We start from the raw sequence: 55,091 nt of genomic DNA, 5'->3' as shown, positions 1-55,091 counted from the left end.
CATCGCGGCAAGCTCGATGCCATGGCGCGGGGCGAGCGCGCGTCGCAGACGTTGACCGAGGTCGTGAAGCGCTACGAGGCGCTGGAGGATCTCCTCGGGCGCCTCATGTCGTATGCGGGCCTCGTCTATTCCGGCGACACCACCGATCCGGTTCGGGCCAAGTTCTACGGCGACACCCAGGAGCGGCTGACCGCCGCCTCGACCGAACTGCTCTTCTTCGCGCTCGAGCTTAACCGTATCGAGGACGCGGTGCTCGACCAGGCGATGAGCGAAGAGCCGCTCAAGCATTACAGGCCGTGGATCGAGGACCTGCGCAAGGACAAGCCGTTCCAGCTCGACGACCGGATCGAGCAGCTCTTCCACGAGAAGTCGGTGACCGGCCGCTCCGCCTGGAACCGCCTGTTCGACGAGACCATGGCGTCCCTGCGCTTCACCGTGCGCGGCGAGGAGCTTCCCATCGAGCCCACGCTCAACAAGCTGCAGGATTCGGACGAGAGCGTGCGCAAGGACGCCTCGGACGCGCTGGCCAAGACCTTCAAGGCCAATCTTCGCACCTTCACGCTCATCACCAACACGCTCGCCAAGGACAAGGAGATCTCCGACCGCTGGCGCGGCTTCGAGGATGTGGCCGATTCCCGCCATCTGGCGAACCGGGTCGAGCGCGAGGTGGTGGAGGCCATGGTGTCGGCGGTGCGCGAGGCCTATCCGCGCCTGTCCCACCGCTACTATGCCCTGAAAGCCCGGTGGTTCGGCAAGGACAAGCTCGACCATTGGGACCGCAACGCGCCCCTGCCGAAGGTGGAGCAGCGCACCATCCCCTGGAACGAGGCGCGGGACACGGTGCTCTCCGCCTATTCGGCCTTCTCGCCGCGCATGGCCGACATCGCCCGCCGGTTCTTCGACGAGGGCTGGATCGACGCGCCCACGCGCCCCGGCAAGGCGCCCGGCGCCTTTGCCCACCCGACCGTGCCCTCCGCCCACCCCTACGTGCTCCTGAACTACCAGGGCAAGCCGCGGGACGTGATGACGCTCGCCCACGAGCTCGGTCACGGCGTGCATCAGGTCATGGCCGGGCCCAACGGCGCGCTCATGGCGCCCACGCCCCTGACGCTCGCCGAGACGGCCTCCGTCTTCGGCGAGATGCTCACCTTCCGCCGCCTCCTCGACCAGACCACCGACAGGACACAGCGCAAGGCCATGCTGGCGGCCAAGGTCGAGGACATGATCAACACGGTGGTGCGCCAGATCGCGTTCTATTCCTTCGAGCGCAAGGTCCACCTGGAGCGGCGCAACGGCGAACTGACGGCTGACAAGCTGTGCGAACTCTGGATGTCCGTGCAGGACGAGTCCTTAGGCCCGGCGATCCGCCTCGGACCGGGCTATGAGAACTTCTGGACCTACATTCCCCACTTCATCCACTCGCCGTTCTACGTCTATGCCTATGCCTTCGGCGACTGCCTGGTGAACTCGCTCTACGGCGTCTACGAGCGCTCCAACGAAGGCTTCGTGGACCGCTACTTCGCGCTCCTCTCGGCCGGCGGGACCAAGCATTATTCCGAGCTCCTCGCGCCCTTCGGCCTCGACGCGAGCGATCCGTCCTTCTGGCAGATCGGCCTGTCGATGATCGAGCGGCTGATCGGCGAGCTTGAGGCCATGGAGACAGCCTCCGCCTAAGGCTGTCGTGCTTGGCCGATCGCCCTAGTGTTGGCACTATGAGGGTGGACTTTCTCGCCTGAACGCCACCGGCTTCCGCTCTTTTCGTGGGGATGCCAGTTCGGGAGCCGGGCCATGCCGGTCGACACGCATTATGCCAGGAGCGGCGATCTTCGGATTGCCTATCAGGTCATCGGCCAGGGGCCGTTCGATCTGGTCTTCGTGCCGGGCTTCATCTCGAACCTGGATCTCTACTGGGATGAGCCCAACATGGCGTGCTTTCTGTCCCGGCTGAGCGCGTTCAGCCGCCTGATCCTGTTCGACAAGCGGGGAACCGGCCTCTCGGACCGTCTCGGAAACCTGCCTACCCTGGAAGAGCGCATGGATGACGTGCGCGCGGTGATGGACGCAGTGGGAAGCACGAAGGCGGCGCTCTTCGGCATTTCCGAAGGGGGCGCCATGAGCATGCTCTTCGCCGCGACCTATCCGGAGCGGACCCAGGCGCTGATCCTCTATGGCACCTATGCGGACTTTCACACCTGGGTTCTGCCGCGCGACCGCTTCGAGACGTTTCTGGACAAGATCGACCGATCCTGGGGGCAGGGTGAGAGCCTTGCCGCCTTCGCGCCGACGAGGGTTGCGGATGAACGCTTCCGGCAATGGTGGGCCCGCTTCGAGCGGCTGAGCGCCAGCCCGTCCTCCGTCATCACGCTCATGCGCATGAACAGCCAGATCGACGTGCGTCACATTCTGCCGTCGATCCGCATCCCGACTCTCATCCTGCACCGGGCGGGAGACACGCGGGTGAACGTGGAGGGCGGCCGCTATCTCGCGGCCAATATCCCCGGTGCCAAATATGTCGAGTTTCCCGGCATCGACCATCTGCTGTGGGCCAATGATGCGAGCCCGGTGGCCGATGAAATCGAGGAGTTTCTCACCGGCACCCATGGAGAGAGCGAACCCGATCGTGTTCTAGCGACGGTTCTGTTCACGGACATTGTCGATTCGACCGGCAAGGCCGAGAAAATGGGAGACCGAAGCTGGCGTACGCTCCTCGACCAGCATGACCGGATCGTGCGTGACAAGATCGGCCAATTCAAAGGCCGGGAGATCAAGACGCTCGGCGACGGGTTCCTTGTGACCTTCGACGGTCCCGCGCGGGCCGTACGATGCGCAGGCGCCATCGTCGAGGCACTCCGGGTCCTGGGGCTGCAGATCCGCTGCGGGGTCCATACGGGCGAGATCGAGATGAAGGATGACGACATCGGCGGCATCGCGGTTCATATCGCGTCTCGCATCGCCGCTCTTGCCGATGGCCATGAAGTCCTGGTGTCGCGCACGGTGCGCGATCTCGTGGCCGGTTCCAACCTGCACCTGGAGGATCGGGGCGCCTTTCCCCTCAAGGGATTGAGCGAGCCCATGCCGCTCTTTGCAGCCGCCGGCAGCCAGAGGCCGTGAAGCCGCAGGACCCTGGCGATCGCTGCTGCACGCCATATCTTAAGCTCTCCAGTTCAGAGCAAGAGACCTCACGACATGGCCGAGTCCGACCGCGAAGCTAACCGCTTCTCCGCGCGCGCTGCCCGTTATGCCCGGGTCGGGGCGAATATGGGCGGGGTGGCGGCCCGCATGGCGGGGTCGCGCCTGTTCGGGGGCGATGATCGCGATGCCTCGAACGCGGCGGTGCTGGCGCAGGCCCTTGGCGGCCTGAAAGGGCCGATCATGAAGGTGGCGCAGCTGCTCGCTACCATCCCCGACCTCATACCGCCGGAATATGCCGCCGAGCTGCAGAAGCTCCAGAGTGAGGCGCCGCCCATGGGCGCTGCCTTCGTGAAAAGGCGCATGCAGGCGGAGCTGGGCCCGCAATGGCAGAGTCGGTTCGGCTCCTTCGACCTCAACCCCTCGGCCGCCGCCTCCCTGGGCCAGGTGCATCGGGCCACCACGAAGGATGGCGAGGCGCTCGCCTGCAAGCTCCAGTATCCGGACATGCAATCCGCCGTGGAGGCGGATCTGAGCCAGCTCGAATGGGTCTTCGCCGTCCATCGCCGCATGGACCCGGCCATCGACACGCGGGAGATCGCCAAGGAGATCGGCGAACGGGTGCGCGAGGAGCTCGACTACGAGCGCGAGGCCAAGCACGCGGCGCTCTATGCCCAGGCCCTGTCCGACGTGGAGGAGGTCCGGGTTCCGCGGGTGCATCCGGAGCTTTCCACCAAGCGTCTGCTCTCGCTTCAATGGCTCGAGGGCGAGAAGATCTTGGGCTTCACCGAGGCGCCGGTCGAAATCCGCAACCGGCTGGCGGTGGCCATGTTCAAGGCCTGGTGGCACCCCTTCAGCCACGCGGCTGTGATCCACGGCGATCCGCATCTCGGCAACTACACGGTCTTCTCCGAGGACGGGGAGGCACGGGGTATCAACCTCCTGGATTACGGTTGCGTCCGCATCTTCCACCCGCGCTTCGTGGGCGGCGTGGTCGATCTCTACCGGGGACTCCTGACCGACGACCGCGCCCGCATCGTCCATGCCTACGAGACCTGGGGCTTCAAGAGCCTGTCGAACGAGCTGATCGACATTCTCAACATCTGGGCCCGCTTCATCTACGCCCCGCTCCTCGACGACCGGATCCGCACGGTGGCCGATGGGGTCAAGCCCGGCGAGTACGGCCGCCGTCAGGCCTTCGAGGTGCACAAGGCTCTCAAGGAGAAGGGGCCGGTGACGGTCCCGCGCGAGTTCGTCTTCATGGATCGGGCTGCGGTGGGCCTGGGCGCCGTCTTCCTGCACCTGAAGGCCGAGCTGAACTACCACCACCTGTTCGAGAACGAGATCGAGCGCTTCTCCCTGGAAAAGCTGGAGCAGCGGCAGGGGGAGGTTCTGGCAGCTTCCGGTTTACCAAATCCTGTGTAATGAGGTTGCATCTTTTGCCGCTAGGCCTTAGGGCATGACGGTAGGGAAGAGCATTTTCAGGCAGAGTGGACTCCGGTTCGCCGTGGAAAATGCGACCAGACAAGAACACTCGAAGCCTCTTGCGAGCCTCAGGGCTCGCAAGAGGCTTGAGGGGGCAGCCGATGAAGATCGCTTTCGTTCACCAGAACTTTCCGGGGCAGTTCCTGCGCCTGGCCGGGTCCTTCGCCGCCGAGGGGCATGAGGTCGTAGGCTTGGGCATGGTCAGGCAATGCTCCATTCCCGGCGTGAAGTACTTCTCCTACGAGGCCGTGCCGGGGCCGGAGGATGCGCCTTACCAGAACCGCTATTCCCCCGTGATCCCGCGCCTGCGCCGGGCCTATGGCGTTGCTCACCGAGCCAAGGCGCTCGCGAGCCAAGGCTTCGAGCCGGACGTGGTGGTGGTCAACACGGGCTGGGGCGAAAACCTGTTCCTGAAAGACATCTGGCCGAAGGCCAAGCATGTCGCCTATTTCGAGTATTACTATCACGCCAAGGGGCAGGATCTCGACTTCGATCCCGAGTTCCCGGTCACCAACGAGGAGGTGATCTGGCGCCTGCGCCTCAAGAATTCCATGCAGCTCGGCGCCCTGGATGCCGCCGATCTCGCGGTGGCCCCGACCCGCTACCAGCGCGACACCTTTCCGGACTACCTGCGCGACCGGCTCGCCATCATTCATGACGGGATCGACACCAAGCGGCTCGTCCCCGACCGCAATGTCCGCATCAGGCTCGGCCAGGACGGGCCGCCGCTCACCCGCAACAAGCCCGTCGTGACCTATGTCACCCGCAACATCGAGCCGATGCGGGGCGCCCATGTGGTCTTCAAGAGCCTGCCCTACCTCCTCGACATCGACCCCGAGCTCCGGGTGGTGATCATCGGTGGCAAGGGCACCAGCTATTCCGGCTCCGCGCCCGGCGGGCAGTCCTGGTTCGACGTGTTCAAGGCCAGGATCGAGCGTCCGGTGGACTGGTCCCGAGTTCATTTCGTCGGAAACCTGCCCTACGACCAGTTCGTGAAGGTGCTGCAGGTCTCCTCGGCCCATGTGTACATGACCTATCCCTTCGTGCTGTCCTGGTCGTCCATCGAATCCATGGCGCTCGAATGCCGGATCGTGGCCTCCGACACGGAGCCGGTGCGCGAGATCGTCCAGGACGGGGTCAACGGCCGTCTCTTTCCCTTCTTCGACGAGAAGGCCCTGGCCGAGCGGGTGCGCGAGACCCTGGCCGAGAAGGAGAAGTCCGCCGCCATAGCCGCCGAGGCCCGCCGAATCGCCGTCGCGAAATACGATTACGAAACCGTGTGCCTGCCCCAATGGCGCGACTTCCTGGGGATCCAATAATTCCACGAAACATTGATAAAGTTCCGCCGGGAGCCATTCGAAAGATTGCGGCTCCTCACCGCATGCGGTAAACGCAGCAATTAACACGTGATGCTCAAACGGGGCTTTGAATCATGGCCGATACAAAACATGCGCCGCATGGGGGCTATAGTCCGGATATGGACGGCCGCACTCATGAGGCGACCTACAACGGATTCATTCAGTTCGCTGAAATCAGCACCGCCGTCGTGATCTGCTTCATGCTGGCCCTGGCCGTTGGCGGCATCAAGCACGCCTGGCTGACCGCTATCTTCGGCGTCGTCCTCTCCCTGGCCGCTGGCGGTCTCGGGGCCATGGCCCCGTCTGTTGGGGTGCGGGCACCGGCCGCCGTCGGCGTTCTTCTCCTCCTGGCGCTCGTCCTCTACTGAGCCGCGGGAGTTTCCACTGACACGAGACAAGAGCTTGATCTCAAGCCATTGACCAGATCGCAGGGGGGCTAAAATGCGGATCGCCGTTCTCTCCGAAACCGATGGAGCGGAGACCCGTGTTTCCGCCACCCCCGAGACGGTCAAGAAATACAAGACGCTCGGCGCAGACGTGGTCGTCCAGGCCGGCGCCGGCGCCAAGGCCGGCATCCCCGATGCCGGGTTCGAGGCCGCTGGCGCCTCGGTGGCGGCCAGTGCCGCCGATGCCCTCAAGGATGCCGACGTCGTCCTGAAGGTCCGCCGCCCCGCCGAGGGCGAGCTGACCGGCGCCAAGCCCGGCGCCCTCGTCATCGCCATCATGGATCCCTACGGCCAGGACGCGGCTCTTAAAAGCCTGGCCGACGCGGGGGTCTCGGCCTTTTCCATGGAGCTGATGCCCCGCATAACCCGCGCCCAGGTGATGGACGTGCTGTCCTCCCAGGCCAACCTCGCCGGCTATCGCGCCGTCATCGACGCCGTTGCCGAATACGGCCGCGCCATCCCGATGATGATGACCGCAGCCGGCACCGTGCCGGCCGCCCGCATCTTCGTCATGGGCGCGGGCGTCGCCGGCCTCCAGGCCGTCGCCACGGCCCGCCGCCTCGGCGCGGTGGTCACCGCCACGGACGTGCGCCCCGCCGCCAAGGAGCAGGTGGAGAGCCTGGGCGCCAAGTTCATCGCCGTGGAGGACGAGGAGTTCAAGCAGGCCGAGACGGCGGGCGGCTACGCCAAGGAGATGTCGGCGGAGTACCGGGCCAAGCAGGCCGAACTGGTGACAGCCCACATCGCCAAGCAGGACATCGTCATCACCACGGCCCTGATTCCCGGCCGCCCGGCCCCGAAGCTCATCACCCGCGCCATGGTCGAATCCATGAAGCCGGGCTCGGTGATCGTCGACCTGGCGGTGGAGCGCGGCGGCAATGTCGAGCTGGCGCAGGCCGGGCAGGTGGTGGACCATAACGGCGTGAAGATCGTGGGCCACCTCAACGTGCCAGGCCGCCTCGCCGCCACGGCCTCCAGCCTCTACGCGAAGAACCTCTACGCCTTCGTCGAGACGCTGGTGAACAAGGACACCAAGGAACTGGCCGTGAAATGGGACGACGAGCTGGTCAAGGCCACCTGCCTGACCCGCGACGGCGCCATCGTTCACACCGCTTTCCAGCCGACCGCATAAACCGTCCAGGGGAGGACATCATGGCACTCACGCCCGAACAGGCTGTCGAGCAGGCCCGAGCGGCGGCGGATGCCGCCCGCCGTGCCGCCGAGTCGGCCCAGTCCATTGCCGACCAGCTGGCCGACACGGCCGGACACGCCGCCGCTGCCGTGACCAACGGGGCGGTGGACCCCACGGTGTTTCGTCTGGCCATCTTCGTGCTGGCGATCTTCGTCGGCTATTACGTGGTCTGGCAGGTGACCCCGGCGCTGCATACCCCGCTCATGTCGGTCACCAACGCCATCTCGTCCGTGATCGTGGTGGGCGCCGTCCTGGCGGTGGGCGTCGATGTGGCGCCGGCCCTCGGCGAAGGTCCCATCTGGGCCCGGGCGCTCGGCTTCATCGGCCTGATCCTGGCAAGCATCAACATCTTCGGCGGCTTCCTGGTGACCCAGCGCATGCTCGCCATGTACCGCAAGAAGGGATGAGGCGATGTCGGCCAATCTAGCCTCGATCCTTTACCTCGTCTCGGGCGTCCTGTTCATCCTGGCCCTGCGGGGCCTGTCGCACCCCACCACCTCCCGGCAGGGCAATCTCTACGGCATGGTGGGCATGGGGATCGCCATCCTCACCACCCTGTTCGTGTCGCCGCCCAACGGCTTCGGCGGCTGGGCGCTGGTGATCTTAGGGCTTGCCATCGGCGGCGGCATCGGCGCGGTCACCGCCCGGCGCGTGCCCATGACGGCCATGCCCCAGCTGGTTGCCGCCTTCCACTCCCTGGTGGGCCTCGCGGCCGTGCTGGTGGCGGCGGGCGCGCTCTATGCGCCGCAGGCCTTCGGCATCGGCGCAAAGGGAACCATCCACGGCGGCTCCCTGTTCGAGATGGCGCTCGGCGTGGCCATCGGGGCCATCACCTTCACCGGCTCCGTCATCGCGTTTCTGAAGCTTGACGGGCGCATGTCCGGCAAGCCGATCATGCTGCCGAGCCGGCACCTCATCAATATCGGCCTCGGCCTCCTGCTGCTGGTGCTGCTCGTCGCCTTCATCCGCACTGAGAGCCACGCTGCCTTCTGGCTGATCGTGCTGGTCTCCTTCGTGCTCGGCGTGACGCTCATCATCCCCATCGGTGGCGCGGACATGCCCGTCGTGGTGTCGATGCTCAACTCCTATTCGGGCTGGGCAGCGGCCGGCATCGGCTTCACCCTGGGCAACCTCGCGCTGATCATCACCGGCGCGCTGGTCGGCTCCTCGGGCGCGATCTTGTCCTACATCATGTGCAAGGGCATGAACCGCTCCTTCATCTCCGTGATCCTCGGCGGCTTCGGCGGCGAGACCGCAGGCGCTGCCGCCGGTGCGGTCGAGACCCGACCCGTGAAGCAGGGCTCGGCGGATGATGCCGCCTTCATCATGAAAAACGCCTCCAAGGTGATCATCGTGCCGGGCTACGGCATGGCGGTGGCCCAGGCACAGCATGCGCTTCGCGAAATGGCCGACGAGCTTAAAAGCGAAGGCGTCGAGGTGAAGTACGCCATCCATCCGGTGGCAGGACGCATGCCCGGCCACATGAACGTGCTGCTGGCCGAAGCGAACGTTCCTTATGACGAGGTGTTCGAGCTCGAGGACATCAACGGCGAGTTCGCCCAGGCGGATGTCGCCTTCGTGATCGGCGCCAACGACGTGACCAATCCGGCCGCCAAGACCGACCCGGCTTCGCCGATCTTCGGCATGCCGATCCTCGACGTGGAGCGGGCCAAGACCGTGCTCTTCATCAAGCGCGGCATGGGCTCCGGCTATGCGGGCGTGGAGAACGAGCTCTTCTTCCGCGACAACACCATGATGCTCTTCGGCGATGCCAAGAAGGTGGTCGACGAGATCCTGAAGAACCTCTGATTCAACGATCAGGTAAGTCCTTCATGCCCGGCCTTCGTGCCGGGCATTTTGCTGTGTCGCTGTCATTCCGGGGCGAGCGTTAGCGAGAGCCCGGGATCCATAAACACGACGGCTCAAGAGGAGGCACTCAGCGTTGCGTCTCTTTCTGTATCGTTAGCGTTTATGGATTCCGGGCTCGCCTGCGGCGCCCCGGAATGACAGTGGAACGGTGACGGAAAACGCGAAATCTGTTTTAACGCCTTTTCTGTTGCGCCAGCCGGATCCCTCCATGCCTTCCATCACCCTTCGCACCGCACTACCTGCCGACCGGAGCACCGTCGTCGAGTTGATCCACCAGCTCAATGTCTTCGAGGCGGATCTCGTGGGCGACCGCCGGCGCGACTATCGGGCGGCCGAGGAATATTACGATGAGCTGATGCAGCGCCTGTCCCGCCGCAACGGCCGCATCGTCCTGGCGGAGGCGGAGGGAATTGTTGTGGCCGCCATGGGCTTCTCTCTCGATCAGGATGCGGCTTACGTGATCGACGATGTGCGCAACCACGGCACGGTCACCGACCTGATCGTGCATAATGACTGGCGCGCACGCGGCATCGGCCAGATGCTGCTGAACGAGGCCGAGCGCCTCACGAAAGAGGCCGGCCACAAGCGCCTCGTCATCGGCGCCCTCGTGGCCAACGAGCGGGCCGAGCGCACCTACCGCGCCTTCGGCTTCGAGCCCTATGTGTCGATCCTGTCGAAGGAGCTGTGAGGCGCAGGATAGGCCTCTTCCCACGACATCAGCATCGTCAGCTTCGGCCAGCGGGCCGGCCAGCCCTTTTCCATGACCCGCTCGCGATAGACGTCGATCTTGTGCCCGAAGACCGGGGTCGGGCGCACGATCAGGTTCAGGAGATCGTCGACCCCATAGGGCGCCACCACCTCCACCTTGCCTCTGGTTGATCGGGCCGCGATGGCCGTTGCGGTCTCTGCCCAATGGGCGACGGCGTCGAGCGTGTTGAGGTAAGGCGCATCGCCATTGCGCAGGTGTATGCGCGCCTGGTTCTTCACGGACCAGGGGATGCCGGGCGCCAGGGCACGATGCCGGCGTTCGATTTCGGCTTCCCGCTCCTTGCCGGTTTCACCGGGATCGAAAAGGAGCACATCCACATCGGCGAGCCGCGTCACGTCGATAGATTGCCCATGCAGCACGTCCCAGACGCTGTTGCGGATGAAGCCCGCGCCGATCCAGGCATCGGGAAGTCCGAGGCGCTCCACATTCAAAAGAAGCGCATGCGAGGCTGCATGCGCTTCGAGAAGCCGTTCGATGTCGGAGATTGTCCGCAGGGGAGGGGCGGGGTTCATGCCGCCGCACCTCGGAGTTTTTTTAGGAGCGGAACAGGCCGGCGACGCCGCCCTGCAGGCGCGACGAGCCCTGGCGGGCGACGGTGTTGCCGTTGTCGATGGACAAAGCCCGGGTGTAGCTCTCGAGCGCCTGGCTCCGGTCGCCCTTGCGCTCCATGGCCACGCCGCGCCATGCCCAGGAATTGGCGTCCTTGGGATCGACGTTGAGGGCAGCGTTGAAGTCCTCGATGGCCTTGTCGTACTGGTTCGTCGCCACGAAGCTCTGGCCGCGGGCGGCATAAGGTGCGCCCACAAAGGGATTGCGGTCGATGGTGGCATCGAAGTCGAGGATCGCCTGGGGGTGCATGTTCTGGCGCTGGTAGAGCAGCCCGCGGGAATGCAGCGCTTCGGCCGATTCGGGCAGGAGGCGGGTGGCCGTGTTCAGGTCGCTGAGGGCTTCCTGGAACTGGTTCTGGGCGCGGTAGAGATTGGCGCGGCCGATATAGGCCGGGCCGTAATTCGGATCGGCCTGGATCGCCCGGGTGAAGTCGGCGAGCGCCTGGTCGTTGCGGTTCGTCTGGCGCAGAGCCAGCGCCCGGTTGGTATAGGCTGGCGCGTAGTTGGGATCGAGCTGCACCGCCTTGGTGAAGTCGGTCATGGCGCTGCTGTAATTGCCGACGCGCGCATAGGCTGCGCCACGGGTGTTGTAGGCGCTCGGATCGTTCGGATTGCGCTGAATCACGTCCGAGAGGGACGAGATGTTGACCGTGCTCGTTCCTTGAGTGTCCTCTTCCACCACGGCGATGCGCTGGGCAGGGCCGCTGCTCGTCGTGCCGCAGGCGGATAGGCCAAGGGCAACAAGGGTCAGGCTCAAGGGGGCAAAACGGCGGATCGATGGGGCGAACACGTTCGTCTCCAGCTTCTTACTCGGTACCAGGAGGCGGCACTCTGGCGGGAAATCCTTAACAGCCGTGAAACAAGGCATCAAAAAGGCGTTCTGAGAGGGAATTGGCCGTTCAGGGGGAGCATCGCGTCGCAGGAGGGCGGCCAGACATGCAAACAGCGCCCCGCTTGCGCGTCGGGCGCTGTTTCACAACCGATAGTCCAGCCGATGGCTCGATTGAGAGCTTAGCGGCCGCCCGTCGTCGGACGCGGCTTCGAAGGCAGCAGGCCTTCGCGCTGCATGCGCTTGCGGATCAGCTTGCGGGCGCGGCGAACGGCCTCAGCCTTCTCGCGGGCCTTCTTCTCAGACGGCTTCTCGTAGTGACCGCGAAGCTTCATCTCGCGGAAGATACCCTCACGCTGCATCTTCTTCTTGAGAGCGCGGAGCGCCTGATCGACGTTGTTATCCCGGACAAGAACCTGCACGCGAATTCCTCGTATTTGAACCGTTTCGATTGTGATAAAAAACAAAGGAGGCGCGTCAGGCGCACCTCTATCTGGCCGGCGTCAGTATCAGAAGAAGCCTTGCCTGTCCAGGGTTGCCTCTCAAGAAAAGCGCCGGGCCAGAAAGGCAATCGACGGGCCTGAAACAGGTTCAATCCCGCTCCGGAAACACCCGCGTCACATGCCCCATCTTGCGGCCGGCCCGCGCCTCGGCCTTGCCGTAGAGGTGCAGATGCGCCCCCGGCTGGCCTAGGATCTCCTCCCAGGCATCCGCGTCGTGCCCGATCAGGTTCTTCATCTCGACCCGGCCGAGGCGGGCGGTATCGCCGAGCGGCCAGCCGCAGACGGCGCGCACATGCTGCTCGAACTGCGACGTTACAGCGCCGCCCAGGGTCCAATGCCCGGAATTGTGCACCCGCGGGGCGATCTCGTTCACCACGAGGCGCTCGCGCCCGCCTTCGGTGACCAGGAACATCTCGACCGCCAGCACGCCCACGTAGTCCAGGGCATCCGCGATGGAGCGGGCGATGCAGACGGCCTGCTCCTCCGTCTCCCGGGAGACGCTGGCCGGGACCCGCGTGGTGTCGAGGATGTGGTGACTGTGCTCGTTGGCGCAGAGATCGTAAGCCGCGAACGCCCCGGAGGCGGTGCGGGCGGCCACCACCGAAACCTCCCGCTCGAAGGGCACGAAGCCCTCGACGATGGAGGAGGCGCGGCCGATCTCGGCCCAGGCAGCCACGGGATCCACATCGGGACGGATCATCACCTGACCCTTTCCGTCATAGCCGAAGCGCCTGGTCTTGAGCACGGCGGGCCGGCCGATGCGCTCCAGCGCCTCGACGAGCTCGGCCTCGTCCGAGAAGGTTGCGAAGGGGGCGACGTCGATGCCGAGCCCAGAGATGAAGCTCTTTTCCAGGAAGCGGTCCTGCGACACGGCCAAAGCCTGGGCGTTGGGCGCCAACAGGGTATGGGCGCTCAAGGTCGCGGCGGTCTCGCTCGGCACGTTCTCGAATTCGTACGTCACTGCGTCCACGGCCTTGGCGAAGCGCACCAGGTTCGCCTCGTCCTCATAAGCCGCGATGGTGCACTCGGCCGCCACCTCGAAGGCCGGGCTGTTCTCGTCCGGCGCATAGACATGGGTTCTCAGGCCCAGCTGCGCCGCCGCCATGGCGATCATGCGGCCGAGCTGGCCGCCGCCGAGAATGCCGAGGGTGCAGCCGGGACGGATCATGGGCGTGTCAGCTTTCATCGGAGGGGCGCTCGGCCACGCCCTCGCTCTGGCGCGTGCGCCATGCGTCGAGGCGTTCGGCAAGCGCCGGATCGTGGAGGGCGAGCACGGCGGCGGCGAGGAGCGCCGCATTGACGGCGCCCGCCCGGCCGATGGCCAGCGTCCCGACCGGAATGCCGGCCGGCATCTGCACGATGGAGAGGAGGCTGTCCTGGCCCGAGAGAGCCTTGGATTCCACCGGCACGCCGAAAACCGGCAGGGGCGTCATGGCGGCGGTCATGCCGGGAAGGTGCGCTGCCCCTCCGGCGCCCGCGATGATCACCTGGAAGCCATCGGCCTTGGCCTTCTTGGCGAAGGCATAAAGCCGGTCCGGGGTGCGATGGGCGGAGACGATGCGGGCGTCATAGGGAATGCCCAGCGCCTCCAGCGTTTCGGCGGCATGGCGCATGGTAGCCCAGTCGGACTGGCTGCCCATGATGATGGCGATGGGGGTTCCGGCCATGGCGTCGCTCCGGCTTCAGGGCCTTTGGTGTTCAGCCCGAATAGCGAAGGCGCCCCTGGCAGGCAAGGGAGATACGGATCTCCGTACCGGAATTCTCAGGCGATGATGTCGGGGGTGAGCTGGTCTTCCAGCCGGATGATCTGGTCCTTGAGGGCGAGCTTGCGCTTCTTCAGGCGCTGGACCTGCAGCTGGTCGCCGGCGACCATGCTCTCCAGGGCGTCGATGGCCATGTCGAGATCGCGGTGTTCCTGCTTGAGGCGGGCCAATTCCGCTTCCAGTTCAGCCAATTCGGTCATTGAAAATATCCAGAACGCCAAGCCTTCTCGAGTGCCGGGCCAAGAGGGGCGGAAGTATGCTCTGCGGGTTTGTGGAGAGCAAGATCGCCCAAGCATCTTCTACTCTCGATTTTGCAAATTTTGCCTTCGACTCGCCACACTCTGGCTGCCACAATATCCGGGTCAGAGATCACATAGGAGGAACTGACATGCCGCTGCAGAATCACCTGACGGAACTGGAACGGAAGCATCGGGCTCTCGAGCGCGAAATCCAGGATACTCTCAACCGACCCTCCGCAGATGACATGAGGCTGGCAGAACTCAAGCGAAGGAAGCTTCAGCTCAAGGACGAGATCTCAAGACTGAGAAGCTCCGAATCGGCGGTGCACTAGCCGCGCATTTCCTCAATATTTTCAACCACAAGAAGCCGTCGCTTCACCTCGGAGTGGCGGCTTTTGCTTGCCTGCTTCAGAGAAGTGCGCTCGCCCCGTCATAGGCGAGCTTGGCCCCCACGAAGACCAGCAGCACATAGACGGCCGTATAGAAGAGCTGACCGGAGACGCGCCGCACCAGGATCACCCCGGCCCAGGTGGAGGCGATCGCCACCGGGAACAGGGCGCCGGCCGTGGCCATGTTCTCGGCCGTGAACTGGCCCAGAGCCATGTAAGGCGGCACCTTGATCCAGTTGATGAACGCGAAAACGACCGCACCCGTGCCGACGAAGACGTCCCGCGGCAGGCGCTGCGGCATCACATAGATCTGGAACGGTGGTCCGCCCGCATGGGCGATCATGCTGGTGAAGCCCGTGACCCAGCCCCAGAACATCCCGCGCGGCACGTCGGCGGTTGTTGCCTTCGGCTCCCGTCCGCCCCGCTCCAGCACCAGGCGGCGGATCGCGAAGGCGATAGAGATCAGGCCCACGGCGAGCTTGATCGCCGCGTCCGACACTTGGGCCGCCAGCAAGTAGCCGGTGAGAATGCCCGAGATGGCGCCCAAGACCAGGATCGCCACGTTGCGCCGGTCCCAGGTGTAGCGATACGCCCAGACCGAGACCACGTCCTGCACGATCAGGATCGGCAGGGTGATGGCCGCCGCCTGAACCGGCGAGACGACGAGCGCCATGAGCGGCAGGGAGAGCATCCCGAGGCCCGAAAAGCCGCCTTTGGCGAGGCCCAGCAGCGTCACGGCGGGAATGGCCGCGGCATAGAAGAGAGGATCGGTAATCAAGCAGGAACTCGCCGAAAGCAGGACTCGCCGAAAGTCTCCGCTGACCACGACGGTAACGCCTGCTACCACACTGGCCATTCGAAGTCTCATGCCGTGAACGCAACGGGGAAACGCCATGTCATCGACCCAAAGCCGTTATCATGAGGTCTATGCCGACTGGAAAGCCGACCCGGAAAGGTTCTGGGCCCAGGCTGCGCGCGAGATCGACTGGATCAAGCCCGCCGACAAGATCTTCGACGCCGCTCTGGGCGCCTACGGCACATGGTTCACGGGAGCCGTCTGCAACACCTGCTACAATGCCGTCGACCGGCATGCGGGGACCCGCGGCGATCAGGCGGCGATCATCTACGACAGCCCGGTCACGAATTCGAAGCGCTGCATCTCCTATGCCGAGCTGCGCGACGAGGTGGCGACGCTTGCCGCCGTGCTGCAGGACATGGGCGTCGAGAAGGGTGACCGCGTCGTCATCTACATGCCGATGATCCCGGAAGCCGCCTTCGCCATGCTGGCCTGCGCCCGCATCGGGGCCATCCACTCGGTGGTGTTCGGGGGCTTCGCGGCCAAGGAGCTTGCCACCCGCATCGACGATGCCAAGCCCAAGGCGATCCTCTCCGCCTCCTGCGGCATCGAGGGCACCCGCACCATCCCCTACAAGCCGCTCCTGGACGAGGCGATCACGCTCTCCGCCTCGAAGCCCGATGCCTGCCTTGTCTACCAGCGGCCGCAATGCGAGGCCTCCCTGGTCGAAGGCCGCGACACGGACTGGCAGAAGGCGGTTTCAGATGCCCGCCGGGCCGGAAAGCAGGCCGGGTGCGTGCCGGTCGCCTCCACCGATCCGCTTTACGTGCTCTACACCTCCGGCACCACCGGGAGACCCAAGGGCGTCGTGCGCGACAACGGCGGCCACATGGTTGCGCTGAAATGGTCCATGGAGAACTTCTTCGGCGTCGCGCCGGGAGAGGTGTTCTGGGCCGCGTCCGACGTGGGCTGGGTGGTGGGCCATTCCTACATCGTCTACGGCCCGCTGCTCCACGGCTGCACGGCCATCCTCTACGAGGGCAAGCCCGTGGGCACGCCCGATGCCGGCGCCTATTGGCGGGTGATTGCCGACCATGGGGTCGTGACCCTGTTCACGGCGCCGACCGCCTTCCGGGCGATCAAGAAGGAGGATCCCGGTGCGGAGCTCCTGAAAAACTATGAACTCTCGGCCTTCCGCGCCCTGTTCCTCGCCGGCGAGCGGGCGGATCCCGACACGGTGAAATGGGCCGAGGACATCCTGCAGGTTCCGGTGATCGACCATTGGTGGCAGACGGAGACCGGCTGGCCGGTGGTGGGCAACCCGCTGGGCCTCGGCGCGCTGCCGGTCAAGCACGGCTCGCCCACGGTGCCGCTGCCGGGCTACATGGTGCAGGTGCTGGACGAGGGCGGCAAGCAGGTCCCTCCCAGCACCATGGGGGCCATCGTCATCAAGCTGCCGCTTCCGCCAGGCGCCCTGCCGACCCTCTGGCAGGCGGAGGAGCGGTTCAGGCAAGCCTATCTTTCCGTCTATCCCGGCTACTACAACACCTCGGATGCGGGCTATATCGACGAGGACGGCTATGTCTGGGTGATGGGCCGCACGGACGACATCATCAACGTGGCGGGCCACCGCCTCTCGACCGGCGGCATGGAGGAGGTTCTGGCCTCCCATCCGGCGGTTGCCGAATGCGCCGTCATCGGCGTGAAGGACGCCCTCAAGGGCGAGGTGCCCTGCGGCTTCGTGGTGCTGAAATCCGGTGTGCAGAAGACCCCTGAGGAGATCGAGCGGGATCTCATCGGCCTCGTGCGCGAGAAGATCGGCCCCGTGGCAGCCTTCAAGCTCGCCATCACCGTGCCGCGCCTGCCCAAGACCCGCTCCGGCAAGATCCTGCGCGGCACCATGAAGAAGATCGCCGACGGCGATCCCTGGACCACGCCGGCAACCATCGACGATCCGATCATTCTCGAGGAGATCGGGGATGTGCTGAGGGCGAGGGGTTTGGCGGGATAATGCCATCAAATGCATCCCGGACGCCGCAGGCGATCCGGGATCGTGTGCAGGACGGAGCGCCGGAAGCTCAACACTGTCACCCCCGCGCAGGCGGGGATCCATAACCGCTGACGGTGCCAACTAAAATACTGTCGTGTTTATGGATCTCGGGCTCTGCTGCGCAGCCCCGGGATGACAGTGCAAGGCTGGTTTGCGCGATCCCGGATCTGCGCTGCGCTTCGTCCGGGATGATGGCTTGGTAGAAACAAAAAAGGCCCGGATCGCTCCGGGCCTTTTGCTTGAACCTTATTCCTCGTCTTCGTCGTCGCGCTTGAGCGTCTTGAGCTTGGCGAAGACCGAGTTGACGTCGATCGCCTCTTCCTGAACCGGCTTCGGGCGGCTCATGTCCGTGAAGGGGTCGACGGGCCGCTCGGGGGCCGTGGAGACTTCCGCCGGCATCAGGGTGCCGCCGTGGTCCTGGGCTTCCACCTGCGGGCGGTCCTTGGCGGCGCGCTGCACCTCGAAATCAAGGTCGATCTGCGAGCACAGGCCAAGCGTCACCGGATCCATGGGGGTGAGGCTCGCCGAGTTCCAGTGGGTGCGCTCGCGGACCTGCTGGATCGTGGTCTTGGTGGTGCCCACCAGCCGCATGATCTGCGCGTCCTTGAGCTCCGGATGGTTGCGCACGAGCCAGAGGATCGCGTTCGGGCGGTCGTGACGGCGCGACACGGGGGTGTAGCGCGGGCCCTTCTTGATCTTCTTCTGCTCCGGCAGCTTCACGCGCGACTCGGCAAGCCGCAGGCGGTGGTTCGTGTCGCCTTGCGCCTTCTCGATCTCCTCGCGGGTCAGCTGGCCCATGGAGATGGGGTCGGCGCCCTTGATGCCCGCGGCCACTTCGCCGTCGGCAATGCCCTTCACCTCAAGCGGGTGGAGCTTGCAGAAGTCGGCGATCTGGTCGAACGACAGCGATGTATTCTCGACGAGCCAAACGGCCGTCGCCTTCGGCATCAGCGGTCCCTGGGACATGTAAGCGAACCTCCTTCAGGCCGGGCGCCGGACATTTCGGCGCCGCACGGCAAAACTCTCTTGCGCTCCGAACCGGTGCGGACCGGAGCATCTCGTCTCACGATGTGAGGGAAACGGGATGATTATAGGGATCGTGCCGCGATGTTGCAAATTTTTGAGCATCGGACCCAAAAGTGGAAGGCACTTTTGGGATTGATCCAATGCTCAATCCTTTAAGTGGCGCATCAACGATGCGCTAGAGGGTAAGGATGATCTTCCCGATATGCTCGCCCCCGTCCATGCGGGCATGGGCCTTGGCCACATCCTCGAAGGCGAAGGTTGAATCCATCACGGGCCGGCAGCGCCCCTGGGCGAGAAGCGGCCAGACCTTGTCTTCGAGCGCGCGGGCGATGACTGCCTTTTCGGCCGGCGAACGGGGCCGCAGGGTCGAACCCGTGTGGGTGAGCCGCTTGACCATGAGGCGGCGGAAATCGACCTCGACCTTCGGGCTTTGCAGGAAGGCGATCTGCACGATCCGCCCGTCCTGGGCCGCCGCGTCGTAGTTGCGCGGGATGTAGTCGCCGCCCACCATGTCGAGGATCAGGTCCGCCCCCCGGCCGCCGGTGGCCTCCTTTGTGGCCGCCACGAAATCCTGGCTCCGGTAGTTGACCGCCACGTCGGCGCCGAGCCGCAGGCAGGCGTCGCATTTGTCCTGGGATCCGGCCGTGGCAATAACGGTGGCCCCAAAGGCCTTGGCGAGCTGGATCGCCGTGGTGCCGATGCCCGAGGTGCCGCCATGGACCAGGAAGGTCTCGCCGCCCTGGAGGCGCCCTCGGTCGAACACATTGGTCCAGACGGTGAAATAGGTTTCCGGAATCGCCCCGGCCTCCTCGAAGGACAGGCCTGGAGGAACCGGCAGGGCGTTGCTCTCGTGCACGACCGCGTAGTCCGCATAGCCCCCGCCCGGTACCAAGGCCATGACGGGTTCCCCGATGGAGAAGCGCCCTGCGCTGGGGCCTGCACCAACGACTTCGCCGGCGATTTCGAGCCCGAGGATATCCGGCGCTCCGGGCGGCGGCGGATAGCCGCCCTGGCGTTGAATCACGTCGGGGCGGTTTATGCCCGCCGCCTTCACACGCACCAGGATTTCACCGTCTCCGGGCCGGGGAACAGGGCGCTGCACGACCTTGAGAACCTCGGGTCCGCCGCTTCCGTCCGCTACGACGGCGCGCATCATGTCCGGTGTCTGCCCCATTTTTCCCTCCTTTGGTCAACACTCTCCTGGGATATAGGCCCCGTTGGCAAGGAAAGCACGCCGAACTAACCTCACGACCAACCTTGAAGAGGAGAATGCCATGGCCCTCGATCCCTTCGCCGATGAACCGCGGCGCATCGTCAGCGCACATGAAATCGGCCAAGACCTGTCGATGCTCTCCGTCGATGAGCTTGAGGAGCGCGTCGAGATGCTTGAGCGGGAGGTCGCCCGCCTCAGGGAGGCGAAGGCCAAGAAGGAAAGTTCCCTTGCTGCTGCGAGCGCCTTCTTCAAGCTCGGGCAGGCCTAAAGAGCTTAAGGGTGCATTAACCATTCTCAAGCATGAATAGGGCATCCAGGTCTCTCCCTGGATGCTGAGTGGCTTAGAGGCTCACTCTGTTTGACGCTTCCCTGTTAGACTTCAAGAGCCGCCACGAGCGGCTCAATTTTTTGGCGCATCGGACCCGAAAAGTGGATTTGCACTTTTGGGATTGATCCGATGCTTTTTTATTTTGCGCATCTTTGAAGCGAAAAACCGGAACCACTTTTTCGCCCGATGCGCCGGCTTAACCTTAAGAAGAGGTTACCGAGGCAAGTCTCCGCGGACCGTCCTATAATCCCTTCATGAGTTGCAGCCCTCCGCTCCGGCGGGGGACAGGTCTTTGGGAGAGACGCGTGAACGAGCCCGACGTGATCCAGCTTGGTGTCGATCCTGTCCGGTTCGGGCAGAGCTTCGTGGGGTCGGATGCCTTCAGGGCCCTGTTTCAGGAGGGCATGGAGCTGATCGAGGAAACGGCCGCCTATCTGGACGGTCCTGGTCGGGAGGAATCCCGTCACCTGGAGCGTCAGACGAGCCTCGTCTATGCCAGCGAGAGCATGCGGCTCACCACCCGGCTGATGCAGGTCGCCTCCTGGCTCCTGCTGCAGCGGGCGGTGGCTGAAGGGGAGATCTCCCCCGATCAGGCTCAGACCGAGAAGAACAGGGTCCGGTTGAACTCGTCGGATACCAAAACAAGCATCGAGGACTATGAGGCCCTCCCGGAGCGGCTGCGGGATCTTATCGGCCTCGCGACCCGCCTCCACGCCCGGATTCTCCATCTGGAACGGCTGATGGCCGAGGCCGGACCCGCTCCCCGCCAGGCAGCACCCAATCCGATTGCGGCCCAGCTCGGCATGCTGGAAAAGGCGTTCGGGCCAGCCGAGTAGGTCCAACGAAAAAGCCCCGCTTGAGCGGGGCTTTTCATATTCCGGGTTGAAACAACCGGCGTGGGGCGCCGGGTTACTTCTTGCCGCCGATACCCAGGCCGCCGAAGCGCGAGTTGAAGCGCGACACGCGGCCGCCGCGGTCGAGCAGCTGCTGCGAACCGCCGGTCCAGGCCGGATGGGTGCTCGGGTCGATGTCGAGGTTGAGGGTGTCGCCCTCTTTGCCGTAGGTCGACCGGGTCTGATACTCGGTGCCGTTGGTCATGACCACCTTGATGAAGTGGTAGTCGGGATGTTCGGTTGCTTTGCGCGCCATTGCCATAGTCCTTCTCGCGGCCAGCCAAGTCTGGTCAGCCCGCAATGTGAAATCGAGCCTGAATTGATGAATGCGCGCCTATACCTCACTTAAGTGGTTGAAACAAGCCGGGGCAAAGGTGCTAAACCGTCCCAGAGCACTTTTCAGCGGGGTGAAACTGGTTCGCTCCCGAAAATTGAGACAGCTCAAGAGAAAAGGTCTGCTTCCATGCCAATGGAACAGCTCCGATCCGTGATTTTCGTCAACGAAGGCTGACATGGCCGATTTGCCCTCCGACCCATCCCGCTCCAAGGCCGCGCTCAGCGCTCTGAAACCACTGATCCCCTACGGCCTCGCTTACAAGGGCAGGATCGCAGCAGCCCTGGCAGCCCTCGCCATCGCCTCCGCGACCACGCTTGTCGTTCCCATTGCGGTGCGCCGGGTGATCGATTTCGGCTTCTCCGACCAGGGCCGCGACTACATCAATGCCTATTTCGTCCTCCTGCTCGGCGTCGTCGGCGTGCTCGCCTTGGCCAGCGCGTTTCGCTATTACTGCGTCATCACGCTGGGCGAGCGGGTGGTGGCGGACCTGCGCTCCGCCGTGTTCCGGCACCTGACCTCCCTCGATCCCGCCTTCTTCGACCAGACCAAGAGCGGTGAGATCGTCTCGCGGCTCACCGCCGACACCACCCAGGTCAAGGCCGCCTTCGGCGTCAGCATCTCGATTGCCCTGCGCAACCTGTTCCTGTTCCTGGGCGCGACGGTGCTCATGATCATCACGAGCCCGAAGCTCTCGGCCCTCGTGCTGCTCGCCATTCCGGTCATCGTCCTGCCGCTGGTGTTCTCGGGCCGCGCCGTGCGGCGGCGGTCGCGGGCGGCGCAGGATCGTCTGGCCGATGCCTCGGCCTATGCGGCGGAGGCCGTCGGCGCCGTGCGCACCATGCAGGCCTTCGGCATGGAACGGGCCACCGCGTCGCACTTTGCCGCCGCCGCCGAGGAGGCGTTCACTGCGGCCCGGCTTTCCACCACCATGCGGGCCTTTCTCACGGGCGCCGGCCTCTTCCTGGTTTCGGCGAGCGTGGTGGCCGTGCTCTGGTACGGCGCGCAGGACGTGCTCGCCGGCACCATGACGGGCGGGCGGCTGTCGCAGTTCGTGCTCTACGCGGTCTTCGCCGCAAGTTCGCTGGGCCAACTCTCGGAGGTCTACGGCGAACTCGCGCAAGCCGCCGGCGCGGCGGAGCGGTTGGGGGAGATCCTCGCCGCCAAGCCCGCCATCGAAGCGCCGCGCAACCCGAAGCCCCTGCCGAACCCGCCGCTGGGCACGGTGGCGTTCAAGGACGTGCATTTCGCCTATCCGACCCGCTCCGAACAGCGGGCTCTCCATGGCCTGAATCTCACCGTGAGCTCCGGCGAAAGGGTTGCCATCGTCGGGCCGTCAGGCGCCGGCAAGAGCACGATCCTGCAGCTGCTCCTGCGCTTCTACGATCCGCAGGGCGGTACGATTTGGGTCGATGGTGTTCCCATCAACGAGGCCGATCCCGTGGGCTTGCGCGCCCGCATGGCCCTCGTGCCGCAGGAGCCGACGATCTTTGCCACGAGCGTCCTCGACAACATCCGCTATGGCAAGCCCGAGGCCACGGAGGACGATGTGCGCCGCGCCGCCGAACTCGCCTCCGCCGATGGTTTCATTCGAGCCCTGCCGCAGGGCTATCAGACCCTGATCGGCGAGCGCGGAGTCACGCTCTCCGGTGGCCAGCGTCAGCGCCTCGCCATCGCCCGCGCCATCCTGAAGGATGCGCCGATCCTGCTCCTCGACGAGGCGACCTCGGCCCTGGATGCGGAGAGCGAGCGCAAGGTTCAGGGCGCCTTCGACCGGCTGATGGACGGCCGCACCACCCTCGTCATCGCCCACCGCCTTGCCACCGTGCGCTCCGCCGACCGGATCCTCGTCATGGATCAAGGCCGGATCGTCGAGGAGGGCACCCACGAGGCGTTGCTGGCGCAAGGCGGCTTGTATGCGCGGCTCGCGCGGCTGCAGTTTACGGGAGAGCAGGGGCACAGCGAGGCGGCGGAGTAGCTCTGGAGGCTTTCTTCCTATTCGCTTCGGGAGGCCAATGGGGTGAGACCTTCCCGTCATGGCCGGGCTCGCCCCGGCCATCCCGATCAGAAGGGCGCCGCTTCTCAGAAGCGAGATCACCGGCACAAGGCCGGCGATGACAGGAAGAGGCCATCGAGGGGAGTTCAGGCGATGCCCGAGACCTTTCGCATAAACATCCGCAGCAATCCGATCCCACCTAATAGAAGGGTCAACCCGGCCCCCAGTATCATCGGCCCAAAAGGCGGAGCCATGATCATAATAATCCCTGAGGTGGTGACGATCAGGCCGCCTAGACACATCAGGGCACTGACGAGGACCGCCAATCCCAGGAACACGGATCGAAGCGCCGAGCGTCCAGGAGGCCTTGAACCCTCCGGCAGCGTCGAGGGCCTATCAGGATCCCGTGCCAATCACCGCTCCGTCAGCTTCAGCTCGATGCGCCGGTTGCGGGCATAGGCCTCTTCCGTGGTGCCGTTGTCCAGCGGCTGGAACTCGCCGAAGCCTGTGGCGGCGAGGTGCTTGGGCTGGACACCTCGGGCGACGAGGGCCTGCACCATCGCGATGGCGCGGGAGGACGACAGAGCCCAGTTGGAGGGAAATTGCGGTGTGTTGATCGGGCGCTGGTCGGTGTGGCCGTCCACCCGGATCACCCATGGAATGTCGGGCGGAACCTGTTTTTCAAGTTCGATCAGGGCGCTGGCGATGCGGTCGATCTCGCCGGAGGCCTCGGGGCGCAGGAAGGACTGGCCGGCCGGGAAGAGAACCTCCGACTGGAACACGAAGCGGTCACCGACAATGCGCACGTCCGGGCGGTTGCCGAGGATTTGGCGCAGGCGGCCGAAGAAGTCGGAGCGATAGCGGGCGAGTTCCTGAACCCGCTGAGCCAGCGCCACATTGAGGCGGCTGCCGAGGTCGGCGATGCGGGCCTGGCTCTCCTTGTCCCGGTTCTCCGAAGCCGCAAGCGCATCCTCGAGGGCCGCAAGCTGGCGGCGCATGGCGGCGATCTGCTGGTTGAGGATCTCGACCTGGCTCAGGGCACGGCCCGTGGCCTGGCGTTCGCTCTCAAGCTGCGTGTTGAGCTGATCGGCCTGAACCTGCGCCGCACCGCCGCTGGCGAGAAGGCTTTGAAGGCGCGCCCGCTCGGCCTCGTTGGCCTGCAGGGTTGTCTGCAGCGACGTGACCGTCTCCTCGATGCTGCGCCGGCTCGAGCGTTCGAGGGAGAGAAGGTCGGTGAGCTCGGCGATCTGACGATTGAGCCGGTCGAGCACCGTGTCGCGCCCTGAGAGTTCACGGGACAGGAAGAACTGCCCGACGGTGAAGACCGAGATCAGGAAGATGATCGCGAGCAGCAGCGTGGACAGGGCGTCCACGAAGCCCGGCCAGTAGTTGAGCTGACCGCCGCGCCCGCGTCGCCGCCCGCCTGCGCTCGAGACCGGCATCACGGCAGCCTTTCACGGGAGAGGCGGTCGAGCACCTGCTTCAGCTCCTTCTCGCGGGCGGCCTGCGCTTCCACCCAGTCACGGATCATCTGCTGTTCGGCCCGCATGTGCTGCACGAGGCCCTGCACGCCCTCGGCGAGGTTCGCCATGGCCTGCGTGGCCGCCCGTCCGCCTCCGCCATCGTTGACGGCAGCGGTCAGCCGGTTGAGGGCGAGCGCCAGGTCCGGCGTGGTGCCGGTGCGCAAGGTAGGCTCGGCCGGGGTATCCATGGTGGAGGTGGCAAGCCAATCCTCCAGCTCCGTGTAGAACCGGTTCTGCGCCTGACCGGCCTGAAGATCGAGGAAGCCGAGGACCAGGGAACCCGCGAGGCCGAACAGGGAGGCCGAGAAGGACAGGCCCATGCCCTGGAGCGGGCCGGCGAGCGAGTTCTTGAGCTCGTCAAAAAGAACCGCCGAATCTTGGCCCGTGCGCAGCGACGAAATGATGCGGCCGACCGAGCCCACCGTGTCGATGAGGCCCCAGAAGGTGCCGAGCAGGCCGAGGAAGACCAGGAGACCGGCGAGATAGCGCACGATCTCGCGGCTCTCATCAAGGCGGGCGCCGATGGAGTCGAGGACCGAGCGGGTCGCGGCGACGGAGAAGCCCGATTGACCGGGCCGATTGCCCAGGAGGGCCGCCAGTGGGGCAAGAAGCGCCGGCTGCTCGGGAGCGACCAACCCTTCCTCGGTTCGCTGGAGCGTATTGACCCAGCGCACCTCGGGGCGCAGGCGCCAGACCTGGCGGATTGCCAGTCCGATGCCGATGAACATAACGCCCAGGATCAGGGCGTTGAGGCCTGGATTGGCCTGGAAGGCCTCCCAGATCTGCCGATAGAGGATGAAGGCGACAAACCCTGACAGAACAAGGAAGACCACCATGCGGATGAAGTAAATCCGCGGGGAGGTAAGGGGTTGGTCCGCCATCGTTATCCTGTGCATTCGTGCTTCGGGACGAACCCAATGTGACCGCGCCGGACCTAAGGATCAAGCGCGACCGTCATCTCGCAGGCTTGCACGAACAGAAATATCAGCCGCAGAACTAGCCCTTGGCCTTCTTCAGGAGCTTGAGGAGTTCCCGCTGCATGATCTCGTTGCCGCAGGCGATCGAGCCCTTGGCGATCGGGTCGCTGCCGCCGTCGGCGTCGGACACGAAGCCGCCCGCCTCGCGGATCATGAGGATGCCGGCGGCCATGTCCCAGGAGTTCAGGCCGCGCTCCCAATAGGCATCGAAGCGCCCGCAGGCCACGTAGGCGAGGTCGAGGGCAGCCGCGCCCCAGCGGCGCATGCCGCCCACATTGGCCATGACGGAAGCGCATTCGCGCAGGAACAGGCCGTGGTCGCCCTTGCCGATGTGAGGCAGGCCGCAGGCCACCACTGCATCGGCGAGGTCGCCGCGGGCCGCCACGCGGATGCGGCGGTTGTTGAGGTAGGCGCCCTTGCCGCGCTCGGCGATGAAGAGCTCGTCCTTGGCCGGATCGTAGATCACCCCGGCGACGATCTGGCCGTCGCGCTCAAGGCCGACCGAGATGGCGAACTGGGGCAGGCCGTGCAGGAAGTTCGTGGTGCCGTCGAGCGGGTCGATGTGCCAGCGGTGGCTGGTGTCGGTGCCAACGATGACGCCTTCCTCCTCCATGACGAAGCCGTAGCCGGGGCGGGACTTTTCGAGGGACTCGCGCAGGATCTTTTCCGCCTTGCGGTCGGCGGCGGACACGAAGTCGCCCGGACCCTTGCGCGAGACCTGCAGGTTCTCGACCTCGCCGAAATCGCGCTTGAGCGAGCGTGACGCCTTCATCACGGCATCGGTCATAACGGTCATGAGGGGCGAACGGATCATCGTGCAGGTCCTGACAAAGAGCGGTTTTCAAAGAGAAGGTGGTCGATGGACCACCCAGGGAGCGGCGTCAAGCGGTGGATAACCGGGCGGGCAGCCCAATTGATCCAGCGCCTTGGTATTTTGTGCTGGTGTCATCCCCGGCGGCCGTAGGCCGGGAAGGGGATCCACTTACACGCTCAGTGCCATGGATTCCCTTCCCCTCCGCTACGCTCCGGCCGGGAATGACACCGGGGCGATTACCGCATCCCCAAGCGCTCGGCCGCCAGCTTCTCGGATCGGGTGCGTTCGTCGGCCGTGAGATCCTTGAGGGCATTGTCGAGCCAGGGGTCCGCAAGACCCTGGGCGGCCGCCAGAATATGCCAGGCCGCCGCGTCGACCTTGTTGGCCGGCACGCCCCGGCCCGCCGCGAGAAGGCGGGCGAGCCGGTTCTGGGCGATGGCGTTGCCCTTGGCGGCCGCGCGGCGGAAAAAGCGGGCAGCCTGGGACTCGCTCGCCGGAACGCCGTCGCCGTTGAAGAGCAGGATCGCGTATTCCACCTCGCCGACCGAGCTGCCGTTGCGGGCGGCCCGCTCGAACAGGCGCGCGGCCTCGGTGGGGTTGCGCTCGACGCCGCGTCCCTTGAGGGTGAGCACGCCCAGCGCATGCTGCGCATCCGGGATCTCCGCCTCGGAGGCTCTTTTCAGGAGTGCAACCGCCTTCTGAAGGTCGGCGTTCGACTCGCTCGTGAGCAGGAGCAGGGCGAGGTTGTGGCTGGCGAGCGGGTTGCCCTTGGCGGCCGCTTCTTCGAGCCAGGCGCGGCCCTGTACGGCGTTCTTCGGCATGCCGCGCCCATCGAGGGCCATGAGGCCCAGGGCCGCCAGCGCATGGGCATCGCCCCGCTGCGCCGCGAGCCGGTACCATTCGGACGCCTTCTTGGGATCCACCGTGACGCCGAGACCCTGGTTGTAGAGTTCGCCCAGCAGGGTCATGGCGGCGGCGTCGTTGTTCTTCTCCAGCCGCAGGGTCGCCTCGCGGAAAGCCGTCTGATAGAGGCCGCGCTGATAAGCGCCGTAAGCCGCATCGGGCTGGGCCGCCGCGCCTGGGGTGGCCGATGCCAGCAGAAGCGAGCCGCCGATGATCCAGGAGAGACGCATCAGCGCGACGCCTCCTGGCGGTCGAGGATTTCGGCTGCCGCCTTCACCGCGGCGGCGGGGCCGTTCGGATGAGACCAAACGGCATCGCCCAGCGCCACGAACTCGGCGTTGGTCGCAGCGAGCGTCTCGACCGCGTCAAGGCTCGGAGCATAGGCCGCACAGGGCGTCTCGAAAATCTCCGCCCACCAGGAAGCCCGCTCCACCACGCTCTCCAGGGACGGGAGGGACCCGTCCGGGCGCGGCTCGCCGAACAGCAGGTAATCGACGCCAGCCTCGCCGAAGGTCATGGCATCGTCCTTGGTGCGGATCGCCCCGACCCCGAGGGCGCGCTCGAATTTCAGACGGTCGCGCATTTCCCTGACAAGGGCAGGGCCTGCGCCGTTCACGTGAACCCCATCGGCCCCGCCGCGGGCCGCAATGGTGGCTAGATCCGCCTTGGCCTCCGTTGTGACGATCACGGCCGCTCCATGCTCCTGGGCGGCGGGAGCCAGGGCCTTCACCTGGTTGGTCAGGGTGCGCTCGTCGGCGGGCGCCAGCCGCAGCAGCACGGCCGCGATAGTGCCGGTCGCGCAGGCCTCGGAAAGCTGCGGCGCGAAGGAGGCATCCTCCAGGACGGGGGTGATGAGGTAGAAGCGGGCGGCGGTATCGGCCATGGGTCACTAGGATTGAGAAAACAAAAGACACCGTTCCCATAACGAAAACGGGGCCATCTTGCGAGGCCCCGCTTGTCGATCATGATTAAGGCGAATGTTGAGCGCTTCCGCTTTCCCCTCCCCCTTGCGGGGAGGGGCAGGGGTGGGGGTGGCTCGACCGGGTGAGCGACCCATTCAGTCAGGCGCTGTATTGACCGGTCACTCAATGGAGCAGACACAGCGCTCCGACTTTGCAACCCCCACCCTCGATCCCTCCCCGCAAGGGGGAGGGAAGAGGCGTGGTGCCTGATCGCCTATTCCGCTGCCTGACGGGTCGCGCCGAAGGTCGGGTCGAGCTCGCCGGAGGCGTAGCGCTTGGCCATCTCGACGAGCGTGTAGACCCGCTTGATCTTCGAGGCCTGACCAGCGGTGTTGAACTCCTGCAGGCGCTGCTTGCAGAGCTTGGTCATCGCGTCCATGGCGGGCTTCAGGTACTTGCGCGGATCGAACTCGCCCGGATTCTCCTGGAGAACCTTGCGGATCTGGCCGGTCATGGCCATGCGGTTGTCGGTGTCGATGTTGATCTTGCGCACGCCGTGCTTGATGCCGCGCTGGATCTCCTCCACCGGCACGCCCCAGGTCGGCTTCATCTGGCCGCCATACTGGTTGATGATGTCCTGCAGGTCCTGCGGCACCGAGGAGGAGCCGTGCATCACCAAGTGCATGTTCGGGAGCTTCTTGTGGATCTCCTCGATGATGTGCATGGCCAGGATCGCGCCGTCGGGCTTGCGGGTGAACTTGTAGGCGCCATGCGAGGTGCCCATGGCGATGGCGAGCGCGTCGACCTTGGTCTCGGCCACGAACTTCACAGCCTCGTCGGGGTTCGTCAGAAGTTGGTCGTGCGAGAGCTTGCCCTCGGCGCCGTGGCCGTCCTCGGCCTCGCCTTCACCGGTTTCGAGAGAGCCGAGCACGCCGAGCTCGCCTTCCACCGAGATGCCGCCGAGATGGGCCATCTCGACCACCTTCCGGGTGACGCCCACATTGTAGTCCCAGTCGCCCGGGGTCTTGCCGTCGGCCTTCAGGGAGCCGTCCATCATCACCGAGGTGAAGCCGGCCTGGATCGCCGTCATGCAGGTGGCGGGCTCGTTGCCGTGGTCGAGATGCACGCAGACCGGAATCTGCGGATAGATCTCCGTGACCGCGTCCATCATGTGCTTGAGCATGACGTCGTTGGCATAGGAGCGCGCACCGCGGGACGCCTGGATGATCACCGGGGCATCGACCTCGCTGGCCGCCGCCATGATCGCCAGCGCCTGCTCCATGTTGTTGATGTTGAAGGCAGGCACGCCGTAGCCGTGCTCGGCTGCGTGATCCAGAAGCTGCCTCATCGTGATGCGGGCCATTTGGTCCTCCGTATTGGTTTTGCTTTTAAACAGCGCAGAAGCTGAACCTCAGCTTAAGCATCTTGCTAAGCCATCTAGGCCACGATTCCTCTTGGCAAAGTGGGTTAACCACTTTGCCAGCATGGACTTAAGCCCGCAGGGCTTCCACGCCGGGCAGGGACTTGCCCTCGAGCCATTCGAGGAAGGCGCCGCCGGCCGTCGACACATAGGTGAAGCTGTCCGCGACGCCGGCATGGTTGAGGGCCGCCACCGTATCGCCGCCGCCGGCAACCGACACGAGCTTTCCGTCCTTGGTGCGCTGAGCCGCGTGGCGGGCCGCCGCCACCGTGCCCTGATCGAACGGGGCGATCTCGAAGGCGCCGAGCGGACCGTTCCACACCACCGTCGCGGCGTCGTTGATCGCCGCCTGGATGCGCTCGATGGATTGCGAGCCCACATCCAGGATCATCTGATCCTCTGGGATCGCGTCGATGCCGTAGGTATGGTTGTGGGCGCCCGCCTTAAACTCGTAGGCGCAGACACCGTCGACGGGCAGGATGATGGCGCAGTTGGCGTCCCGCGCCTTCTCGATGATGCGCATGGCAGTGGCGGCCAGATCCTTCTCGGCCAGCGACTTGCCGATGCCGAGGCCTGTCGCGTGCACGAAGGTGTTGGCCATGCCGCCGCCGATCACCAGCGCATCGACCCTGGTGACGAGGTTTTCGAGCAGGTCGATCTTGGTCGACACCTTGGCGCCACCCACGATGGCAACCACCGGGCGCTTGGGCGCCTCAAGACCCTTGGTCAGGGCGTCGAGCTCCGCCTGCATGGAGCGCCCGGCGTAACCGGGCAGCGCACGGGCCAAGCCCTCGGTGGAGGCATGAGCCCGGTGAGCGGCCGAGAAGGCGTCGTTGACATAGAGGTCGCCGAGCTTCGCCAGCTCCTGGACGAAGGCCGGATCGTTCTTCTCCTCGCCCGCATGGAAGCGGGTGTTTTCGAGGAGAAGCACGTCGCCGTCCTTCAGGGCGTTGACGGCGCTGCTGGCGGCCTCGCCGATGCAGTCGTCGGCGAAGGTGACAGACTTGCCAAGGTGCTGCGAGACCGCTTCCGCAACCGGCTTCAGGGACTCCTTCGGGTCGCGTCCCTTCGGGCGTCCGAAATGGGCGAGGAGGATCACCTTCCCTCCCTTGTCGGCGATTTCCCGGATGGTGGGCAGGACGCGCTCGATGCGCGTCGCGTCCGTGATCCGGCCGTTCTCCATGGGGACGTTGAGGTCCACCCGGACGAGAACGCGTTGTCCCTTGACGTCGGCCTGGTCGAGTGTGCGGAAGGCGGTCATCGGCAGCCTCCCTTAGATGAGCTTCGCCATGGCGATGGCGGTGTCCGCCATGCGGTTCGAGAAGCCCCACTCGTTGTCGTACCAGGACAGCACGCGCACGAAGTTACCCTCCATGACCTTGGTCTGGTCCATGTGGAACACGGAGGAGTGCGGGTCGTGGTTGAAGTCGGAGGAGACGTTCGGGGCGTTCGTGTAGCCGAGGATGCCCTTGAGCGGGCCGTCGGCGGCAGCCTTGATCGCCTGGTTGATCTCTTCCTTCGTGGTGTTCCTCTTCGCCACGAACTTGAAGTCAACCACCGACACGTTCGGGGTCGGCACGCGGATCGACGAGCCGTCGAGCTTGCCGTTGAGATCGGGCAGCACGAGACCCACGGCCTTGGCGGCGCCGGTGGAGGTCGGGATCATGTTCAGGGCCGCCGCGCGGGCGCGGTAGAGGTCCTTGTGCATCTGATCGAGGGTGGGCTGGTCGTTCGTGTACGAGTGGATCGTGGTCATGAAGCCCTTCTCGATCCCGACCGCATCATGAAGCACCTTCGCCACGGGGGCGAGGCAGTTCGTGGTGCAGGAGGCGTTCGAGATGACCACGTGGTCCTTGGTCAGCTTGTCGTGGTTGACGCCGTAGACGACCGTCAGGTCGGCACCGTCGGCGGGAGCCGACACGATGACGCGCTTGGCGCCGGCAGTCAGGTGCGCCGAGGCCTTCTCCTTCGAGGTGAAGATGCCGGTGCATTCCATGGCGATGTCGACGCCGAGCTCCCGGTGCGGCAGGGTCGCCGGGTCCTTGATCGCCGTGACGCGGATCTTCTGGCCGTTGATGACGAGGAACTCGCCGTCGACCTGCACGTCCGCCGGGAAGCGGCCATGGACGGAGTCGAAGCGGAGAAGGTGAGCGTTCGTCTCGACCGGGCCGAGATCGTTGATGGCAACCACCTCGATGTCCTTGCGACCGCTCTCCACGATGCCACGGAGGATGTTGCGTCCGATGCGACCGAATCCGTTGATCGCGACCTTCACCGTCATAGCTTTAGCTCCCTTGCGTAACGAGGCCTCGGTTCTTGTCGAGCCTCAGAGATTGTGTGTCCGGAGAACCTTCTCCGCGATGGCCTCGGCGGTGATGCCGAAGTGCTTGTAAAGGTCCTTGTAGGGCGCGCTGGCGCCAAACCCATGCATGCCGACGAAAATTCCGTCCGGGCCGATGACCGAATCCCAGCCGAAGCGCACCGCCGCCTCCACCGCAACCTTGATCGGCGCATCGCCGATGATCTCGTGGCGGACCTTCTCAGGCTGTGCCAGGAACAGGTCGAGCGAGGGCACCGACACAACCCGAACGGCGAAGCTTTGTTCATCCAGAAGCTTCTGGGCTGCAAGCGCGATCTCCACCTCGGAGCCCGAGGCGAAGAGGGTGGCGCGGGCCTTGGCCGAAGCGGGCGACAGCTCGTAGGCGCCGGTGGCCGAGAGATTCTCGGCCCCGCCTGCTTTCCGAACCTGCGGCAGGTTCTGGCGGGTCAGCGCCAGGGTCGACGGGCCGTCGGTGCGCTCGAGGGCCATCTGCCAGCACTCGGCGGTCTCGACCGCGTCGGCCGGGCGGAACACCCGCATCTTCGGCATGGAGCGAAGCGCCGCCAGATGCTCCACCGGCTGGTGGGTCGGGCCGTCCTCGCCGAGGCCTATGGAATCGTGGGTCATCACATAAACGGCCGGAATGCCGGCGAGCGCCGCGATGCGCATGGCGGGCCGGGCATAGTCGGTGAAGACCAGGAAGGTCGCGCCCGCCGGCACGTAGCCGCCATGGAGCGCGATTCCGTTCATGGCCGCCGCCATGCCGTGCTCGCGGATGCCGTAATGGATGTAGCGGCCGGCATAGTTGCCCGGCGAGATGGCGGTGAGGTTCTTGGTCTTGGTGTTGTTGGAGGGCGTGAGATCCGCCGAGCCCAGCACCAGCTCCGGCACCGCCTCGGTGATGACCTCAAGGGCGATCTCGCTCGCCTTGCGGGTGGCGACATTCTGCGGCTCGGCGATGAGCCGGTCCTTCAGCCTGGCGACGGCGTCAGCGAGCCCCTGCGGGCGCACGCCCTTCACACGGCGCTCGAACTCGGCGCGCTTCTCGGCGGGCAGAGCCTTCAGGCGCTCGGCCCATGCCTTGCGCTGGCGGCTGCCCTTCTTGCCGGCCTTGGCCCAGGCGGTGCGGATGTTGTCGGGGATCTCAAAGGGCGCATGGCTCCAGCGCAGCGCCGCCTTGGCGCCGGCCAGTTCCTCGGCACCGAGCGGCTCGCCGTGGGCCTTGGAGGTGCCGGCCTTCTTCGGGGCGCCGTAGCCGATGACGGTCTTGCAGGCGATGAGGGTCGGGCGGTCCGACTTCTGGGCACGGGAGATGGCGCGCTGGATCGCCTTCTCGTCATGGCCGTCGACGCGCACGGCGTTCCAGCCGCAGGCCTGGAAGCGCTTCACCTGATCGACGGAGTCGGAGAGGGAGAGGGGGCCGTCGATGGAGATCTCGTTGTCGTCCCACAGGACGATCATGCGGTTGAGCTTCAGGTGGCCGGCGAACGCAATGGCCTCGTGGCTGATGCCTTCCATCAGGTCGCCGTCGGAGGCGAGCACGTAGGTGTAATGGTCGACGAGGTCGCTGCCGTATTCGGCGTTGAGCATGCGCTCAGCAAGCGCGAAGCCTACCGCCGTGGCGATGCCCTGGCCGAGCGGCCCGGTGGTGGTCTCGACGCCCGGCGTCATGAAGTTTTCCGGGTGGCCGGGGGTCTTGGAATCGAGCTTGCGGAAGTTCTTCAGCTCCTCGACCGTCATGCCCTTCACGCCGGTGAGGTGCAGGAGGGAATAGAGCAGCATCGAGCCGTGGCCGGCCGACAGGATGAACCGGTCGCGGTCGGGCCAGGTCGGGTCGGCGGCATCGTATTTCAGGAACTTGGTGAACAGCACCGTGGCGATATCGGCGGCGCCCATGGGGAGGCCCGGATGGCCGGATTTGGCTGTTTCGACGGCGTCCATGGCGAGGACGCGCACGGCGTTCGCCAGATCGGAATGGGTGACGCGATCGGCGGAGACGATATCTTGCACGGCAGGATCCACAAATCTTGAGGGCCCCGCAACGGGGCGGTCTGTCTGGGAAAGGTGCGGGCTCCTTAACACGGGGCAGGGGGGAGTCAAAGGCTCGAAGGGGCGTAATCCCCTTCCGGAGAACTGCTCCTCACTCCAATGAGCCCATGGCTTTTCGCCGAACTGGAGGGCCGCGCCGGCGAATACCGGGTCCACTTTTCCGCACGATGCGCTAGTCTCATGCCCGAATCCCGGAGGCATGATGGCGCCCACACTCGACGAAGCGATGAAGCGGCTGGACATGGCCCTGGGCCTGCTCGAAGCGTCCGTATCCCGGCGCCTCGAGGCCGACAGGAGGCGCGGCGGCCTGGAGACAGAACTCCAGCTCATGCAGGACGATCGCTCTCGCTTGGCGGTGGAACTCGACGGGGCGCTCACCCGCCTGCACCGCTTCGAGGCCGCCACCGACGACGTGAGCCGGCGGGTTCGCCAGGCCATCGGGGCTGTCGAGACCGTGCTGGCCCAGGCCGGCCAACTGGCTCCGGCCGGGCAATTCGAACCTGAGGAAGGCTGAAGCCATGTCCCAGGTGACGGTGACCATTGCCGGCAGAACCTACCGGATCGCCTGCGCGGAGGGCGAAGAGCAACACCTCGAAGGGCTGGCGGCCTCCTACAATGCCCGCGTGGAGGAGATGCGCGCCACTTTCGGTCAGGTCGACGACCTGCGCCTTCATGTGATGGCGGCCGTCTCCCAGGCCGACGAGCTGCACGAAGCGAGAAAGCAGATCACGGCTCTCACCGAGGAAGTGGCGATGCTCAACAGCGTCCATATCTATCGGGACGAGCGCCTCGGCCAAATCGAGGCGAGGCTCGCCGAAGGCATTCAGCGGGCAGCCGAGCGCATCGAGGAGCTGGCCCGCAGCCTCAACGGGGCAGGGCAGGTTGAGGCGGGCCCCAGGTGATAATCCAGATGATCCTGTTGCGAGTGCACGGGTGTTCTGCTCTCATCCGAGAATGAATTCCCTCTCAGATGCTCACTTGGCCAAGCACGTCGAAGAGGCCTGCCTGAACGGCTGGCCGGCTTTGCGTGAAGTGGTTTTCGACGGCTGGCTGATCCGCCTGGCGGACGGCTACACCCGGCGGACGAACTCCGTGAATTTGCTCTCGGCCGGCACCTTGCCGCTCGATCACAAGATCCGGTACTGCGAGACTGTCTACGCCGCCCAGGGGCAGGCGCCGATCTTCTGCATTCCCACCCACGCCGATCCTTCCATAAGCCGGGCTCTCGACCGCAAGGGCTACGGTCCGCCGGAGGATGAAAGCTGCGTCCTGTTCCTGGATTTCGCCGAGGCCCCGCCTGAACCGGTCGGTGATGTCGTGCTGGAGGAAGGATTTCCCTGGGAGTTCTGGCTGAACACTTTGGCGCGCCTCCACGGACAGAGCCAGGATGTGCAGGGCATCCATCGCATGATCCTGGAGAGCCTGTCGGTTCCGGCCGTCTTCGCAGCCGTTCGCAGCAACGATGGACGCCTGGGCGCTCTGGCCTATGGGGCGGTTCACGACGGGCTGGTCTGCGTGAACTCCGTCGTGACCGATCCCGCTTGCCGGCGGCAGGGCCTGGGGCGAAAGGTCGTGTCCGCCGTGCTCGCCTGGGCCAAGGAGCGTTTACCGGCGTCGGGATGTCTGATATTGCCGGTCGTTCCCTGCCGATTTTCCGAACTTTCCCCTTTCCCCGGCGCGCCCCAATCCCTACATAGGAAAGGCGGGGCTGCGGGGCGCGTTAGGAGTTCATATTCCCCGGGGCCTTATCGATCCCAACGGGAGCTGTCCCTGCCCGGTCCGTGGACCGGAACATACGGCGCCCACCTACTTTGTAGGTTCCCGGGATCGCTTCTCCGACGGTTTCTGTGGCTCCGCACCTGATGCATTCTCTCTCCCCTCCCGAGTTGAAAGAGCGGCTTCGCAGCGAGGGGTTTGCCCGGCGCGACGGGCTCGACAAGGACTTTCGCCACGATGCCGCGCAGCGCATCATGGCCCAGGCCCTCGACCTCCCCGATCTCCAAGGCGTGACGCCGGTGGGCGGCTACTGGCCGATCCGCACCGAGGTCGATCCGCGTCCGCTCATGGAAGCGCTGCTCGAACGCGGGCAGGACGTGGCCCTCTCCCAGATCCTCCATCCCTATCTGAGCTGGCGCCTCTGGCAGCCCGGCGACGTGCTGATCAAAGGCGGCTTCGGCGTGCGCGAGCCCGGCCCCGACGCGCCCGAGGTGTTCCCGAAAGCGCTGCTCGTGCCGCTGGTTGCCTTCGACCGCCGGGGAGGGCGCATCGGCTACGGGAAAGGGCATTTCGACCGTGCCATCGCGGCGCTGGAGGAGCAGCATTCCGTCTTGACCATCGGCTTGGCTTATGCGGTTCAGGAGATCGACGAGGTTCCGGTCGAGCCCCATGACCGTCTCCTCGACGTTATCATCACGGAAGCCGAACTCATTCGGACGAAATCCGCTTAAAGGTCCATCATGCGTCTTCTCTTTCTCGGCGACATCGTCGGGCGGCCCGGCCGCAACGCGGTGATCGAGCGCCTGCCCGCTCTTCGCGACCGCTGGCAGCTCGATTGCGTGGTCATCAACGGCGAGAATTCTGCCGGTGGATTCGGCATCAACGAGGCGATCTGCGACGAGATTCTGGCCGCGGGCGCCGATGCGATCACGCTGGGCAACCACTCCTGGGACCAGCGCGAGACGCTTGTCTTCATCGAGCGCCAGCCGCGGCTTCTGCGGCCCGTGAACTTCCCGCAGGGCACGCCGGGACGCGGCGCCAACCTCATCGACACCCGCTCCGGCCACCGGGTCCTCGTGGTCAACGTCATGGGCCGCCTCTACATGGACCCGCTCGACGATCCGTTCGCGGCCGTCGACCGGGAGCTGGAGACCTGCCCCATGGGTCAGGTGGCCGATGCGGTCATCATCGACGTGCACGCGGAGGCCACCAGCGAGAAGGAGGCCATGGGCCATTACTTCGACGGGCGGGCGAGCCTCGTGGTCGGCACCCACACCCATGTGCCCACGGCCGATCACCGGGTCCTGGCCGGCGGCACGGCCTACATGTCGGACGCGGGCATGTGCGGCGACTACGATTCCGTCCTCGGCATGCAGAAGGAAGAATCGATCCGCCGCTTCATCCAGAAGACCCCCGGTGCCCGCATGGAGCCGGCCCTGGGCGAGGGCACGCTTTCGGGCATCGCGGTCGAGACCGACGACCGCACCGGCCTCGCTAGGCGCGTGGCTGCGGTTCGCCTCGGGCCGAACCTGGAAGAGACCTGGCCCCGCTTCTGGGATTGAGCGCGGGATCTCCCTCTCCCCTCTGCGGGAGAGGGCAATGGTCCATTACCATCCCTTGGCGTGGAGCGTCGCCGTTCCCATCTGTCCCGTCACGGAGGTGATCGGTGGACGCAGACGCGAAGACAACCAGGACCGGCAGGATCAACGTCTATCGGCAGACGAGCGAGTTCCATCAGGCACACGAGCACCAGAGCGCCTCGGCCGTCCTGCGCGCCGTGATCGACGAGGCCAAGGGCGAGACGATCTCGATCCGTGAGATCATCGAGGCCTTCGGCGAACGCGCCTTCGGCTTCGTCTTGATCCTGTTCTCCCTGCCGAACTGCGTCCCCAACGTGCCGGGCATCGCCGGCATCGTCGGCACACCCGTGCTCATTTTCGGTATCCAGATGATGCTGGGCCACAAGCGTCCCTGGCTGCCGGGCTTCATCCTGCGCCAGACGGTTTCCGTCGCGAAGTTCAAGCGCCTCATCGACATCGCGGAGCCCAAGCTCCAGAAGTTGGAGAGCTACTGCAAGCCCCGGCTGCTCCAGCTCTTCGGCCCCATTGGCGACCGGGTGGTCGGGCTCTTCGCCTTCCTGGTTGCCGTGTCGGTCCTGATCCCGTTCCCAGGTACCAACTTCCCCCCCTCCATCGCCCTCGTCATCGCGTCCATCGCCGTGATGGAGGAGGACGGCTACCTCCTGCTCGTCGGCTACCTCATCGGCTTGGCCGGGCTTGCCTATACGGTGACGATCCTGGGCGCCTCCTACCACCTGATCGTGGCGGCCTTCCAGAACCTGCCGGGCTGGCTCGGCTTCTAGGCACGATCTCTTAAGCGCTTCGGGCCTAATCTTCCCTTAGGGAAGAGGGGGCTACGGGTGGGCGTACAATCACGGGAATGGATGGGGGATCTGGCGGATTCTCCAAAGGCCATCCGTCTGTCGGAGGTGCTGGGGGCGCTGAGTCATGCCTTGGACCTGACCGAGGGCCAGCCCGCCGGCCATTGCGTACGGGCGTGCTGGATCGGGGTCCATGTGGGGCGGGAGCTGGGCCTCAGCGAGACTGCGCTGTGGGAGCTCTACTACACGCTTCTCCTGAAGGACCTTGGCTGCAGCAGCAACGCGGCCCGCATCTGCCAGCTCTACCTCACCGACGACCTCTCCTTCAAACGGGACTTCAAGACGGTCGGCGACCGGCTCCCGCAGGTCTTGAGGTTCGTGCTGTCCCACACCGGACTGAAATCCGGGCTGGCGGAGCGTTTCCGTGCGGTCGTCAACATCGTCCAGAACGGCGGCGAGATCGCCCGTGAGCTCATCGAGACCCGATGTCAGCGGGGCGCCGAGATCGCCCGCCAGCTGCGCTTTCCGGAGGGCGTGGCGCACGGGATCCAATCGCTTGACGAGCACTGGAACGGCGGCGGCAAGCCGCTCAGCATTGCCGGAGCCAGCATCCCTGTCTATTCCCGCATCGCGCTTCTCGCCCAGGTGGTGGACGTCTTCCACACCAGCTCCGGAGAGGCGGCGGCCCGGCATGAGGTGGGAGCCCGGTCGGGAACGTGGTTCGATCCCCAGGTTGTCGAAGCCTTCGAGCGCGTCGCTGAGAGCCGTGCGTTCTGGGAGGTTCTGCGCTCCGACGATGTGGAGACCGCGATCTTCGCCCTGGAGCCGGCCCAACATATCGAGATCGCCGACGAGGCTTATCTCGACGACATCGCGGCAGCCTTCGCACGGGTGGTCGACTCCAAAAGCCCCTATACCAGCGGCCACAGCGACCGGGTCGCGTTCTTCGCCGATCTGATCGCAGGCGAAATGGGCTTCGACGAGGCGGGGCGGCGGCGCCTGAGGCGGGCAGCCCTGCTCCACGACATCGGCAAGCTGGGGGTCAGCAACGAAATTCTCGACAAGCCGGGCAAGCTGGACGAGGCGGAGTTTGCCGCGATGCGCCATCACGCCCTCTACAGCGAGACCATCCTGTCCCGGATCGGGGCCTTCGAGGAGCTGGCCCGCATCGGTGGCGCCCATCACGAGCGCCTCGACGGCAAGGGCTACCCCAGGGGGCTCACGGGAGAGGAGATCGGCCTGGAGACCCGGATCATCTCGGTCGCCGATGTGTTCGACGCCCTGACGGCCGATCGCCCTTACCGCGCCGCCATGCCGGTCTCGAAGGCCATGGGAATCCTGGAGGCCGAGACCGGCACAGCCTTCGACCCAGCCTGCGTGGAGGCGCTCCGGCGGGCTCTGGACCGGATCGAGGGCAGGCAGGACCAAAGGGGCTTTGCCTGAAGCCCTTCGCCGCCTTATAAGCGGGCCATCGTCAACTTCTCAGGCCTGACGGGCGCCTCCCCATGAGGCGGCTCTCGGCCGATATTCCGGAGGCCCCCATGGCCGGGCATTCACAGTTCAAGAATATCATGCACCGCAAGGGCAAGGTGGACGCGGTGCGGTCCAAGGTGTTTTCCAAGCTCGCCCGCGAAATCACCGTGGCGGCCAAGATGGGCCTGCCCGATCCCGCCATGAACCCGCGCCTGCGCGCCGCGATCCTCGCCGCCCGCGCCGAGAACATGCCCAAGGACAACATCCAGCGCGCCATCAACAAGGCCTCGGGCGGCGACGCGGAGAACTACGACGAGATCCGCTACGAGGGCTACGGGCCCGGGGGCGCTGCCATCATCGTCGAGGCGATGACCGACAACCGCAACCGCACCGCTTCGGACATCCGCTCCTACTTCACCAAGAGCGGCGGCAATCTCGCTGAGACCGGCGCCGTCTCCTTCATGTTCGACCGGGTCGGCTACATCGAGTTCGGCCCGGACGTGGCCGATGCCGACGCCATGCTGGAGGCCGCCATCGATGCCGGCGCCGATGACGTGTCGTCCTCCGAGAATGGCCATGAGGTCTATTGCGACCAGGGTAATCTCAACGAGGTGACCAAGGCGCTTGAGGACAAGTTCGGCGAGCCCAAGGCGTCGAAGCTTGTCTGGAAGCCGCAGACCCCGGTGGCCGTCGACGATGAGACCGGCGAGAAGCTGATGAAGCTGATGGAATCCCTCGAGGAGCACGACGACGTCCAGAACGTCTACGGCAACTTCGAGCTCTCCGACGCCCTCATGCAGAAGATGGCGGGCTGATTTTGGCTGTGCGTCATGCCGGGGCTCGTCCCGGGCATCCACGTCATCTTAACCGTTGATGGCGTGGATGGCCGTAGAGCAATTCGGCCATGACGGTGGAGAACAACAGTGACTGAGCGCGTCCGCATCCTCGGCCTCGACCCCGGCCTGCGCAACACGGGCTGGGGCGTCATCACCGTCGAGGGGACGAAGCTCTCGTATGTCGCCTGCGGGGTCGTGACCTCGGACGGCGATCTCGATCTGGCGCTTCGCCTCAAGCAGCTCTACGACCGGCTGACGGAGGTGATCCGGACCTGGACGCCCGACGAGGTGTCGGTCGAAGAGACCTTCGTCAACAAGGACGCCCAGGCGACCCTCAAGCTCGGCCAGGCCCGCGCCATGTCCCTGCTGGTGCCAGCCCTTCACGGCCTGCCGGTGGCGGAATACGGGGCCAACCAGGTGAAGAAGACCGTGGTGGGCGTCGGTCATGCCGACAAGAACCAGGTGCAGGCCATGATCAGGATCCTCCTGCCCAAGGCCGACTTCAAGAAGGCCGACGCCGCTGACGCGCTCGCCATCGCCATCGCCCATGCTCACCAGCGGAAAGCGCGTGCTTTGGCGGCGAGCTATTAGTTTGATACAGAGGCACAAAGCGTCATCCCGGACGGCGTGAGCCGATCCGGGATCGTTTAACAAGTGAAGCGCGGGTGTCCCCTCCCTCCTTGTGGGGGAGGGCTAGGGAGGGGGGTGTCGGCGCTGAGCTGGACCAGCGTAGCGCTCGCACCCCCACCTCCAACTCCTCCCCACAAGGGGGAGGAGAGTTCTCGGGAGCAAAGACTGACGTGATCGGCAAACTCAAAGGCGTGGTGGATTCCTACGGCGAGGACTTCGTGATCCTCGACGTGCACGGAGTCGGCTATGTGGTCCATTGCTCCTCCCGCACCCTCCAGAACCTGCCGTCCACCGGCGAGGCGGCGGTTTTGTCCATCGAAACCCATGTGCGCGAGGACATGATCCGCCTCTTCGGCTTCCGGTCGGATGCCGAGCGCGAATGGTTCCGCCTGCTCCAGAGCGTCCAGGGCGTGGGCTCCAAGGTGGCGCTTGGCATCCTGTCGGTGCTCGACCCGGGCACCCTCGCGACCGCCATCGCCACCGGCGACAAGGCGTCTGTCGCCCGCGGCCCCGGCGTCGGCCCCAAGCTCGCCCAGCGCATCGTGTCGGAACTCAAGGACAAGGCTCCGGCCTTCGCTTCCGTCGATCCGGCCCTGATCCGCCTCACCGGCGCGGTCGAGGACAACTCCGCTCCGCGCCCCGTGACGGATGCCATCTCGGCGCTGGTCAATCTCGGCTATCCCCAGGTCCAGGCCTCCGCCGCCGTCGCTGCCGCTATGAAGCAGGCCGGTGAGGAGGCCGAGGCGAAGACGCTGATCCGGTTGGGCTTGAGGGAGCTGGCGCGGTGATGCAGTGGCTGCGGGTGGTCCTGATCTTTACCCTGCTTGGGCCACTTATTGCGGTCCTGACGTTGTCCACGGCCGGCTTTATGCTGAACCTCTACAAAGATCTCTCAAGAGGTAATGTGCTATCTTTCGCCTCATTGGAATGGGGACAGGTCTTCGGCGTCTACTTGTTCAGCTTGCCCTCGTCTTTCCTGCTCGGCCTTGCCGTAAGCATGCTCCCCCGTATGAGAGCGTCCTTAGAAGCGCTATCTGTCTTGGTGCTGGGCCTTATGATCAGTTTCTTTCTGCCCCTGCTTGGATTGCTTCATCCTGTCCTATTCGCCGTCCCGCTGGGACATAGATCGACGATGACCTTGGCGGTTTTGAACGCTGTTATTCTGACCTCGGCTTGCTGGTATCTCAGCAAGTACCTCAACAGACCTGCTGGAGCCTTGGCCCTGCCACCTGCTCAACCACGAAAAGCGCGAGGCTAAGACCTTGATAAGGTTCGGCCTGCGAAGACTTGGCGCATTGAGCCGTAAACGGGTGAGAATGCTCCTCGTCTTCATCGTTGTAGGGCCGATCACTGGGGTTGTCCTGTTGTCGGTTGCTGCCATGGTCGTGAAGCTGTCCGGCTATCGACCAGGAGGGGATGTTCTGGCCGCCAGTACATTCGGTTGGGAGAACATAGTCCCGATCTATCTGTTCGGTTTTCTGCCATCTGCGCTGATAGGTCTTGGCGTGGCAGCGCTGCCCAGGATGAGCGCTTGGGCCGGTGCCATATGTACGCTCGCAACCGGCTTGGCCATCGGCATTTCACCCGGTGGATGGTGGATTGCGTCAATGTCGGTGCCGCCAGGTGGCAACGGCCTCATGAATTATCTGCTTGTTGCGACGAGCGCCCTCGCGACCTTGGCATGTTGGTATGTAGCCCAGGGGCTTGATAAAGCCTCTGAGTCAAACACCCTGTAACCTCTCGACGTTCCTGTTTTGATCTTGTTAAAGATGGCGTATTACACCGGAAATGCCTATATGAAGCCTTTGGAAGGTAAGCCTCTTTGACCGATTCCCGCCGCCTGATCAGCCCCGAAAAGCGCGAGGACGATGTCGATGCATCGATCCGGCCGCTGTCGCTCGACGATTTCACGGGCCAGAAGGCCGCGCGGGCCAATCTCCAGATCTTCATCAATGCCGCCAAGGCGCGCGGCGATGCCCTCGACCACGTGCTGTTCGTCGGCCCGCCAGGTCTCGGCAAGACCACGCTGGCCCAGATCGTCGCCCGCGAGCTCGGGGTCAATTTCCGCTCGACCTCCGGCCCGGTGATCGCCAAGGCGGGCGATCTGGCGGCTCAGCTCACCAATCTCGAGGAGCGCGATGTGCTCTTCATCGATGAGATCCACCGCCTCAGCCCGGCCGTGGAGGAAATCCTCTATCCGGCCATGGAGGATTACCAGCTCGACCTGATCATCGGCGAAGGCCCGGCCGCCCGCTCGGTGAAGATCGAGCTGCCGAAATTCACGCTTGTCGGCGCCACCACCCGGGCGGGCCTGCTCACCACGCCGTTGCGCGACCGCTTCGGCATCCCGATCCGGCTTGAATTCTACACGGTCGACGAGCTGGAGCTGATTGTCCGGCGCGGCGCCCGGGTGCTGGGCTTAGGCATGAGCGAGGAGGGCGCCAACGAGATTGCGCGGCGCTCCCGCGGCACGCCGCGCATCGCCGGGCGCCTCCTGCGCCGCGTGCGCGACTTTGCCATCGTCGAAGGCGTGCAGACCGTCAGCCGCGACCTCGCCGACAAGTCCCTGCGCCTCCTCGACGTGGACCCCATCGGCCTCGATCTCATGGACCGCAAGTACCTGACCCTGGTGGCCAATTCCTTCGGCGGCGGCCCGGTGGGCATCGAGACGATTGCCGCGGCCCTGTCCGAGCCGCGCGACGCCATCGAGGACATCATCGAGCCCTACCTGATCCAGAAGGGCTTCGTGCAGCGCACCCCGCGCGGGCGTGTGCTGACGCCCCACGCCTTCAAGCACCTCGGCATTCCGGAGCCCACCCGCGAGACCGCGGCACAGTTCGGGCTGTTCGGCGGGGATGCGGATGAGTGAGCGGCGCGGTGCCAACACCTCCCCCTTGAGGGGGGAGGTCGCGCCGGAGGCGCGGGAGGGGGTGGGTAGCGCGACATCTCCGAACGCTGCGCTGCCACCCCACCCCGGATCGCTGACGCGCTCCGACCCTCCCCCACCCAAGTCGGATGTTTCCGAATTGGGCAGGCAAGAACAGATCTCGGGAACACCCGAGATCCGAGGGGAGGGTGGTTCTTGGCCCCACCTCTCCGGCTTCATGCAGGATGGCGCCCATATCCTGCCGATCCGCGTCTATTACGAAGACACGGATTTCTCGGCCCGCGTCTATCACGCGAGCTATCTCCGCTTCATGGAGCGTGGCCGCACAGAGCTGTTGCGGGCGGTCGAGGTGGCGCAGTCCGACCTTCACGCGGATATGGACGGCCTAGCCTTCGTGGTTCGCAAGATGAGCATCGATTTTTTGGGCGGCGCCGTCATGGACGACGTGCTTACCATCGTGACCCGCCCCAAGGAGATGCGCGGCGCGTCGATGACGCTGGCCCAGGAAGTCCGGCGCGGCGACGAGGTCCTGGTCACGGCCGATGTCATGGTCGCGGCCGTCCGGGGAGGGCGGGCCGTGCGGATCCCGGACGAGTTGCGGACGGCGCTGACGACCCCTTAGCGCGATGACGCGGTGTCGAGCACCGGCGGGCCTACCTTGAACCAGGCTTTCGAAATCGTCCCACCATCGACTTCGTAGATCGCAATCACATCGACGCGCCCTGGGCCCTCCGGGAAAGTGCGGGTCACCACCTCCCTGTCGACCACCAGATTGCCGACGCTCATGCGACTGATGAGATGCCCGAAGAGGTTGGGCTCCTTGAAGCGGGCCACATGGCGCTTGCGGATCTGCTCCGCGCCCTCAGCCAGGAGCTCCGACGGGAAGGCGAAGAATTGCGCATCCTCGGCCCAGAAGCTCATGAAGGCATCGATGTCCTTCGCATTGTAAGCCTCAAGCTGCTTCCGCACGACCTCGGCCGGTTCAATCTGATGCTCCACAACACGACCTCTCTCTGATCGGTCAGGATGGTATTACGCTCGTGCGTCGCCGCAAGGCGGGTTGATGGATTGGCACTGAATTGATGGTGCCGTATCGGCACGATCTCGGCGAGGTTTGCCCTCGAAGTATACCAGCTAAGATTTCCCATCAACTTCAGGCGATTCCGCCTTGTGGCAGCCGCACTTAAACCAGACCTTAACCTTACTCTGTGCCTAACAGGTGACGGTCAGGGATGATCTGCGTCTTATCCGCCGCCGCCCTTATTTTCGACAGATTCGGGGGCGAACCAGCTGTGATACAGAAACAGATTTTCCTAAGATCAATCTGCGGTGAGCCTTGGGAACACTCAAGGCTGCTCGAAGAGCGAGGACGAGATTCATGAATCCGGCTGATGTGGCCCAGGCCGCTCCTGTGGCCCACGACCTGTCCTTCTTTGGCCTGTTCTGGCAGGCCCATTTCATCGTCAAGCTCGTGATGATCGGCCTGCTGGCGGCCTCCGTCTGGTGCTGGGCCATCATCGTCAACAAGACGCTGCTCTACAGCCGCACCAAGCGCGCGATGGACCGGTTCGAGGACGTGTTCTGGTCAGGCCAGTCCCTGGAGGAGCTCTACCGCAATCTGCAGAGCCGTCCGGCCACGGGTCTGGCTGCCGTGTTCGTCGCCGCCATGCGCGAGTGGAAGCGCTCCTTCGAGGGCTCAGGACGCTCGTTCCAGAGCCTGCCGCAGCGCATCGACAAGGTGCTCGACGTGACCATCCAGCGCGAGGTGGAGCGGCTCAACGCGCGCCTGACGGTGCTGGCCTCCATCGGCTCGGCTGGTCCCTATATCGGCCTCTTCGGCACGGTGGTGGGCATCATGAATTCCTTCACGTCGATCGCCGCCTCCAAGAACACGAGCCTTGCGGTCGTGGCTCCCGGCATCGCCGAGGCGCTGTTTGCCACCGCCATCGGCCTGTTCGCGGCCATTCCGGCGGTGCTGGCCTACAACAAGCTGAACTCGGAAGTGGGCAAGCTGCAGTCGCGGCTCGAGGGCTTCGCCGACGAGTTCTCGGCCATCCTGTCCCGTCAGGTGGACGAGCGCATCGGCCACGCCGGCCGCTCCCCCGCCAACGCGGCTTAAGGGGGATTCGGCATGGCCATGATGGCAGGATCGGCAGGAGGCGGGCGCCGCCGCAGGCGCTCCCGGCAGGCGGGCGTGATCAACGAGATCAACATGACGCCGTTCATCGACGTCATGCTGGTGCTGCTCATCATCTTCATGGTGGCGGCACCGATGATGACGGCGGGCGTGCCGCTCGACCTGCCGCAGACCAAGGCCGCGCCGCTCAATTCCGACTCGACGCCCGTGACCCTGTCGATCAAGGCCAACGGCCAGGTCTTCCTCGGAGAGGCGGAGCTGACGGACGAGGCCATCGTCGGCAAGCTCGCCGAGGTGTCCAAGGCGGGCTTCGACGAGCGGGTCTTCGTGCGCGGCGACAAGAAGGTGGATTACGGACGCGTCGCCCAGGTGATGTCGATCGTGACCACGGCCGGCTACAAGCGCGTCGCTCTCGTGACCGAGATCGACCAGCGCTGAGCCGATTGAGAGCAAGGGGCAAACACACGTGGCGTTGAAGCTGAAATTCAGCACTTCCGAGCCGGGCTTCTGGGTCTCGGGCGTCGCGCATGCGGCGCTGCTGACGGCTGCCATGATCGGCCTGTCGTCCGTGGCCGAATTTCCCGAAGCGCAGGAAGGCATCCCGGTCGAGGTCATCACCGATGCCCAGCTCTCGCAGATCACCAAGGGCGAGACCAACGCCAAGACGCCACAGCCGAAGCCCCGCGCCGAGCGCGTCGCCGACAAGACCGAACTGAAGGATCCCGGCGAGGACAAGCGCGATGCGCCCGCCCCGCCGAAGCGTCCGGCCGAGATGAAGGTCGCCGACAAGGAAGAGCCGGTCGCCGCTCAGTCTCCGCCGCCCGCGCCGCCGACCCGCTCGCAGGAAGACAAAGCCGCCGAGGCCAAGGCCGCGGAGGAAAAGCAGCTGCGCGAGAAGGCCGAAGCCGAGGCCATCGAGAAGGCCAAGGCGGCCGAGCTAGCCAAGGTCGAGGCGGAGGCCAAGGCAAAGGCGCAAGCCGAGGCGAAAGCCAAAGCCGAGGCCGAAGCCAGGAAGGTCGCCGAGGCCAAAGCGAAGGCCGAGGCGGACGCGAAGGCAAAGGCGGAAGCCGAGGCGAAGAAGCTTGCGGAAGCCAAGGCCAAGGAAGAGGCCGAATCCAAGGCGCGCAAGGAGGCGCAGGTTGCCAAGAAGCTCGATATGGGCGACCTGAAGCAGTTCCTCGACAGCAAGGACAAGAGCCAGTCCACCGGCGCGACCGGCGCGGAGGTCCAGAAGACCGCCTCGCTCGGAACGGCGACAGGATCGGCCGCGAAGCTCTCGCCCAGTCTCCGTGATGCCCTCATCGGCATTCTCGTGTCGCAGATCGAACGCTGCTACAGCGCGCCGATTGCGGCCTCAGGCGGACAGGTCACGGCGCCGGTTCTCGATATCCGCCTGAATCAGGACGGTTCGCTCAGCACCGACCCGCGGGTCCTTCAAGCCGGAAGCTCATCGACCGATCGCGCGGTGGCGGATGCAGCCGTCAGGGCCATCCGCAAGTGCCGCCAGTTCGAGATCCCGGCGAAATTCGCGCCCTATTACACCGACTGGAAAGTGTTGAACGTCCAGTTCGATCCTCCCCTCTCTTAAAGCCCATCAAAGCTTGAGACAGCATCCCATGATCACTCGCCTCATCTCCCGTCTTCTCGTCGCGCTGGCCGTTGTCCTGCCGATGGCGGCAATTACCCCATCGGCTCAGGCGCAGCTCTCGTTCCGCGTTGGACCGGGCGGGCAGTTTCAGCCCATGCCCATCGCCGTTGCCGACTTCTCCGGCGAAGGCGACATGGGGCAGCGCGTGTCTGGCATCATCGGCAACAACCTGCAGCGCTCAGGGTACTTCGCGCCGCTCGACAAGTCGCGCTTTCCCGAGCGCCCGTCCTTCGATGCAGCGCCCCGCTTCGATGCCTGGAAGATGGCCGGCGCCCAGGCGCTCGTAACGGGCCGAGTCTCCCGCGATCCTGCGGGCCGCCTGCGCACCGAGTTCCGCCTGTGGGACATCGAGACGGGCCAGCAGCTTACGGGCCAGCAATATGTGACGGATGCCAATTTCTGGCGCCGCATCGGCCACATCATCTCGGACGCGGTCTACACCAAGGTCACGGGCTTCGGCGGCTTCTTCGACACGCGCATCGTGTTCGTCGATGAATCGGGCCCGAAGGAGAACCGCCGCAAGCGCCTCGCCATCATGGATCAGGACGGTGCGAACGTGCGCTACCTGACTCAAGGAGACACCTCCGTGGTGGCGCCGCGCTATTCGCCGGCCACGCAGGACATCACCTACATGTCCCAGGTCGAGGGCCAGCAGCCGCGCGTTCAGGTGATCAACCTCGAATCCGGTTCGCGCCAGGTGCTCGGAAACTTCCCAGACATGGCGTCTTCGCCGCGCTTCGGACCTGAGGGCAATCGCATCGTCATGAGCCTGCAGCAGGGCGGCAATGCCAACATCTTCATGATGAATCTCGGCTCGCAGGCCACCACGCGCCTGACTTCGACGCCCGCCATCGACACCTCGCCGTCCTTCTCGCCGGACGGCAAGCAGATCGTGTTCGAGAGCGACCGCGGCGGCAAGCAGCAGATCTACGTGATGAACGTGGACGGCTCCGACCAGCGCCGCATCTCCTTCGGCGACGGCTCCTACTCGCAGCCGGCCTGGTCGCCGCGCGGCGACTACATCGCCTTCACGAAGCAGCGCGCCGGGGGCTTTGCCATCGGCATCATGAAGCCCGACGGCTCGGGGGAGCGCATCCTCACGGAAGGCTTCCACAACGAGAGCCCGACCTGGGCGCCCAATGGCCAGTACATCCTGTTCTTCCGCGATCCCGGCGGGCAGGCCGGCGGCAAGCTCTACATGGTCGATATCACCGGCCGCGTGGAGCAGCCCGTCCCGACGCCGTCCTTCGCGTCCGACCCGACCTGGTCGCCGCTGCTGAGCGAGAGCCGGCAGAGCAACTGATAAAGGAAAAGGGCGCTTCTAGAGCATCGTGCGGAAAAGTGGACCCGGTTTTCCGCACAAACGATGCTCTCATTCAAGAAGGAAGCATCGGACCCAAAAGTGGACTCCACTTTTGGGTCCGATGCTTTAGCGCCCTTTTACATTCAGGCCCGCAGCGAGGCTGAGCCACTGCTGTTGTCTCTGCGGCCTTTCAGCTTGAAGGCGAGCACCAGAAGGCCGATGCCGAAGACGAGCGCATAGGCGCCGAGCCACCAGGTCAGCACCACGGCGCCCACAAGCGGAGCGACCAGGAGCGCGATCCCGAACAACACCGACACGATGCCGCTGAAGATGAGCCAGCCGCGCCCGTATTCGGGGTTGAGCTTGAAGGCGGCGACGATCATCAGAACGCCCGTGATCAGCGACCACACGGCCACCAGGGTGACGAAGAACAGAACCGTCAGGCCCGGCATGGCGAAAGCGACGATGCCGACCAGGATGTTGAGGACGCCCTCCAGGATCAGCAGGCCCCAGCGCTGGTGGTTGGACGCGGCCCTGATCCCGGACACGATGCCGAAGACCCCGTCGACCAGCATGTAGGCCGAGAAGAACAGCACGAGGGACAGGATCGTCGCGCCTGGTGAGAACAACGCAATGAGCGCGAACACGATGGCAAAGACCCCGCGCAGGGCCACGGCCCACCAGTTCTGCGCCAGGAGCGAACTCATGGCCTGGATGCGATCTAAGGAATGGGTCGAACCGGAGGGGCCTGATGCCATGGGGATCTCCTCGTCAATCGGGATGCGGCTGCCCTGCGTGACGTCAACGCCAAGCTTAGGCGCCGGTTTCCTTTTATTCCCCGAGGGAAGTTTCCGGCGAGGCTTCCCTCTCCTTGATCTTGGTCAACCTTCGCCTCAGGGCGAGCTTGCGGCGCCTCAGGCGCACGCGCCGCTTCAGACGAAAGGCCCGAATGAGGAGAGCAAGGCTCAGCCACACGAGGCCGATGACCACCGGCGATATGATCAGGACCGGAAAGAAGGTGATGAGCGCGGCGAGCGCCAGCAGGGCGAAGCCGATGATGGCGACACTGCTCGCCTCGGTGGCGGTGAGCGATCGCGAATAGACCGACTTGCCGAGGGTGGTGGACAGGGCCAGGGCACCGGCCGCAAGTCTTCGCACGCCACCCTTCGTATAGCGATGCCCACGACGGGAGCGCATCTTCTTCGCCTGACGGCGGCGCGACTGCCAGCCGGGAACGATCTCCGTCGCGTTGGCGAGGTCCTCGAGATACATCGCCTCCATGGCCTCGGCAAACTGCGTATCCTCGACGACGACATCGAGCTCCCAGTTGGTGGCCCAGCTCGCGAGATTCAGGTTGGTGGAGCCGACACGGGACCATCGCCCGTCTGCGACGGCGGTCTTGGCGTGGAGCATCGAACCGTTCCATTCGTAGACGCGGATCCCCGCCTCGATGAGGGAACGGTAGCCGGCCCGGACCACGGGCTGGAGCGCAGGAACGTCGCTTGATCCCGGCACCAGGATGCGCACGTCCACCCCGTCCCGCGCGGCTTCGCCCAAAGCTTGCACATAGGAGGTGGTTGCGACGAAATAGGCGTCGGTCAGCCACAGGTTACGCTGTGCGGTGGCCGCGATGAACTGATCGACCCGGTACGTGCGCAGCATCCCCGGCTCGCCGCTGATGACACGAGCGGCCATCGTGCCCGCCGGCGGGGTCAGGTCGGGGTGGGGCAGTTCGGATTTCGGGATCGGCCGCATGCCGGCGAGCCGCCAGGTCTCCGCGAAGGCTGCATCGAGATCGGCCACCACAGGGCCTTCCAGGCATATCCCGGTGTCGCGCCAGGGGGCATGACCGTCCCGGCCGACCCAGTTATCCGAAATGCACAGGCCCGACACGAAACCGATGCGCCCGTCGACGGTGATCACCTTGCGGTGATCGCGCCGAACCCAAAACGGGTCCGTCAACCGCGGCGGGTTGAAGACCTTGGCTTCAACGCCGGCCCCGCGCAGGCGCTTCCAATAGCCGGGAAGGGCCCGGAACGATGAGCCGAGCCAGTCGTAGAGCACCCGCACCTTCACGCCGGCTCGGGCCCTCTCCATGAGCGCATCGGCAAATGCGCGCCCGCTCTCGTCGTCGGCGATGATGAAGTTCTCGAAATGGATGACGTCTTTCGCCGAGCGGATGGCTTCAAGCCAGGCCGGATAGTTTTCCCGCGAGTCCCTGAGCAGCGACACCGCATTGCCGTGCCGCAGGTCGCTGTCGGCGATGCGCGCGAAAGCGCGCTCCAGACGCAGGTCGTCGAGGGCCTTGCGGTAGGGCTGTCCAAGGGTGCCGGGCGGGGTCGTCACGATATTCATGACCTCTCAACGCGTGAGACAGGCAATCGGCAGCAGCCTAGCTTCCGTCCGCTTTCCTAACGACAGATATATGGTCTCCGGCCGGAATTCATTCACGGTTGATTTACCCTAATCCCAACTTCCACAACTTGGCCATAATTCACCTTAATCCCCGGGTCTCTCTCCTCGGTTGACGGAACCCTCCCTTAACCATCCTCCCGATATGAAAGACACAACGTTCGGCAAACGTATGTGTAAGGAGTATTGCCAATGATGACGCTGCGCGCCGTCAAGTTCGCCGCTGCACTCGTCCTCGCCCTCGGGGCGGCGGCGTGTTCGTCCAACAAAGATGAGATGGCCGGCGGAGCCGGTGGCTTCGGAGCCGGCGGTGCCGCCACCCCCGGCAGCGCCCAGGATTTCGTCGTCAACGTGGGTGACCGCGTGTTCTTCGAGACCGACTCGACGGACCTGACCCCCACGGCTGTGTCGACCCTCGACAAGCAGGCCCAGTGGCTGCAGCGCTACCCGCAATACACCTTCATCCTTGAAGGTCATGCGGACGAGCGCGGCACCCGCGAGTACAACTTCTCGCTCTCCGCCCGCCGCTCCCAGGTTGTCCGCGACTACCTGATCTCCCGCGGCATCCCGGGCAATCGCTTCCGCACCGTGTCCTACGGCAAGGAGCGCCCGGTGGCGGTCTGCAACGACATCTCCTGCTGGTCGCAGAACCGGCGCGCGGTGACGGTGCTCGGCAACGGCGCCGGGGCATAAGGCCTCACCGGCTTAAAGTCTCGTGAAACAGCAGAGCGCCGCCACATTCTCGCCGTGGCGGCGCTTTTGTGTTATCGGCCCCTCCGCCCTGGATCCTTACGGTATTCCCAGCATGTTGCGACGCCTGTTTGTCTTTTTCGCCTTTGCCCTGGCTCTGGCCGCCACTTCGGTTCTCCCTGCCGCTGCGCAGGATGCTGCCGATGCAATCGTGCGCCTGAACCGGCTCGAGAGCCAGTTCCGGCAGATCTCCGGCCAGATGGAGCAGCTCCAGTACGAGAACCGTCAGCTGAAGGAACAGCTGCGCAAGTTCCAGGAGGATGTGGAGTTCCGGTTCCAGGAGGGACGTGGCGGCAGCAGCTCCAAGCCCGCTCCCGCGCCGTCCACCACAACCCCGTCGCGTCCTACCCCGCCTCCGGCGCAGCCGGCGCCAGCCCAGCCGCAGCGCCGCAGCGACGTGTTCGATCCGTCTGAGGCGCCGAGCGCCCCCGGCGCACCCCGGCCCCTCGGCTCGACCCCGCCGTCGGCGCCGCTCGCTCAAGCCGATGCGGGCCGTCCGCTGCCGCTTCCGGGTGGGCAGCTGGCCGGGATCGGCGAGCTGATCGAGCAGGATGACCCTGAGGGCGCCCCGCTCGACCAGCATGCCGACGACCAGCCGGCCCTGCCTCAGGGCGCCATCACCGAGCGCGCCAATCCCAGCGTGGCGGCGACAAGTGTCGGCAATCCCCGGTCGGACTTCGACACCGCCTATACCTCCTTCACGCAGAAGCAATATGATCAGGCGGAGATGAGCTTCCGCCGCTTCCTGCAATCCAACCCCCGCGACAAGCTCGTGCCGGAAGCCACCTTCTGGCTCGGCGAGACCTATCTCGTCCGCAACCGGTATCGCGAGGCCGCCGAGCAGTTCCTGAACGTCTCGGCCGAGCATCCGGATACGCCCAAGGCGCCCGATGCCCTGCTGCGGCTCGGCATCTCCCTGAATGGCCTCGGGGCCAAGGATCGCGCCTGTGCGGTGTTCTCCGAACTCGACCGCAAATATCCGCAGGCCTCCGCTCCCGTCCGCCAGGCCTCCGAGCGCGAGCAGAAGCGGATCAAGTGCAGCTGATCCGCTGACCTAGCAGGCCCTTACCCCGTGGCCCCTATCTCGCCCCCCGATGATCCGCTCTCGGATGAAGGGCTTGAGCGTCTCTTTTCTTCTTTGAATCCGGCCTCCGGTATCCTCATCGCCGTTTCGGGCGGTCCGGACTCCATAGCCCTCATGTACGGCCTCGCCCGCTGGGCCTCCCTCGGAGACCGTCCCACAATCTCCGTCGCAACCGTCGATCATGGTCTGCGGCCCGAAGCCGCCGACGAGGCTGCCTTCGTGGCGCGCGAGGCCGCTCAACTAGGTCTGCCACACCGGACGCTCGTGTGGAGCGGACAAAAGCCCGCGACCGGAATCCAGGAGGCCGCCCGCGAGGCGCGCTATCACCTCTTGGTCGAGCATGCCCGCGAGATGGCAGCCTCCCATCTCGTCACGGGTCATACCCTCGACGACCAGGCCGAAACGGTGATGATGCGCCTTTCGCGCGGCTCGGGCCTGCAGGGCCTTGCCGGTATGCGCCGGGAAACGGACCGGCAGGGCATCCAGCATGTGCGGCCGCTCCTCGGCATTTCGAAATCACATCTTCTCGATCATTGCCGGCAGCACGACTGGCGCTTCGTCACCGATCCGTCGAACCAGGATGAGCGCTATGCCCGCGTGCGCTGGCGCAGGCTGATGCCGCTCCTTGCTGCGGAGGGGCTCACCGCCGAGCGGCTGGCTCGCCTGGCGGAGAGGGCTGCCCAGGCCGATGAGGCCCTCGACATCAAAGCCAGGGAAGCCTTCGACCGGGGCGAACCGCGTCTCGAAGCCGGGACCCTGTCGTTTCAGGCGCGGATCCTGACGAGCGAGCCCTTCGACATTGCCTTGCGTGTGCTGGAGCTGGCCTTGATGCAGGCGGGCCTGAAACTCGACAACAGCCGTCTTCACCGGCTCGAGGCCTGCACGGAGCGCCTGCGGCAGGCGGCCGGGGCCGGGGAGGCGCTGAGCCTCACCATCGCGGGCGCTCATCTGCGTCTGACCCAGGCCGGACAGGTCTCTGTGGGGCCGGAACCGCCACGCCAGCGAGGCCGTTAGCCGAATCTCCTGGCTCAGGCTATCGGATGATGCGGCATGCACGTCGCATTCCCTTGGCAAGGCGGGACGGTATGCCTACATTGAGTTTAGCCGCGCGGGGAGTCTCCTCTCGCTTTCTCTCCCTCTGGGGCAGAACCTGATCAAATGAATTCAAATTTCCGCAACTTCGCCCTCTGGGTGGTGATCTTCCTCCTTGTGCTGGCGCTCGTGACCCTGTTCCAGAGCCCCGGTCAGCGGGGCGGCGGCAGCGACATCGCCTATAGCCAGCTCCTCAGCGAGGCCGATGCCGGGCGCATCACCAGCGTGGTCATCTCCGGCCCCGAGATCAGCGGCACCTATACGGACGGCCGCACCTTCACGACCTACGCGCCGAGCGACCCCATGCTGGTCACGAAGCTGCAACAGAAGGGCGTCTCGATCACGGCCCGTCCGCAGTCGGATTCCACCCCCTGGTTTATCGCAGTGCTCATGAACATCCTGCCCATCGCGCTCTTCATCGGCGCCTGGGTGTTCCTGTCGCGCCAGATGCAGAGCGGCGCCGGCCGGGCCATGGGCTTCGGCAAGTCCAAGGCGAAGCTCCTCACCGAAGCGCATGGCCGCGTCACCTTCGACGACGTTGCGGGCATCGACGAGGCCAAGGAAGACCTGCAGGAGGTTGTGGAGTTCCTGCGCGATCCCCAGAAGTTCCAGCGCCTCGG

At 65.2% G+C, this 55,091-nt stretch carries 58 protein-coding genes, 1 other RNA gene and 1 pseudogene (1 of these 60 running past the window's edge); 37 read left to right on the top strand and 23 right to left on the bottom strand.

The window, feature by feature from the left end; all coding sequences use genetic code 11:
• From IC232_RS16820 to IC232_RS16780, 9 genes are all read left to right on the top strand, one after another.
• Positions 1–1,674, top strand: partial view of a M3 family oligoendopeptidase gene (locus tag IC232_RS16820; protein WP_246812262.1) — the 3' portion only. It extends 108 nt beyond the left edge of the window; the window shows 1,674 of its 1,782 coding nt (coding positions 109–1,782); its start codon lies off the left edge, out of view; its stop codon occupies positions 1,672–1,674.
• A gap of 114 nt (positions 1,675–1,788) precedes the next feature.
• Positions 1,789–3,111, top strand: coding sequence for an adenylate/guanylate cyclase domain-containing protein (locus IC232_RS16815; RefSeq protein ID WP_190846133.1), 1,323 nt, complete (start codon positions 1,789–1,791; stop codon positions 3,109–3,111).
• Between the two features lie 75 nt (positions 3,112–3,186).
• Entirely contained in the window at positions 3,187–4,554 is a 1,368-nt protein-coding gene (locus IC232_RS16810; protein WP_190846132.1) for an ABC1 kinase family protein, read from the top strand.
• Positions 4,555–4,715: 161 nt separating this feature from the next.
• Entirely contained in the window at positions 4,716–5,933 is a 1,218-nt protein-coding gene (locus IC232_RS16805; protein WP_190846131.1) for a glycosyltransferase, read from the top strand.
• Between the two features lie 113 nt (positions 5,934–6,046).
• Complete coding sequence (locus tag IC232_RS16800; RefSeq protein WP_190846130.1) at positions 6,047–6,340, top strand: aa3-type cytochrome c oxidase subunit IV; 294 nt, start codon at positions 6,047–6,049, stop codon at positions 6,338–6,340.
• A 73-nt stretch (positions 6,341–6,413) separates the two neighbouring features.
• A complete protein-coding gene (locus tag IC232_RS16795; RefSeq protein WP_190846129.1) occupies positions 6,414–7,550 on the top strand; it encodes a Re/Si-specific NAD(P)(+) transhydrogenase subunit alpha in 1,137 nt (378 codons plus the stop codon).
• Between the two features lie 20 nt (positions 7,551–7,570).
• On the top strand, positions 7,571–8,017 hold the full coding sequence (locus IC232_RS16790; protein WP_190846128.1) for a proton-translocating transhydrogenase family protein: 447 nt from the start codon (positions 7,571–7,573) through the stop codon (positions 8,015–8,017).
• Positions 8,018–8,021: 4 nt separating this feature from the next.
• Entirely contained in the window at positions 8,022–9,419 is a 1,398-nt protein-coding gene (locus IC232_RS16785; RefSeq protein ID WP_190846127.1) for an NAD(P)(+) transhydrogenase (Re/Si-specific) subunit beta, read from the top strand.
• A gap of 268 nt (positions 9,420–9,687) precedes the next feature.
• Complete coding sequence (locus IC232_RS16780) at positions 9,688–10,167, top strand: GNAT family N-acetyltransferase (protein WP_190846126.1); 480 nt, start codon at positions 9,688–9,690, stop codon at positions 10,165–10,167.
• Here IC232_RS16780 and IC232_RS16775 read toward each other — a convergent pair.
• From IC232_RS16775 to IC232_RS16750, 6 genes are all read right to left on the bottom strand, one after another.
• Entirely contained in the window at positions 10,137–10,760 is a 624-nt protein-coding gene (locus IC232_RS16775) for a nucleotidyltransferase family protein (protein ID WP_210335395.1), read from the bottom strand. The two genes, IC232_RS16780 and IC232_RS16775, sit on opposite strands and share 31 nt — an antisense overlap.
• Before the next feature lie 22 nt (positions 10,761–10,782).
• Positions 10,783–11,646, bottom strand: a complete 864-nt coding sequence (locus tag IC232_RS16770; protein ID WP_190846125.1) for a tetratricopeptide repeat protein — start codon at positions 11,644–11,646, stop codon at positions 10,783–10,785.
• A gap of 221 nt (positions 11,647–11,867) precedes the next feature.
• Positions 11,868–12,107, bottom strand: a complete 240-nt coding sequence (rpsU, locus tag IC232_RS32910) for a 30S ribosomal protein S21 (RefSeq protein WP_190846124.1) — start codon at positions 12,105–12,107, stop codon at positions 11,868–11,870.
• A gap of 169 nt (positions 12,108–12,276) precedes the next feature.
• Entirely contained in the window at positions 12,277–13,374 is a 1,098-nt protein-coding gene (locus IC232_RS16760) for a 5-(carboxyamino)imidazole ribonucleotide synthase (protein WP_246812253.1), read from the bottom strand.
• Complete coding sequence (gene purE / locus IC232_RS16755; protein ID WP_190846123.1) at positions 13,364–13,855, bottom strand: 5-(carboxyamino)imidazole ribonucleotide mutase; 492 nt, start codon at positions 13,853–13,855, stop codon at positions 13,364–13,366. The genes IC232_RS16760 and purE overlap by 11 nt, the downstream gene beginning before the upstream one ends.
• 95 nt (positions 13,856–13,950) lie before the next feature.
• Positions 13,951–14,151, bottom strand: coding sequence for a YdcH family protein (locus tag IC232_RS16750; protein ID WP_036361827.1), 201 nt, complete (start codon positions 14,149–14,151; stop codon positions 13,951–13,953).
• A 188-nt stretch (positions 14,152–14,339) separates the two neighbouring features.
• Here IC232_RS16750 and IC232_RS16745 point away from each other — a divergent pair, with 188 nt between their 5' ends.
• Positions 14,340–14,522, top strand: a complete 183-nt coding sequence (locus IC232_RS16745) for a YdcH family protein (protein WP_190846122.1) — start codon at positions 14,340–14,342, stop codon at positions 14,520–14,522.
• Positions 14,523–14,598: 76 nt separating this feature from the next.
• Here IC232_RS16745 and IC232_RS16740 read toward each other — a convergent pair whose 3' ends face one another.
• Positions 14,599–15,357: a sulfite exporter TauE/SafE family protein gene (locus IC232_RS16740; RefSeq protein WP_190846121.1), complete on the bottom strand. Its 759-nt coding sequence runs from the start codon at positions 15,355–15,357 to the stop codon at positions 14,599–14,601.
• A gap of 115 nt (positions 15,358–15,472) precedes the next feature.
• On the opposite strand from IC232_RS16740, the gene IC232_RS16735 reads away from it, so the two are divergent.
• A complete protein-coding gene (locus IC232_RS16735) occupies positions 15,473–17,386 on the top strand; it encodes a propionyl-CoA synthetase (RefSeq protein WP_190846120.1) in 1,914 nt (637 codons plus the stop codon).
• Between the two features lie 285 nt (positions 17,387–17,671).
• On the opposite strand, the gene IC232_RS16730 is transcribed toward IC232_RS16735, so the two are convergent.
• Together IC232_RS16730 and IC232_RS16725 are read right to left on the bottom strand one after the other, a co-directional pair.
• The gene (locus IC232_RS16730; protein ID WP_190846119.1) at positions 17,672–18,391 is read right to left on the bottom strand and encodes a DUF1013 domain-containing protein; all 720 of its coding nucleotides are present in this window, start codon (positions 18,389–18,391) and stop codon (positions 17,672–17,674) included.
• A 235-nt stretch (positions 18,392–18,626) separates the two neighbouring features.
• Positions 18,627–19,625 (bottom strand): NAD(P)H-quinone oxidoreductase, encoded by a 999-nt coding sequence (locus tag IC232_RS16725; RefSeq protein WP_190846118.1) that lies wholly within the window; start codon positions 19,623–19,625, stop codon positions 18,627–18,629.
• Positions 19,626–19,725: 100 nt separating this feature from the next.
• Here IC232_RS16725 and IC232_RS16720 point away from each other — a divergent pair, with 100 nt between their 5' ends.
• Positions 19,726–19,932: a DUF1192 domain-containing protein gene (locus tag IC232_RS16720; protein WP_190846117.1), complete on the top strand. Its 207-nt coding sequence runs from the start codon at positions 19,726–19,728 to the stop codon at positions 19,930–19,932.
• A gap of 365 nt (positions 19,933–20,297) precedes the next feature.
• Positions 20,298–20,828: a DUF1465 family protein gene (locus IC232_RS16715; protein ID WP_312895186.1), complete on the top strand. Its 531-nt coding sequence runs from the start codon at positions 20,298–20,300 to the stop codon at positions 20,826–20,828.
• Positions 20,829–20,901: 73 nt separating this feature from the next.
• Here the strand turns inward: IC232_RS16715 and rpmE are convergent, their stop codons facing one another.
• The gene (rpmE, locus tag IC232_RS16710; RefSeq protein WP_190846115.1) at positions 20,902–21,141 is read right to left on the bottom strand and encodes a 50S ribosomal protein L31; all 240 of its coding nucleotides are present in this window, start codon (positions 21,139–21,141) and stop codon (positions 20,902–20,904) included.
• Between the two features lie 256 nt (positions 21,142–21,397).
• On the opposite strand from rpmE, the gene IC232_RS16705 reads away from it, so the two are divergent.
• Complete coding sequence (locus tag IC232_RS16705; protein WP_190846114.1) at positions 21,398–23,197, top strand: ABC transporter transmembrane domain-containing protein; 1,800 nt, start codon at positions 21,398–21,400, stop codon at positions 23,195–23,197.
• A 431-nt stretch (positions 23,198–23,628) separates the two neighbouring features.
• On the opposite strand, the gene IC232_RS16700 is transcribed toward IC232_RS16705, so the two are convergent.
• The 9 genes from IC232_RS16700 to tkt form a co-directional block, all read right to left on the bottom strand.
• On the bottom strand, positions 23,629–24,657 hold the full coding sequence (locus IC232_RS16700) for a peptidoglycan -binding protein (protein WP_190846113.1): 1,029 nt from the start codon (positions 24,655–24,657) through the stop codon (positions 23,629–23,631).
• A complete protein-coding gene (locus IC232_RS16695) occupies positions 24,657–25,619 on the bottom strand; it encodes a flagellar motor protein MotA (protein WP_190846112.1) in 963 nt (320 codons plus the stop codon). The genes IC232_RS16700 and IC232_RS16695 overlap by 1 nt, the downstream gene beginning before the upstream one ends.
• Positions 25,620–25,734: 115 nt before the next feature.
• Positions 25,735–26,529, bottom strand: coding sequence for an inositol monophosphatase family protein (locus tag IC232_RS16690; protein WP_190846111.1), 795 nt, complete (start codon positions 26,527–26,529; stop codon positions 25,735–25,737).
• A 236-nt stretch (positions 26,530–26,765) separates the two neighbouring features.
• Complete coding sequence (locus IC232_RS16685; RefSeq protein ID WP_190846110.1) at positions 26,766–27,662, bottom strand: tetratricopeptide repeat protein; 897 nt, start codon at positions 27,660–27,662, stop codon at positions 26,766–26,768.
• Positions 27,662–28,315: a thiamine phosphate synthase gene (locus IC232_RS16680; RefSeq protein ID WP_190846109.1), complete on the bottom strand. Its 654-nt coding sequence runs from the start codon at positions 28,313–28,315 to the stop codon at positions 27,662–27,664. Before IC232_RS16680 ends, IC232_RS16685 begins: the two co-directional genes overlap by 1 nt.
• Positions 28,316–28,608: 293 nt before the next feature.
• Positions 28,609–29,697, bottom strand: coding sequence for a class II fructose-bisphosphate aldolase (gene fba, locus IC232_RS16675; RefSeq protein WP_190846108.1), 1,089 nt, complete (start codon positions 29,695–29,697; stop codon positions 28,609–28,611).
• Between the two features lie 127 nt (positions 29,698–29,824).
• Entirely contained in the window at positions 29,825–31,015 is a 1,191-nt protein-coding gene (locus IC232_RS16670; RefSeq protein ID WP_190846107.1) for a phosphoglycerate kinase, read from the bottom strand.
• A gap of 12 nt (positions 31,016–31,027) precedes the next feature.
• Positions 31,028–32,035: a type I glyceraldehyde-3-phosphate dehydrogenase gene (gene gap / locus IC232_RS16665; RefSeq protein WP_190846106.1), complete on the bottom strand. Its 1,008-nt coding sequence runs from the start codon at positions 32,033–32,035 to the stop codon at positions 31,028–31,030.
• A gap of 45 nt (positions 32,036–32,080) precedes the next feature.
• The gene (gene tkt, locus IC232_RS16660) at positions 32,081–34,084 is read right to left on the bottom strand and encodes a transketolase (RefSeq protein WP_190846105.1); all 2,004 of its coding nucleotides are present in this window, start codon (positions 34,082–34,084) and stop codon (positions 32,081–32,083) included.
• Positions 34,085–34,322: 238 nt separating this feature from the next.
• Here tkt and IC232_RS16655 point away from each other — a divergent pair, with 238 nt between their 5' ends.
• Entirely contained in the window at positions 34,323–34,637 is a 315-nt protein-coding gene (locus IC232_RS16655; protein WP_312895185.1) for a DUF4164 domain-containing protein, read from the top strand.
• Positions 34,638–34,641: 4 nt separating this feature from the next.
• Positions 34,642–35,025, top strand: coding sequence for a cell division protein ZapA (locus IC232_RS16650; RefSeq protein ID WP_190846104.1), 384 nt, complete (start codon positions 34,642–34,644; stop codon positions 35,023–35,025).
• A gap of 64 nt (positions 35,026–35,089) precedes the next feature.
• Here IC232_RS16650 and IC232_RS32445 read toward each other — a convergent pair whose 3' ends face one another.
• The gene (locus IC232_RS32445; protein ID WP_246812252.1) at positions 35,090–35,623 is read right to left on the bottom strand and encodes a hypothetical protein; all 534 of its coding nucleotides are present in this window, start codon (positions 35,621–35,623) and stop codon (positions 35,090–35,092) included.
• Here IC232_RS32445 and IC232_RS33280 point away from each other — a divergent pair.
• The 13 genes and pseudogenes from IC232_RS33280 to ybgC all read left to right on the top strand — a co-directional run.
• Positions 35,594–35,686 (top strand): annotated as a pseudogene (locus IC232_RS33280) (GNAT family N-acetyltransferase); the annotation flags it as partial. The gene IC232_RS32445 and the pseudogene IC232_RS33280 sit on opposite strands and share 30 nt — an antisense overlap.
• Positions 35,687–35,825: 139 nt before the next feature.
• A non-coding RNA gene (gene ssrS / locus IC232_RS16640) (6S RNA) lies at positions 35,826–35,981 on the top strand.
• A gap of 4 nt (positions 35,982–35,985) precedes the next feature.
• Positions 35,986–36,570: a 5-formyltetrahydrofolate cyclo-ligase gene (locus IC232_RS16635; protein WP_190846103.1), complete on the top strand. Its 585-nt coding sequence runs from the start codon at positions 35,986–35,988 to the stop codon at positions 36,568–36,570.
• 9 nt (positions 36,571–36,579) lie between these two features.
• Complete coding sequence (locus IC232_RS16630) at positions 36,580–37,401, top strand: TIGR00282 family metallophosphoesterase (RefSeq protein ID WP_190846102.1); 822 nt, start codon at positions 36,580–36,582, stop codon at positions 37,399–37,401.
• Positions 37,402–37,505: 104 nt separating this feature from the next.
• Positions 37,506–38,201 carry an exopolysaccharide biosynthesis protein gene (locus tag IC232_RS16625; RefSeq protein WP_190846101.1) on the top strand — a complete coding sequence of 232 codons (696 nt, stop codon included), beginning with the start codon at positions 37,506–37,508 and terminating at the stop codon, positions 38,199–38,201.
• A gap of 81 nt (positions 38,202–38,282) precedes the next feature.
• Positions 38,283–39,662 carry an HD-GYP domain-containing protein gene (locus tag IC232_RS16620; protein ID WP_190846202.1) on the top strand — a complete coding sequence of 460 codons (1,380 nt, stop codon included), beginning with the start codon at positions 38,283–38,285 and terminating at the stop codon, positions 39,660–39,662.
• A gap of 98 nt (positions 39,663–39,760) precedes the next feature.
• Positions 39,761–40,507, top strand: a complete 747-nt coding sequence (locus IC232_RS16615; protein ID WP_190846100.1) for a YebC/PmpR family DNA-binding transcriptional regulator — start codon at positions 39,761–39,763, stop codon at positions 40,505–40,507.
• Between the two features lie 108 nt (positions 40,508–40,615).
• A complete protein-coding gene (gene ruvC, locus IC232_RS16610; RefSeq protein WP_190846099.1) occupies positions 40,616–41,119 on the top strand; it encodes a crossover junction endodeoxyribonuclease RuvC in 504 nt (167 codons plus the stop codon).
• A 209-nt stretch (positions 41,120–41,328) separates the two neighbouring features.
• Entirely contained in the window at positions 41,329–41,946 is a 618-nt protein-coding gene (ruvA, locus tag IC232_RS16605; protein WP_190846098.1) for a Holliday junction branch migration protein RuvA, read from the top strand.
• Positions 41,943–42,416, top strand: a complete 474-nt coding sequence (locus IC232_RS16600; RefSeq protein ID WP_190846097.1) for a hypothetical protein — start codon at positions 41,943–41,945, stop codon at positions 42,414–42,416. Before ruvA ends, IC232_RS16600 begins: the two co-directional genes overlap by 4 nt.
• A gap of 58 nt (positions 42,417–42,474) precedes the next feature.
• Positions 42,475–42,894 carry a hypothetical protein gene (locus tag IC232_RS16595; RefSeq protein WP_190846096.1) on the top strand — a complete coding sequence of 140 codons (420 nt, stop codon included), beginning with the start codon at positions 42,475–42,477 and terminating at the stop codon, positions 42,892–42,894.
• An 86-nt stretch (positions 42,895–42,980) separates the two neighbouring features.
• Positions 42,981–44,027, top strand: coding sequence for a Holliday junction branch migration DNA helicase RuvB (gene ruvB / locus IC232_RS16590; protein WP_190846095.1), 1,047 nt, complete (start codon positions 42,981–42,983; stop codon positions 44,025–44,027).
• A gap of 235 nt (positions 44,028–44,262) precedes the next feature.
• Positions 44,263–44,667 carry a tol-pal system-associated acyl-CoA thioesterase gene (gene ybgC, locus IC232_RS16585; protein WP_190846201.1) on the top strand — a complete coding sequence of 135 codons (405 nt, stop codon included), beginning with the start codon at positions 44,263–44,265 and terminating at the stop codon, positions 44,665–44,667.
• On the opposite strand, the gene IC232_RS16580 is transcribed toward ybgC, so the two are convergent.
• Positions 44,664–45,044 carry a nuclear transport factor 2 family protein gene (locus IC232_RS16580; protein ID WP_190846094.1) on the bottom strand — a complete coding sequence of 127 codons (381 nt, stop codon included), beginning with the start codon at positions 45,042–45,044 and terminating at the stop codon, positions 44,664–44,666. The two genes, ybgC and IC232_RS16580, sit on opposite strands and share 4 nt — an antisense overlap.
• Positions 45,045–45,423: 379 nt before the next feature.
• On the opposite strand from IC232_RS16580, the gene tolQ reads away from it, so the two are divergent.
• Genes tolQ through tolB form a run of 4 tightly spaced genes read left to right on the top strand, consistent with a single transcriptional unit; the run spans position 45,424 to position 49,133 of the window.
• Entirely contained in the window at positions 45,424–46,164 is a 741-nt protein-coding gene (tolQ, locus tag IC232_RS16575; RefSeq protein ID WP_190846093.1) for a protein TolQ, read from the top strand.
• A gap of 12 nt (positions 46,165–46,176) precedes the next feature.
• Positions 46,177–46,620 (top strand): ExbD/TolR family protein, encoded by a 444-nt coding sequence (locus IC232_RS16570; protein ID WP_036348222.1) that lies wholly within the window; start codon positions 46,177–46,179, stop codon positions 46,618–46,620.
• 28 nt (positions 46,621–46,648) lie between these two features.
• Entirely contained in the window at positions 46,649–47,770 is a 1,122-nt protein-coding gene (tolA, locus tag IC232_RS16565) for a cell envelope integrity protein TolA (protein ID WP_312895184.1), read from the top strand.
• A 28-nt stretch (positions 47,771–47,798) separates the two neighbouring features.
• The gene (tolB, locus tag IC232_RS16560) at positions 47,799–49,133 is read left to right on the top strand and encodes a Tol-Pal system beta propeller repeat protein TolB (RefSeq protein ID WP_190846092.1); all 1,335 of its coding nucleotides are present in this window, start codon (positions 47,799–47,801) and stop codon (positions 49,131–49,133) included.
• 143 nt (positions 49,134–49,276) lie between these two features.
• On the opposite strand, the gene IC232_RS16555 is transcribed toward tolB, so the two are convergent.
• Positions 49,277–49,891: an HdeD family acid-resistance protein gene (locus IC232_RS16555; protein WP_190846091.1), complete on the bottom strand. Its 615-nt coding sequence runs from the start codon at positions 49,889–49,891 to the stop codon at positions 49,277–49,279.
• A gap of 73 nt (positions 49,892–49,964) precedes the next feature.
• On the bottom strand, positions 49,965–51,488 hold the full coding sequence (locus IC232_RS16550) for a phospholipase D-like domain-containing protein (RefSeq protein ID WP_190846090.1): 1,524 nt from the start codon (positions 51,486–51,488) through the stop codon (positions 49,965–49,967).
• 249 nt (positions 51,489–51,737) lie between these two features.
• Here IC232_RS16550 and pal point away from each other — a divergent pair, with 249 nt between their 5' ends.
• The 4 genes from pal to IC232_RS16530 form a co-directional block, all read left to right on the top strand.
• Positions 51,738–52,238, top strand: coding sequence for a peptidoglycan-associated lipoprotein Pal (gene pal / locus IC232_RS16545; protein WP_190846089.1), 501 nt, complete (start codon positions 51,738–51,740; stop codon positions 52,236–52,238).
• Positions 52,239–52,350: 112 nt separating this feature from the next.
• Positions 52,351–53,340: a tol-pal system protein YbgF gene (ybgF, locus tag IC232_RS16540; protein WP_190846199.1), complete on the top strand. Its 990-nt coding sequence runs from the start codon at positions 52,351–52,353 to the stop codon at positions 53,338–53,340.
• A 27-nt stretch (positions 53,341–53,367) separates the two neighbouring features.
• A complete protein-coding gene (gene tilS, locus IC232_RS16535) occupies positions 53,368–54,393 on the top strand; it encodes a tRNA lysidine(34) synthetase TilS (protein WP_190846088.1) in 1,026 nt (341 codons plus the stop codon).
• Between the two features lie 144 nt (positions 54,394–54,537).
• Positions 54,538–55,091, top strand: a 554-nt coding sequence (locus IC232_RS16530) for an ATP-dependent metallopeptidase FtsH/Yme1/Tma family protein (RefSeq protein ID WP_190846087.1), incomplete at its 3' end; no start/stop codon positions are given.

It is taken from the genome of Microvirga sp. (genome assembly GCF_014699075.1).
Taxonomy (GTDB): Bacteria; Pseudomonadota; Alphaproteobacteria; order Rhizobiales; family Beijerinckiaceae; genus Microvirga.
Note: the sequence above shows the minus strand (reverse complement) of the source record. Positions and strands in the feature narration are given on the sequence as shown.

What these genes read in the sequence shown, in the direction of transcription:
- IC232_RS16815 (WP_190846133.1), top strand. Translation starts at nt 1,789, where the DNA reads ATGCCGGTCGACACGCATTATGCCAGGAGCGGCGATCTTCGGATTGCC.
- IC232_RS16810 (WP_190846132.1), top strand. Translation starts at nt 3,187, where the DNA reads ATGGCCGAGTCCGACCGCGAAGCTAACCGCTTCTCCGCGCGCGCTGCC.
- IC232_RS16805 (WP_190846131.1), top strand. Translation starts at nt 4,716, where the DNA reads ATGAAGATCGCTTTCGTTCACCAGAACTTTCCGGGGCAGTTCCTGCGC.
- IC232_RS16800 (WP_190846130.1), top strand. Translation starts at nt 6,047, where the DNA reads ATGGCCGATACAAAACATGCGCCGCATGGGGGCTATAGTCCGGATATG.
- IC232_RS16795 (WP_190846129.1), top strand. Translation starts at nt 6,414, where the DNA reads ATGCGGATCGCCGTTCTCTCCGAAACCGATGGAGCGGAGACCCGTGTT.
- IC232_RS16790 (WP_190846128.1), top strand. Translation starts at nt 7,571, where the DNA reads ATGGCACTCACGCCCGAACAGGCTGTCGAGCAGGCCCGAGCGGCGGCG.
- IC232_RS16785 (WP_190846127.1), top strand. Translation starts at nt 8,022, where the DNA reads ATGTCGGCCAATCTAGCCTCGATCCTTTACCTCGTCTCGGGCGTCCTG.
- IC232_RS16780 (WP_190846126.1), top strand. Translation starts at nt 9,688, where the DNA reads ATGCCTTCCATCACCCTTCGCACCGCACTACCTGCCGACCGGAGCACC.
- IC232_RS16775 (WP_210335395.1), bottom strand. Translation starts at nt 10,760, where the DNA reads ATGAACCCCGCCCCTCCCCTGCGGACAATCTCCGACATCGAACGGCTT.
- IC232_RS16760 (WP_246812253.1), bottom strand. Translation starts at nt 13,374, where the DNA reads ATGAAAGCTGACACGCCCATGATCCGTCCCGGCTGCACCCTCGGCATT.
- purE (WP_190846123.1), bottom strand. Translation starts at nt 13,855, where the DNA reads ATGGCCGGAACCCCCATCGCCATCATCATGGGCAGCCAGTCCGACTGG.
- IC232_RS16750 (WP_036361827.1), bottom strand. Translation starts at nt 14,151, where the DNA reads ATGACCGAATTGGCTGAACTGGAAGCGGAATTGGCCCGCCTCAAGCAG.
- IC232_RS16745 (WP_190846122.1), top strand. Translation starts at nt 14,340, where the DNA reads ATGCCGCTGCAGAATCACCTGACGGAACTGGAACGGAAGCATCGGGCT.
- IC232_RS16735 (WP_190846120.1), top strand. Translation starts at nt 15,473, where the DNA reads ATGTCATCGACCCAAAGCCGTTATCATGAGGTCTATGCCGACTGGAAA.
- IC232_RS16730 (WP_190846119.1), bottom strand. Translation starts at nt 18,391, where the DNA reads ATGTCCCAGGGACCGCTGATGCCGAAGGCGACGGCCGTTTGGCTCGTC.
- IC232_RS16725 (WP_190846118.1), bottom strand. Translation starts at nt 19,625, where the DNA reads ATGGGGCAGACACCGGACATGATGCGCGCCGTCGTAGCGGACGGAAGC.
- IC232_RS16720 (WP_190846117.1), top strand. Translation starts at nt 19,726, where the DNA reads ATGGCCCTCGATCCCTTCGCCGATGAACCGCGGCGCATCGTCAGCGCA.
- rpmE (WP_190846115.1), bottom strand. Translation starts at nt 21,141, where the DNA reads ATGGCGCGCAAAGCAACCGAACATCCCGACTACCACTTCATCAAGGTG.
- IC232_RS16705 (WP_190846114.1), top strand. Translation starts at nt 21,398, where the DNA reads ATGGCCGATTTGCCCTCCGACCCATCCCGCTCCAAGGCCGCGCTCAGC.
- IC232_RS16700 (WP_190846113.1), bottom strand. Translation starts at nt 24,657, where the DNA reads ATGCCGGTCTCGAGCGCAGGCGGGCGGCGACGCGGGCGCGGCGGTCAG.
- IC232_RS16695 (WP_190846112.1), bottom strand. Translation starts at nt 25,619, where the DNA reads ATGGCGGACCAACCCCTTACCTCCCCGCGGATTTACTTCATCCGCATG.
- IC232_RS16690 (WP_190846111.1), bottom strand. Translation starts at nt 26,529, where the DNA reads ATGATCCGTTCGCCCCTCATGACCGTTATGACCGATGCCGTGATGAAG.
- IC232_RS16685 (WP_190846110.1), bottom strand. Translation starts at nt 27,662, where the DNA reads ATGCGTCTCTCCTGGATCATCGGCGGCTCGCTTCTGCTGGCATCGGCC.
- IC232_RS16680 (WP_190846109.1), bottom strand. Translation starts at nt 28,315, where the DNA reads ATGGCCGATACCGCCGCCCGCTTCTACCTCATCACCCCCGTCCTGGAG.
- fba (WP_190846108.1), bottom strand. Translation starts at nt 29,697, where the DNA reads ATGGCCCGCATCACGATGAGGCAGCTTCTGGATCACGCAGCCGAGCAC.
- IC232_RS16670 (WP_190846107.1), bottom strand. Translation starts at nt 31,015, where the DNA reads ATGACCGCCTTCCGCACACTCGACCAGGCCGACGTCAAGGGACAACGC.
- gap (WP_190846106.1), bottom strand. Translation starts at nt 32,035, where the DNA reads ATGACGGTGAAGGTCGCGATCAACGGATTCGGTCGCATCGGACGCAAC.
- IC232_RS16655 (WP_312895185.1), top strand. Translation starts at nt 34,323, where the DNA reads ATGATGGCGCCCACACTCGACGAAGCGATGAAGCGGCTGGACATGGCC.
- IC232_RS16650 (WP_190846104.1), top strand. Translation starts at nt 34,642, where the DNA reads ATGTCCCAGGTGACGGTGACCATTGCCGGCAGAACCTACCGGATCGCC.
- IC232_RS16635 (WP_190846103.1), top strand. Translation starts at nt 35,986, where the DNA reads ATGCATTCTCTCTCCCCTCCCGAGTTGAAAGAGCGGCTTCGCAGCGAG.
- IC232_RS16630 (WP_190846102.1), top strand. Translation starts at nt 36,580, where the DNA reads ATGCGTCTTCTCTTTCTCGGCGACATCGTCGGGCGGCCCGGCCGCAAC.
- IC232_RS16620 (WP_190846202.1), top strand. Translation starts at nt 38,283, where the DNA reads ATGGGGGATCTGGCGGATTCTCCAAAGGCCATCCGTCTGTCGGAGGTG.
- IC232_RS16615 (WP_190846100.1), top strand. Translation starts at nt 39,761, where the DNA reads ATGGCCGGGCATTCACAGTTCAAGAATATCATGCACCGCAAGGGCAAG.
- IC232_RS16595 (WP_190846096.1), top strand. Translation starts at nt 42,475, where the DNA reads ATGCTCCTCGTCTTCATCGTTGTAGGGCCGATCACTGGGGTTGTCCTG.
- ybgC (WP_190846201.1), top strand. Translation starts at nt 44,263, where the DNA reads ATGCAGGATGGCGCCCATATCCTGCCGATCCGCGTCTATTACGAAGAC.
- tolQ (WP_190846093.1), top strand. Translation starts at nt 45,424, where the DNA reads ATGAATCCGGCTGATGTGGCCCAGGCCGCTCCTGTGGCCCACGACCTG.
- IC232_RS16570 (WP_036348222.1), top strand. Translation starts at nt 46,177, where the DNA reads ATGGCCATGATGGCAGGATCGGCAGGAGGCGGGCGCCGCCGCAGGCGC.
- tolB (WP_190846092.1), top strand. Translation starts at nt 47,799, where the DNA reads ATGATCACTCGCCTCATCTCCCGTCTTCTCGTCGCGCTGGCCGTTGTC.
- IC232_RS16555 (WP_190846091.1), bottom strand. Translation starts at nt 49,891, where the DNA reads ATGGCATCAGGCCCCTCCGGTTCGACCCATTCCTTAGATCGCATCCAG.
- IC232_RS16550 (WP_190846090.1), bottom strand. Translation starts at nt 51,488, where the DNA reads ATGAATATCGTGACGACCCCGCCCGGCACCCTTGGACAGCCCTACCGC.
- pal (WP_190846089.1), top strand. Translation starts at nt 51,738, where the DNA reads ATGATGACGCTGCGCGCCGTCAAGTTCGCCGCTGCACTCGTCCTCGCC.
- ybgF (WP_190846199.1), top strand. Translation starts at nt 52,351, where the DNA reads ATGTTGCGACGCCTGTTTGTCTTTTTCGCCTTTGCCCTGGCTCTGGCC.